At 63.0% G+C, this 57671-nt stretch carries 46 protein-coding genes and 6 pseudogenes (1 of these 52 cut by a window edge); 28 read left to right on the forward strand and 24 right to left on the reverse strand.

Translation table 11 applies throughout. The features are described 5' to 3' along the window. Positions 1-37: 37 nt before the first annotated feature. Positions 38-457 carry a YciI family protein gene (locus LDP01_RS03235; protein WP_224090154.1) on the forward strand — a complete coding sequence of 140 codons (420 nt, stop codon included), beginning with the start codon at positions 38-40 and terminating at the stop codon, positions 455-457. Positions 458-513: 56 nt separating this feature from the next. After that, entirely contained in the window at positions 514-1776 is a 1263-nt protein-coding gene (locus tag LDP01_RS03240; RefSeq protein ID WP_224090155.1) for an RNA polymerase sigma factor, read from the forward strand. A gap of 82 nt (positions 1777-1858) precedes the next feature. On the opposite strand, the gene LDP01_RS03245 is transcribed toward LDP01_RS03240, so the two are convergent. Genes LDP01_RS03245 through LDP01_RS03255 form a run of 3 tightly spaced genes read right to left on the reverse strand, consistent with a single transcriptional unit; the run spans position 1859 to position 5489 of the window. Further along, positions 1859-4090, reverse strand: coding sequence for an HNH endonuclease signature motif containing protein (locus tag LDP01_RS03245; protein WP_224090157.1), 2232 nt, complete (start codon positions 4088-4090; stop codon positions 1859-1861). 52 nt (positions 4091-4142) lie between these two features. Next, on the reverse strand, positions 4143-4547 hold the full coding sequence (locus LDP01_RS03250) for a (R)-mandelonitrile lyase (protein ID WP_224090159.1): 405 nt from the start codon (positions 4545-4547) through the stop codon (positions 4143-4145). 21 nt (positions 4548-4568) lie between these two features. After that, the gene (locus tag LDP01_RS03255; protein WP_224090161.1) at positions 4569-5489 is read right to left on the reverse strand and encodes a helix-turn-helix transcriptional regulator; all 921 of its coding nucleotides are present in this window, start codon (positions 5487-5489) and stop codon (positions 4569-4571) included. A gap of 130 nt (positions 5490-5619) precedes the next feature. On the opposite strand from LDP01_RS03255, the pseudogene LDP01_RS03260 reads away from it, so the two are divergent. Beyond that, positions 5620-6664: pseudogene (locus LDP01_RS03260) on the forward strand (NAD(P)-dependent alcohol dehydrogenase). Positions 6665-6749: 85 nt separating this feature from the next. After that, positions 6750-9437: an ATP-dependent helicase HrpB gene (gene hrpB, locus LDP01_RS03265; protein ID WP_346658921.1), complete on the forward strand. Its 2688-nt coding sequence runs from the start codon at positions 6750-6752 to the stop codon at positions 9435-9437. A gap of 21 nt (positions 9438-9458) precedes the next feature. On the opposite strand, the gene LDP01_RS03270 is transcribed toward hrpB, so the two are convergent. Both LDP01_RS03270 and LDP01_RS03275 read right to left on the reverse strand, forming a co-directional pair. Continuing rightward, positions 9459-11138 carry an amidohydrolase gene (locus LDP01_RS03270; protein ID WP_224090163.1) on the reverse strand — a complete coding sequence of 560 codons (1680 nt, stop codon included), beginning with the start codon at positions 11136-11138 and terminating at the stop codon, positions 9459-9461. Next, positions 11128-12585 carry an APC family permease gene (locus LDP01_RS03275; RefSeq protein WP_224090164.1) on the reverse strand — a complete coding sequence of 486 codons (1458 nt, stop codon included), beginning with the start codon at positions 12583-12585 and terminating at the stop codon, positions 11128-11130. The genes LDP01_RS03270 and LDP01_RS03275 overlap by 11 nt, the downstream gene beginning before the upstream one ends. A gap of 154 nt (positions 12586-12739) precedes the next feature. Between LDP01_RS03275 and LDP01_RS03280 the strand changes: the two genes are divergently transcribed. From LDP01_RS03280 to LDP01_RS03290, 3 genes are all read left to right on the forward strand, one after another. Then, a complete protein-coding gene (locus tag LDP01_RS03280) occupies positions 12740-13357 on the forward strand; it encodes a TetR/AcrR family transcriptional regulator C-terminal domain-containing protein (RefSeq protein WP_224090165.1) in 618 nt (205 codons plus the stop codon). Beyond that, on the forward strand, positions 13354-14112 hold the full coding sequence (locus LDP01_RS03285; RefSeq protein WP_224090166.1) for a M50 family metallopeptidase: 759 nt from the start codon (positions 13354-13356) through the stop codon (positions 14110-14112). The genes LDP01_RS03280 and LDP01_RS03285 overlap by 4 nt, the downstream gene beginning before the upstream one ends. Positions 14113-14256: 144 nt before the next feature. After that, positions 14257-16341 carry an elongation factor G-like protein EF-G2 gene (locus tag LDP01_RS03290; protein WP_224090167.1) on the forward strand — a complete coding sequence of 695 codons (2085 nt, stop codon included), beginning with the start codon at positions 14257-14259 and terminating at the stop codon, positions 16339-16341. A 4-nt stretch (positions 16342-16345) separates the two neighbouring features. Here LDP01_RS03290 and LDP01_RS03295 read toward each other — a convergent pair whose 3' ends face one another. Then, positions 16346-17011, reverse strand: a complete 666-nt coding sequence (locus LDP01_RS03295; protein ID WP_224090168.1) for an alpha/beta hydrolase family protein — start codon at positions 17009-17011, stop codon at positions 16346-16348. A gap of 112 nt (positions 17012-17123) precedes the next feature. Between LDP01_RS03295 and ligD the strand changes: the two genes are divergently transcribed. From ligD to LDP01_RS03310, 3 genes are read left to right on the forward strand one after another with little or no spacing between them, the layout of a single operon-like run. Then, positions 17124-18149, forward strand: coding sequence for a non-homologous end-joining DNA ligase (gene ligD / locus LDP01_RS03300; RefSeq protein WP_224090169.1), 1026 nt, complete (start codon positions 17124-17126; stop codon positions 18147-18149). 58 nt (positions 18150-18207) lie between these two features. Next, positions 18208-18390 carry a hypothetical protein gene (locus tag LDP01_RS03305; RefSeq protein ID WP_224091206.1) on the forward strand — a complete coding sequence of 61 codons (183 nt, stop codon included), beginning with the start codon at positions 18208-18210 and terminating at the stop codon, positions 18388-18390. Next, on the forward strand, positions 18377-19288 hold the full coding sequence (locus tag LDP01_RS03310) for a serine hydrolase domain-containing protein (protein WP_224090170.1): 912 nt from the start codon (positions 18377-18379) through the stop codon (positions 19286-19288). Before LDP01_RS03305 ends, LDP01_RS03310 begins: the two co-directional genes overlap by 14 nt. Before the next feature lie 26 nt (positions 19289-19314). On the opposite strand, the gene LDP01_RS03315 is transcribed toward LDP01_RS03310, so the two are convergent. From LDP01_RS03315 to LDP01_RS03345, 7 genes are all read right to left on the reverse strand, one after another. Beyond that, the gene (locus LDP01_RS03315) at positions 19315-19935 is read right to left on the reverse strand and encodes an L-threonylcarbamoyladenylate synthase (protein WP_216925826.1); all 621 of its coding nucleotides are present in this window, start codon (positions 19933-19935) and stop codon (positions 19315-19317) included. A 20-nt stretch (positions 19936-19955) separates the two neighbouring features. Then, on the reverse strand, positions 19956-20771 hold the full coding sequence (locus LDP01_RS03320) for an ABC transporter permease (RefSeq protein WP_224090171.1): 816 nt from the start codon (positions 20769-20771) through the stop codon (positions 19956-19958). 76 nt (positions 20772-20847) lie between these two features. Continuing rightward, complete coding sequence (locus LDP01_RS03325) at positions 20848-21822, reverse strand: ATP-binding cassette domain-containing protein (RefSeq protein ID WP_527249052.1); 975 nt, start codon at positions 21820-21822, stop codon at positions 20848-20850. A 52-nt stretch (positions 21823-21874) separates the two neighbouring features. Then, positions 21875-23062 (reverse strand): LolA family protein, encoded by a 1188-nt coding sequence (locus LDP01_RS03330; protein ID WP_224090173.1) that lies wholly within the window; start codon positions 23060-23062, stop codon positions 21875-21877. A gap of 109 nt (positions 23063-23171) precedes the next feature. Then, on the reverse strand, positions 23172-24251 hold the full coding sequence (locus LDP01_RS03335; protein WP_224090175.1) for an SIS domain-containing protein: 1080 nt from the start codon (positions 24249-24251) through the stop codon (positions 23172-23174). Between the two features lie 40 nt (positions 24252-24291). Next, positions 24292-25197 (reverse strand): N-acetylglucosamine kinase, encoded by a 906-nt coding sequence (locus LDP01_RS03340; protein ID WP_224091007.1) that lies wholly within the window; start codon positions 25195-25197, stop codon positions 24292-24294. Positions 25198-25205: 8 nt separating this feature from the next. Then, positions 25206-26639, reverse strand: a complete 1434-nt coding sequence (locus LDP01_RS03345; RefSeq protein WP_224090176.1) for a sugar porter family MFS transporter — start codon at positions 26637-26639, stop codon at positions 25206-25208. Between the two features lie 112 nt (positions 26640-26751). Between LDP01_RS03345 and LDP01_RS03350 the strand changes: the two genes are divergently transcribed. Continuing rightward, a complete protein-coding gene (locus LDP01_RS03350; protein WP_224091008.1) occupies positions 26752-27483 on the forward strand; it encodes a GntR family transcriptional regulator in 732 nt (243 codons plus the stop codon). A gap of 42 nt (positions 27484-27525) precedes the next feature. Here the strand turns inward: LDP01_RS03350 and LDP01_RS03355 are convergent, their stop codons facing one another. The 4 genes and pseudogenes from LDP01_RS03355 to LDP01_RS03365 all read right to left on the reverse strand — a co-directional run bounded on the left by LDP01_RS03355 (position 27526) and on the right by LDP01_RS03365 (position 30525). Continuing rightward, positions 27526-28383: a PaaX family transcriptional regulator gene (locus LDP01_RS03355; RefSeq protein ID WP_527249053.1), complete on the reverse strand. Its 858-nt coding sequence runs from the start codon at positions 28381-28383 to the stop codon at positions 27526-27528. Next, positions 28380-29618, reverse strand: coding sequence for a kynureninase (gene kynU, locus LDP01_RS03360; RefSeq protein WP_224090179.1), 1239 nt, complete (start codon positions 29616-29618; stop codon positions 28380-28382). Before kynU ends, LDP01_RS03355 begins: the two co-directional genes overlap by 4 nt. A 36-nt stretch (positions 29619-29654) precedes the next feature. Further along, positions 29655-29750, reverse strand: a pseudogene (locus LDP01_RS23900) (tryptophan 2,3-dioxygenase); the annotation flags it as partial. Further along, positions 29707-30525: a tryptophan 2,3-dioxygenase gene (locus tag LDP01_RS03365; protein ID WP_527249062.1), complete on the reverse strand. Its 819-nt coding sequence runs from the start codon at positions 30523-30525 to the stop codon at positions 29707-29709. The gene LDP01_RS03365 and the pseudogene LDP01_RS23900, both read right to left, overlap by 44 nt. Before the next feature lie 132 nt (positions 30526-30657). Here LDP01_RS03365 and LDP01_RS03370 point away from each other — a divergent pair, with 132 nt between their 5' ends. From LDP01_RS03370 to LDP01_RS03395, 6 genes are all read left to right on the forward strand, one after another. Beyond that, on the forward strand, positions 30658-31164 hold the full coding sequence (locus tag LDP01_RS03370) for an HAD domain-containing protein (protein WP_224090180.1): 507 nt from the start codon (positions 30658-30660) through the stop codon (positions 31162-31164). Positions 31165-31343: 179 nt separating this feature from the next. Further along, a complete protein-coding gene (locus tag LDP01_RS03375; RefSeq protein WP_224090181.1) occupies positions 31344-32549 on the forward strand; it encodes an inorganic phosphate transporter in 1206 nt (401 codons plus the stop codon). After that, complete coding sequence (locus LDP01_RS03380) at positions 32546-32767, forward strand: hypothetical protein (RefSeq protein ID WP_216925815.1); 222 nt, start codon at positions 32546-32548, stop codon at positions 32765-32767. Before LDP01_RS03375 ends, LDP01_RS03380 begins: the two co-directional genes overlap by 4 nt. 92 nt (positions 32768-32859) lie before the next feature. Then, on the forward strand, positions 32860-33858 hold the full coding sequence (locus tag LDP01_RS03385; protein WP_224090182.1) for a hypothetical protein: 999 nt from the start codon (positions 32860-32862) through the stop codon (positions 33856-33858). Next, positions 33855-34784, forward strand: coding sequence for a hypothetical protein (locus LDP01_RS03390; RefSeq protein ID WP_224090183.1), 930 nt, complete (start codon positions 33855-33857; stop codon positions 34782-34784). Before LDP01_RS03385 ends, LDP01_RS03390 begins: the two co-directional genes overlap by 4 nt. Positions 34785-34797: 13 nt before the next feature. Continuing rightward, positions 34798-35316 (forward strand): dihydrofolate reductase family protein, encoded by a 519-nt coding sequence (locus tag LDP01_RS03395; RefSeq protein ID WP_224090184.1) that lies wholly within the window; start codon positions 34798-34800, stop codon positions 35314-35316. 50 nt (positions 35317-35366) lie between these two features. Here LDP01_RS03395 and LDP01_RS03400 read toward each other — a convergent pair whose 3' ends face one another. Beyond that, positions 35367-35831, reverse strand: a complete 465-nt coding sequence (locus LDP01_RS03400) for a hotdog fold thioesterase (protein ID WP_223932901.1) — start codon at positions 35829-35831, stop codon at positions 35367-35369. Between the two features lie 160 nt (positions 35832-35991). On the opposite strand from LDP01_RS03400, the pseudogene polA reads away from it, so the two are divergent. The 4 genes and pseudogenes from polA (at position 35992) to rpsA (ending at position 42822) form a co-directional block, all read left to right on the forward strand. Continuing rightward, positions 35992-38636: pseudogene (gene polA / locus LDP01_RS03405) on the forward strand (DNA polymerase I). A gap of 81 nt (positions 38637-38717) precedes the next feature. Continuing rightward, positions 38718-40058: a GNAT family N-acetyltransferase gene (locus LDP01_RS03410; RefSeq protein WP_224090185.1), complete on the forward strand. Its 1341-nt coding sequence runs from the start codon at positions 38718-38720 to the stop codon at positions 40056-40058. A gap of 48 nt (positions 40059-40106) precedes the next feature. After that, the gene (locus LDP01_RS03415; protein ID WP_224090186.1) at positions 40107-41141 is read left to right on the forward strand and encodes a polysaccharide deacetylase family protein; all 1035 of its coding nucleotides are present in this window, start codon (positions 40107-40109) and stop codon (positions 41139-41141) included. Positions 41142-41345: 204 nt separating this feature from the next. Continuing rightward, positions 41346-42822 (forward strand): annotated as a pseudogene (gene rpsA / locus LDP01_RS03420) (30S ribosomal protein S1). A gap of 112 nt (positions 42823-42934) precedes the next feature. On the opposite strand, the gene LDP01_RS03425 reads toward rpsA, so the two are convergent. Both LDP01_RS03425 and LDP01_RS03430 read right to left on the reverse strand, forming a co-directional pair. Beyond that, positions 42935-43441, reverse strand: coding sequence for a GNAT family N-acetyltransferase (locus tag LDP01_RS03425; RefSeq protein WP_224090188.1), 507 nt, complete (start codon positions 43439-43441; stop codon positions 42935-42937). Beyond that, entirely contained in the window at positions 43431-44117 is a 687-nt protein-coding gene (locus LDP01_RS03430; RefSeq protein ID WP_224090190.1) for an IMPACT family protein, read from the reverse strand. Before LDP01_RS03430 ends, LDP01_RS03425 begins: the two co-directional genes overlap by 11 nt. Positions 44118-44139: 22 nt before the next feature. Here LDP01_RS03430 and coaE point away from each other — a divergent pair, with 22 nt between their 5' ends. The 4 genes and pseudogenes from coaE (at position 44140) to LDP01_RS03450 (ending at position 50049) form a co-directional block, all read left to right on the forward strand. Further along, entirely contained in the window at positions 44140-45381 is a 1242-nt protein-coding gene (coaE, locus tag LDP01_RS03435) for a dephospho-CoA kinase (protein ID WP_224090207.1), read from the forward strand. A 29-nt stretch (positions 45382-45410) separates the two neighbouring features. Then, positions 45411-47507, forward strand: coding sequence for an excinuclease ABC subunit UvrB (gene uvrB, locus LDP01_RS03440; RefSeq protein WP_224090213.1), 2097 nt, complete (start codon positions 45411-45413; stop codon positions 47505-47507). Between the two features lie 166 nt (positions 47508-47673). After that, positions 47674-48702 (forward strand): TerC family protein, encoded by a 1029-nt coding sequence (locus LDP01_RS03445; RefSeq protein WP_224090214.1) that lies wholly within the window; start codon positions 47674-47676, stop codon positions 48700-48702. Between the two features lie 29 nt (positions 48703-48731). After that, positions 48732-50049 (forward strand): annotated as a pseudogene (locus LDP01_RS03450) (MFS transporter). Positions 50050-50095: 46 nt separating this feature from the next. On the opposite strand, the pseudogene LDP01_RS03455 reads toward LDP01_RS03450, so the two are convergent. The 4 genes and pseudogenes from LDP01_RS03455 to LDP01_RS03470 form a co-directional block, all read right to left on the reverse strand. After that, positions 50096-51446: pseudogene (locus LDP01_RS03455) on the reverse strand (alpha/beta fold hydrolase). Next, positions 51439-51951 (reverse strand): GNAT family N-acetyltransferase, encoded by a 513-nt coding sequence (locus LDP01_RS03460; protein ID WP_224090217.1) that lies wholly within the window; start codon positions 51949-51951, stop codon positions 51439-51441. The pseudogene LDP01_RS03455 and the gene LDP01_RS03460 overlap by 8 nt, the downstream one beginning before the upstream one ends. Positions 51952-51980: 29 nt before the next feature. Further along, positions 51981-53363, reverse strand: coding sequence for a CoA transferase (locus tag LDP01_RS03465; protein WP_224090218.1), 1383 nt, complete (start codon positions 53361-53363; stop codon positions 51981-51983). Positions 53364-53408: 45 nt separating this feature from the next. Next, a complete protein-coding gene (locus LDP01_RS03470; protein WP_224090219.1) occupies positions 53409-55943 on the reverse strand; it encodes a DEAD/DEAH box helicase in 2535 nt (844 codons plus the stop codon). A 70-nt stretch (positions 55944-56013) separates the two neighbouring features. Here LDP01_RS03470 and LDP01_RS03475 point away from each other — a divergent pair, with 70 nt between their 5' ends. From LDP01_RS03475 to uvrA, 3 genes are all read left to right on the forward strand, one after another. Next, positions 56014-56793: a trans-aconitate 2-methyltransferase gene (locus tag LDP01_RS03475; protein WP_224090220.1), complete on the forward strand. Its 780-nt coding sequence runs from the start codon at positions 56014-56016 to the stop codon at positions 56791-56793. Positions 56794-56950: 157 nt separating this feature from the next. Further along, positions 56951-57331 carry a GntR family transcriptional regulator gene (locus LDP01_RS03480; RefSeq protein ID WP_216925843.1) on the forward strand — a complete coding sequence of 127 codons (381 nt, stop codon included), beginning with the start codon at positions 56951-56953 and terminating at the stop codon, positions 57329-57331. A 65-nt stretch (positions 57332-57396) separates the two neighbouring features. Continuing rightward, positions 57397-57671, forward strand: the beginning of a protein-coding gene (uvrA, locus tag LDP01_RS03485) for an excinuclease ABC subunit UvrA (protein ID WP_224090221.1). It continues 2653 nt past the right edge of the window; the window shows 275 of its 2928 coding nt (coding positions 1-275); its start codon is at positions 57397-57399; the stop codon falls past the right edge of the window.

Below are 57671 nucleotides of genomic sequence, written 5' to 3' on the forward strand. Positions count from 1 at the left end.
GAAGGGCGACCTTCCACAACACAGGAGATTGAGTGCAATGGCCAAGTACATGCTGATCATGCGGGCAACCGACGAATCGTTCGCCAAGTTCGAGAACATTGACTTCAACGAAATCCTCGAAGCCATGGGCAAGTTCAATGATGAACTGATTCGCGCCGGGGTGCTCCTGGCTGCAGAAGGACTGGACGATGCAAAGGAAAGCGTCGTGGTCGACTTCACCGGCGACACTCCGGTGGTCACTGATGGTCCGTACGGTGAAACCAAGGAACTGTTTGCCGGTTACTACATCCTCGATGTTGCGTCCAAGCAGGAAGCCGTCGAGTGGGCCAAGCGTGCGCCGATGACCGCGGGCACCAAGACGGAGATCCGACGAGTAACCAGCATCGACGAATTCCCCCAGGACAACGAATGGATCCAAAAGGAGCGGGCTTGGCGCGAACAGACCGGACAGCTCTAGACCGGACGGGCACTGCTTTGGGCAGCACTCAGTAACTGACGTGAGAAGCACCTGACGTGAGCAGTAACGAGGCAAGGGCCGCCGTCGAAGCGGTGTGGCGCAGCGAATCCGCCCGTATTGTCGGCGCCCTTGCCCGTTATACCGGAGACTTTCCACTGGCAGAGGACCTCGCACAGGAAGCACTCGCAGAGGCCCTCGTGTCATGGTCTGTCAACGGCGCACCTGCCAATCCCGTGGGATGGCTCCTCACAGCGGGTCGCCGTCGTGCCATCGATACTTTCCGGCGGCGGGCCGCTCTGGACGACAAATATGCGCTGCTGGCGCGCGACCTCACGGAGGAAGAAGCGGGCGTGGATGCGCTGTTCGACCCCCAAGCCATAGACGACGACGTCCTGGCCCTGATGTTCATTTCCTGCCACCCCGTGGTGACCAGGGAAGCCCGGATAGCCATGACTCTTCGCGTTGTGGGCGGCATGACCACGGAAGAGATCGCCAAGGCATTCCTGGTCCCGGTGCCAACCATCCAGGCGCGCATCACCCGGGCCAAGAAGACGCTCGCTGCTGCGCGCGTCCCCTTCGCAGTGCCCGAAGCCGAACAGGTCCCTGAGCGGCTTGGTTCGGTGCTGAATGTCGTCTATCTGATCTTCAACGAAGGAGCCTACGCTTCCGGAGGAGAAAACTGGATGCGGACCGAGCTGGCCAGTGAAGCACGTCGACTTGCCCGAGTGCTGGTCCGCGTGGCACCGGAGCCCGAAGCATTCGGGTTGCTTGCACTCATGGAACTCACAGCGGCGCGGTTCCCGGCAAGGCTCAACGCGGATGGCCAGCCGATCCTGCTGGAAAACCAGGATCGGCGTCGATGGGATCAGTCAGCAATCCGGCGCGGACGCGCAGCACTTTCGACGGCGGCTGGTTCCGGCCGTGGGCTCGGCGCCTACGGGCTGCAGGCTTCCATCGCCGAATGCCACGCTGTGGCGCACTCAGTGGAGGAGACGGACTGGGATCGAATCGTGGTTCTGTACGAGGCGCTCGGGCGACTCACGCCGTCGCCCATCATCGATTTGAACCGTGCCGTCGCCGTGTCCATGGCTTCCGGCCCTGCCGCCGCACTGGACCTCGTTGACGAATTGGATCGCAGGGGGGAACTCAAGGGCTCGCATCTCTTGCCGGCGGTAAGAGGCGAGCTGCTGTGGCGGCTTGGACGCGATGAAGAAGCGAGGGAAGCATTTCACCAAGCTCTTGAACTGTGCTCCAGCGGCGCCGAACGCTTGGTCCTTGAGCGAAAAATCAAGGACTTGCAACCCGGAGAACGCCAGTAAGCGCTCAAACGGGTGCATGCTAGCCCCTCGATGTGCGCCGGGCACTTTTATAGCCGGGCACTCTTCATGTTCGGAGGCTCTCTTATGTTCTGAGGGGTGTGTGGTGGTGGTTGCGTCGTGGTGTTTGGTTGGGGTCGATGTGTGGGGGTGGGGTGAACCAGGGTACGCCGGTGGTGGTGGTGATGGTCCATTGTTCTTTGTGGATGAGGTGGTGGTGGTGGCTGCAGAGCAGGGTGCCGTTGTCGGTTGACGTGGTGCCGCCGTGTGACCAGTAGGTGATGTGATGGGCTTCGCACCAGGGGGCGGGCATGGTGCAGTCGGGGAACGCGCAGCCTTGGTCCCGGGCGGTGATGGCTTTGCGGATGTGGGGCGGGAAGATCCGGGTGGTGCGGCCGATGTCCAGGATGCGGGAGTCGGTTCCGAGCAGGACGGGGAGGATGTCGGCGTCGCAGGCGATTTTGCGGATGGTGTCGGGGTGGATCGGGCCGGCGAAGGTGGCGGAGCCGGAGCTGAGCCGGGGGTGTTGCGGGTCAGGTCCGGTCCCTGTGCCTGTGGTCCGGGTGGGGGCCATGCGCGTGAGTCGTTGGAAGAGGTCGCGTTCGTCGATGGTGACGGCGAGCTGGGGTCGGAGTCCGCCGTTGGAGGGCAGTTTCCCTGTGGTCATGGCGACGGCGCAGGCTCCGACGAGGCCGTCGAGGAGTTTCTGGGCCCGGGAGCGCCGGTCCAGGTCCGGCCCGGCTGGTTCGCTCCCGCCGCCGGCCCCGTCGCTGGCCCTGTCACCGTCGCCCTTCCCATGGCCGCTCCCGTCGATGCTCTCGTTGGTTTCCCCGGTGACGTTGCCTTCGCCGGTGGCTGCGGTGGCTGCGGTGGCCGCGGTGGCTGTGGCTGTGTTGGTTGCGGTGGTGAGGCGGGGGTTGGTGGCGGTGTTCATGGCGGTGGTGAGTGTTTCGTATTGTTCGGTGGTGGCGAAGATTTCCAGGTGGTGCAGTCCGTGGCGGGGTTTGCGGATGAAGGTGCCTTGGAGCTGGCGGAGGATTTCTTCGCTGGGTTCCGGGCCGTCCTGGTCGATCAGGTCGTTCCAGCGTTTGGTCATTTTCAGGACGAAGTCGGGGTCGGACCCGGCGGCGGTGCGGGTGAGGGCGTGTTCCATCCGGGTGAGGGTTTCCTCGTCGGTGAGGAGCCGTACTTTATCCAGGGCGGTGCTGATGATGCTCGCGGACCGGGTGGGTATTTGTGTGGATTCGAGGGCTTGGGCCAGGATTTCGCGGCGGGCCGGGATGTGTTGCCCGGCGATTCCGGTCCCGGCGAGGACCTGGGAGGCCAGGGCGAGCCGGCGCCGGGCTTCGCTGATGCCGATACGCAAACGGGCCCGCAGGAATTCCGCGGCGTTGCGGTAGCCATCATCGGCCACCGCAGCAGCGTCCGCCGCAGCAGCGGCGGCGGACCCAGCAGCAGTATTGAAGCCAGCAGCGGTGGCGGATCCAGCAGCAGTATTGAAGCCAGCAGCGGCGGCGGATCCGCCGGCAGTGGAGAAGCCAGCAACGGCGGCGGATCCAGCAGCAGTATCGGATCCTGCAGCTGTGGCTGTGGCGGTGGCGGTGGCGGGGTTTGGTCGTGTGGGTGCGGGGTTGGTCCAGCCTGTCTGCCATCCCGTGCCTGCCGCGGAGGAGGGCCGTGCCTGCTGGGCTTGGGTGCGGGTCCGTTCCACGGCGTGGGCTGCGATGACCTGCAGGTATTCCACGGTGCGGGCGATCTCCTCCACCCGCCCGGCGAACCCCGCGGCTTCGGCAAACCCGAACCCCGCGGCACCGGCCACGGTGACGGAACGCAGACTTTCCAAGGCCTCAACGCTCTCAGCCAGCGCATCCCCAAGCCCCAGCGCATCCCCAAGCCCGAGCGTATCCTCATGCCCCGGCGCGCCCTGATGTCTTAGCGGACTCCCAAGTCCCAGGGAACCGCCCACTCCTGGGGAAACAGGGCTGACTTCAGGATCGACCCTAATTCCTGGATCGACTTCAACTTCAGGATCGCCCTCAAGGCCAGCGAAGGGCAGTGGTTCCAGGCCGTGAACACGCTCGACTTCACGGTCCATTTCGCTGAGGGTGGCGAAGGATTTCGGTTCAATGCCGCGAAGCAGCGCCATGGCCCTGAGCTTCTCCGAATCGCCGCTTGCCGCAGCCGACGCCCTCGGGCTTTCACAGCCGGCATGGCCGCTGGCAGGACCGGTGTGGTTTCCTCGGGGAAGGCCCCGGGGGCGCACCGCGACACCAGGCATCGCTGCCCGACGCGCCATAATTTCCCCAATGCTTCCCATGAATAAACCCTCTCACCAGGGTCTGACATTTTTAGGAAGCACCTCCAAGGGCTCAGCCGGGATAGCCATACTCCTCATCAGATACCAACTCGCCCCAGGTTGTTTCGGAACCGTCTGAGGCTCCGGTGGTTTCCCACATGGCAAGGTGGCTCATGAAATGGTCCGGAGCAGCACCGTGCCAGTGCCACTCGCCCGGCGGTGTGTAGATGGTGTCACCTTGACGGGCCACCTTGACCTCGCCTCCGCGCGCCTGCACCAGGCACACACCGTCGGTCACGTAGAGCGTCTGTCCAGCCGCGTGGGTGTGCCACGCCGTTCTCGCACACGGTGCGAAGCGGACGATGTTCACCCGCAGCCGGGAGGGCTCGTCTCCCTTGGCGATGACGTCGAAATATACGTCGCCGGTGAAGAGCCCTGATGGCCCCTTGGTGCTGTTGGTTTTGGGGGTAATCTCCATCGTTCCTTTTTCGTTGCGGAATTAGTTGCGGTTCGTCTTGCGTTTCGTCGCGCGGAGGTCGTGGCCGGGTTCAGGCGTGCCAGGTTCAGAGGCGGGCGTGGTGGCAGCCCAACTCGCAAGCAGTTGCAGGGCATCCTCAGTCCCGGTGCCGGGCTCCGCGTTGTAGATGGTCATGGTCAGGCCGTCGTCAGCGGACAACTCAAACGCCTCGTAGAGCATGTGCAGGTCCCCGACGATCGGATGACGGAATTGTTTCTTGCCGGTGTAATGCTGCCGGACGTTGTGCGCAGCCCAGCGCACACGGAATTCTTCGCTGCGGGTGGACAGCTCGCCTACGAGGTCAGTGAGTCCACGGTCGTAAGGGTCCCGCCCGGCCTCAGTCCGCATAATGGCCACCGTGTCGTTGGCGGCCCGTTCCCAATCGGTGTAGAAGTCATGGCTGCGGGGATCGAGGAAGAGGAAGCGGGCAAGGTTGGGTGGTCCGGAAGGGTTGTCGTAGCTTTCCGAGTACAGTGCCCTGCCCAAGGCGTTGGTAGCGAGGATATCGAGCCGGCCATTGCGCACGAATGCCGGCGAATGGGTGATTGCGTCCAATGTGAGTTGGACGCCCTGCCGGATGGATTGCTTCCGTACCGGCCGACGCCGCAACCGCCCGCCGTCGTTGGCCGCACGGGCGAGGTCCAAGAGATGCGCCCGTTCGGCGTCGTCCAGTTGCAGGGCATTGGCGAGCGATTCGAGGACGCTATCCGAGACGCCTGAGAGGTTCCCCCGCTCCAAGCGGGTGTAGTACTCAACACTGACGCCGGCAAGCATGGCAACTTCGCCTCGGCGGAGCCCCAGGACGCGCCGGTTGCCGCCATAGGCGGCAAGCCCAGCTTGTTCGGGGGTGATCTTCGCTCTTCGTGTCGAGAGGAAATCGCGCGTCTCGGTACGGTTGTCCATGTTTCCAACGGTAGGGGTTTTGGTCTCCCAAGGGAGTCCCTGTCAGTACCCCTAACAGCAGTAACTCCTTGCATTGTGGAAAAGAGGGTTAGATGGAAACATCCACTGATCTTCATCACGCAGGAGAAACATGCCTTCCGCTAACGCTTATGCTTCACCCTCGGCCACGGGCGACCTCACCCTGACCACCATCGAACGTCGCGGGGTTGGACCTCACGATGTCCACATTGACATCAAATTCGCTGGCATCTGTCACTCGGACATCCACACTGTGCGCGGCGATTGGGGTCCCCAGCAGTACCCGCTGGTCCCTGGCCACGAGATTGCCGGCATCGTTACCGAAGTTGGCCCGAACGTCACCAAGCACAAAGTCGGCGACCGGGTTGGTGTTGGCTGCATGGTCAACTCGTGCAAGGAGTGCCGGAACTGCTTGGCGGGCGAGGAACAGTACTGCCTCAACGGCAACGTGGGCACTTACGGAGCAATTGACCGTGACGGTACCGTCACTCAGGGCGGTTACTCGAGCAGCGTGGTGGTGAACGAGGACTTTGTCGTCACCATCCCTGAAGCGCTGGATCTCGACGTTGCTGCACCGCTGCTGTGCGCAGGCATCACGACTTTCTCCCCGCTGCACCACTGGGAAGCCGGCCCTGGCAAGAAGGTCGCGATCGTGGGCCCTGGGCGGCCTGGGCCACATGGGGGTCAAGATTGCCCACGCCATGGGTGCCGAGGTGACGGTTTTGTCGCAGTCCCTGAAGAAGATGGAAGATGGCCTCAATCTTGGCGCTGACCACTATTACGCCACCAGTGATCCTGCCACGTTCGAGCAACTGGCAGGTACTTTTGACCTCATCATCAACACGGTCAGTGCTTCCATCGATATCAGCGCCTACCTGCAACTGCTGAGCCTTGACGGCACGCTGGTGAACGTTGGCGCGCCGGCCGAGCCGCTGCCCGTGAATGCTTTCGCCCTCATCGGTGGGCGCCGCAGGTTCGCCGGCTCCATGATTGGCGGAATCCGCGAAACCCAGGAGATGCTGGACTTCTGCGCCGAGCACGGGCTCGGTGCCGAGATTGAGGTCATCCCCGCCAGCAAGATCAACGATGCCTATGAGCGCGTACTCGCCTCCGATGTGCGTTATCGCTTCGTCATTGACGCGTCCACCATTGGCTAGCACGCCGACCCAACAGCAAGACCACTGAAGGGGCCACGCCTCCTCGCAGCCGTCAGGTTGATCGAGGGGCGTGGCCTTTTTAGTACTGGCAAGCAGGGACAATGGTGTGGTGACTTTTAGACTGGAGACCATTGGCGCAGATCTGGTCTTCGCTGATTCCCTGGGAAAGCTCACCGCCGCGCTCAAAAGCCAGGGCGACGGCGGAACGGTGGTCGTCCAGGCGCCACCCGGGACGGGAAAGACAACCTTGGTTCCTCCGCTGCTGGCCAACCTCGTGGAGGAGGGGCGCCCGGGCCCGCCCCGCGTCGTCGTCACCCAACCGCGCAGGGTGGCCGCGCGTTCAGCCGCCCGCCGCCTTGCCTCGCTCGACGGCAGCCGTCTGGGCAGCCGGGTGGGTTATACAGTCCGCGGCGAGAGCAAATCGGGCCCGGACACTGTGGTGGAATTCGTCACTCCCGGCATTCTCTTGCGGCGCCTCCTGGCTGATCCGGGACTTGAGGGCACGCAAGCGGTGATCCTGGATGAGGTCCACGAGCGAGGCCTCGAAACCGACCTGCTGGTGGGCATGCTCGCGGAAGTCCAGGAACTCCGGGGCGACCTCACGCTGGTGGCCATGTCGGCAACCGTTGACGCGAAGCGTTTCGCCAGCCTGCTGGGTCAAAACGGGCTGGAGCGAGGCGGCTTGGGGGAGGCCGACGGCGGCGTGCCGGCTCCCGTCGTCGACTGTCCTTCCGTGCTGCACGCCCTGGAGGTCCAGTGGGTTCCGGCCCTGGGCCAGCGCTTGGACGATCGCGGCGTGGCATACAGCTTCCTTAACCATGTTGCCGAAACAACGGTGGCTGCCCACGAGGAAGCGCTCGTGGAGAACCCCGACGTTGACGCTTTGGTCTTCCTCCCAGGCGTCCGTGAAGTGTCCGACGTCGCCAGCCGCCTCCGCGGGCGGGTCCAGGCCGGTGTTGAGGTACTTGAGCTGCACGGCCAGATCGGTCCGGATGCCCAGGACCGGGCGGTTTCGGGCCGGGAACCCGGCGGCCCTCCTCGAATTATTGTGTCAACGGCGTTGGCCGAGTCGTCACTCACGGTGCCGGGCGTCCGGCTCGTTATTGATTCCGGCCTGTCACGTGAACCGCGTCGTGACGCGGGCAGAGGCATGTCCGGACTGGTGACGGTGTCCTGCTCGAAGGCTTCTGCGGAGCAGCGGGCCGGCCGCGCAGGGCGCCAAGGACCAGGCAGGGTTGTCCGGTGCTACGACCAGCAGGCCTTCGCTGCTGCGCCAGCACATCAAACCCCGGAGATTTCGGTGGCCGACCTCACCAGCGCCGCTCTGGTCATCGCTTGCTGGGGAGCACCCGGGGGCCGGGGGCTTGCACTGCCCGACGCACCACCGCGTGCCGCTATGGATGACGCCGTCGAGGTTCTTCGGGAACTCGGTGCTGTGACAGTGGAAGGAACTGTCACGGACCTGGGCAGGACACTCGCGAAGATCCCGGCAGACCCGCGGCTGGCCCGCGCGTTGCTGGACGGTTCCGCGCTGGTTGGCCGCCGCCTTGCCGCTGAAACCGTGGCACTGGTGGCCGGTGATCAACGCGCACCTGGCGCCGATCTCACAAAACTCCTGGCCGCAGTTCGTTCCGGATCAGCCCCGGCAGCCCGACGGTTCGCCGAGGACGTCAAACGGATGGAATCGTTTGCGCGTCAGGAGACCTCCGACGTCGTGAAAGCGCCGTTGGACGTTTCAGCGAGGGAGGCTGCGGGGTTCGTGGTCGCCTTGGCCTTCCCGGACCGTATTGCCAGGCGGGTTCCCGGCCAAGGGGCACCCACGTATCTGCTGACATCGGGCACCAGGGCTGGTTTGCCCGCGGGTAGCTCCCTGGCCGGTCATGACTGGTTGGCCGTGGCCGAGGTTTCCCGCGCCCAAGGCAGGGATGCCGCGGGCACGGGAGCCGTGATCCGATCGGCGGCGCCCCTGTCCGCCGAACTGGCGGTGGCTGCGGCGCCGGAGCTGTCGGTGGAGGAAGTAACGGCACGTTTCGCCCAAGGCCGGGTGACCGCCAGGCTTGAGCGGAGGCTGGGAGCCCTTGTGCTGTCCTCGACGCCCGTGCGCCCCAGCGTCGAGCAGGGCCGACATGCTGTTGCAATTGCGCTGGAAAAGGCAGGACTCTCGATGATCGGGTGGTCCGCTGGGGCAGATGCGCTGCGCCGGCGTCTGGCCTTGTTGCACCGGGAGCTGGGCGATCCGTGGCCGGATGTCAGCGAATCCGCCCTGTTGGCCAGGTTGGATGACTGGCTTGCCCCGGAGCTCGAATCCATGGCCACCGGTACCCAGGCCGCCACCATTGACCTCACCGATCCACTCCGGCGCCTGCTCCCGTGGCCCGAGGCTTCCACCTTGGACAGCCTGGTGCCTGAGCGCCTTCAGGTGCCCAGCGGCTCGCGGGTGAGGATCGAGTACCCAGAGGTCGCTGACGGCTCCGGGGGGCCGGATCGAAAGAATGCGGAGCACGACGGCGGTAGCCCGGTTGTAGCGGTCAAGCTGCAGGAATGCTTCGGCTGGGACCGCACGCCCCGCCTAATTGGCGGAAGGGTACCGGTGCTTTTCCACCTTTTGTCTCCCGCAGGCAGGCCGTTGGCAGTGACAGCCGATCTCGCTTCGTTCTGGTCCGGGCCCTACTCCCAGGTTCGGGCAGAGATGCGTGGGCGCTACCCCAGGCATCCCTGGCCCGAAGATCCGTGGACGGCACTGGCTACGGCCAAAACCAAGAACCGCATGTAACCCGACCGATGAGAAAAACTGCTAGGCAAGCCTTTCCAACATGAACTGGATCTCGCCGTCCACGAACGTGCCTATTACGCTGCTTGCCGCAAACTCATCCGGGGCCGTTGTCAGTGGGTCCCGCTCGAACGCGGTGAAGTCGGCGCGTTTGCCCACCGTGATGGAGCCCGAAACGTCCCACAGTCCTGCAGCCCGCGCCGCGTGCGAGGTGTAGCCCTCAAGCGCTTGGAGTGCGGTGAGCGCCTGGGCTGGTGCGATGGGTTCCTGCTCCGGATGTCCGGAACGGCGCCGCAACTGGGCGTCTGCAATGATCGGCAAGGGTGCGTACGGAGCGATCGGCCAGTCGGAGCCGATGCCCACGGTGACTCCGGCCTCGCGGAGGTCCCTGCAACGCCATGCGCGGTCGGCACGGACCTTGCCTAGCCGGGTGGACCAATTGTCACTGTGGTCAGCCACGGAATAATGCGTGCAGTGCGTCGGCTGCATACTCGCCACGACTCCGGCGTGCTGGAAGCGTTCCACCAGCTGGTCGGGCACCGTTTCGATATGTTCAATCCTGTGAACTGTCTGGCGGAGCACGTCCGAGGGCACAACACCGCGGAGCGACTCCAAGGCGTCCAGGACATGTTCCACGCCGGCATCGCCAATGGCGTGTGTCGCCGTCGGGATTCCCCGGGAGGCAAAGTAGCGTACCGCAGCTGTGTATTCTTCCGGCCGTGGCCAGAATGGCGCAGTGGATTGGCCGTACAGGTCCGGCTCGTAAAGCCACGCCGTCCCATTGTCCACGGTTCCATCAACGAACAGTTTGATGGCCTCGACCGACCAGCGGCGTCCGCCGGTGCCTACAGTGCGGGCAAGCTGCTTCCATTCGGCCACGCCAGTGCCCGGCATGCACCACGGCGCACTCCGCAACCGCAGCGGCAGCTCACCGTCGGCTTCCAAAGCCTGAAGTAGAGCCGTCGACTCCTCGTCATGGTCCATGACGTGCCCGCCGGTCAGGCCGGACCGGGCGAAGTCGCGGAGCAAGACACCCAGGCGGGTCTTGCGGTCCTCAAACGATTCCTTGGGAATGTGACGCTGCACCAGTTCAATGGCCGCCGCTTCGAGGAGCATCCCGGTGGGGACGCCGTCGGCGTCGCAGACCACCTCGGCGGACTGGTCGAATTCAACGCGGCCACTGATCCCGGCCAATTCCAGTGCCCGGCTGTTCGCCAACGCCGAATGCCCGTCGAACAAACGGATCATCGCCGGCCGGTCTCCGGAGACTTCGTCGAGCACACTCCGGTGCAGGGGTACTGGGCCAAACGCGTTCGGATTCAGACCCCAGGCACGCAACCAGCCGCCGTCGTCCGATGGCACTGCGCCGGTCATTGATTCTGCGCCGTTCATTGATTCTGACTGCAGCAGCGCGCGTACTTCAGCCAAAGTCGACGCGCCGGACAGATCACAGCCGATGGTCAGGTCCAGGCCAAACACCGGGTGGATGTGGCAATCCACCAGGCCCGGCGTAAGTGTCGCACCGCCAAGGTCCACTACCCGTGTACTTGGCCCACGCCACTGCTGGGCATCCTCCCGGGTTCCGACGGCGGCTATCAACCCGTCGCGGACGGCAACGGCCTGAATGGCCGGTCGGGAACCGTTATCCGGGTGGTCGTCGAGCGTGTGGATGGTGTCGGCAAGGACAATGAGGTCAGGAGTCATGGGTTTCGAAGCTTCCAATCCGAGCGAAGATGTGTGGGCGGGCGCTGCGCAATCTGCGGGCTGTCAGCAGGCCTGCCAGGAAAACAAGGGGGGTCACCAGCAGGAGGATGGTGTTGGTAAGGGCATCGGCGAAAGTCAGCAGTTCGATGTTGATGGCGATCAGGGCAACCACACCGAAGAGCAGGATGGCTGAAGCGATGCTCAAAGGAATGAGCAGCCGGTTGGTCACAGCTTCCGGGTTGCGCCGAAGGTAGATGAAAGCTGCCACGGACACCAGTCCCTGCAACGCGACAATGCCGAAGATGCCGGGGGTGTTGACCCAGATCAGCAGCTGCTTGTAAGGATCGGCGCCGGCGATGGCGCAAATAATGATGACGACGGCTGCGAGGGCTGTCTGGATCTGTCCGGCGCGGTGCGGGGACTTGTACTTCGGATGGGTCCTCCCGAGGAAAGCGGGAAGGACGCCGTCCTTTGCCAGCATGTAAACGTAGCGGTTGATGGCATTGTGGAAGGCAAGCTGGGAGGCATAGACACTGGTCACGATCAGCACGTACATGACAACCTCGGCCCACGGACCCACGTAGTGATTGATCGTGGCGAAGAACATGCCGTCGGCCAACTCACCTGCAGCTGCCATCACGTCACCATCGCCGTAGGCCTGGATGACCGTCCACACGATGAACGCATAGAACACGGACATGAAGCCGACCGCGATGTAGGTTGCCCGCGGGACGGACTTGTCCGGGTTTCGGGCCTCACGGCGGTACAGCACGGTGGATTCAAAGCCCATGAAAGCGGCGAAGCAGATGGCAAGGATGGCCAGGACGCCAGGGGTGAACGCATGCTCGGGGGAGAAGGAGGCAAGGCTGATGCCTTGGGCGCCCCCGTTCGCCAGGATGCCGGCGCCCATGACGGCAAGGATGGCGGTCTCGGCAATGAGCAGGACACCCAGGACCTTTGCCCCGACGTCGATGCCCCGATAGCCAAGGAACCAGACGGCGGCGACGGCCATCAAGGCGACTGCCGGCCATGGTACGTCCAGGCCGAAGAGTGTTCGAAGCATGGCCTGGGTCTGGACTGCGAAGAGCCCGTAGACGCCAATCTGCAGGCAGTTATAGGAGACGATGGCGAGGATGGCGGAGGCCAGACCTACCGTTTTTCCCATGGCAAGAGTGATGTAGGTGTAGAAGCCGCCGGCTGCTTTGACGTGCTTGGTCATGGCCATGAAAGCCACAGCGAAGATCAAGAGAACGGCGCCGGCGATGACGTAGCCCATGGGGGCGCCAATGCCCCCGATGCCAATGGCCACAGGTGCCACACCTGCCATCACGGTCAGGGGGGCTGCTGCGGAGATGACCAGGAAGGCAATGCCGCCTGTGCCGATGGCATTTTTCTTGAGCCCGTTTCCAGCATCCGCTGCAGGAGGGCGGGTTTCGATTTCAGACATGGTGTCCTCGGAGATCTAATGCGGGGAGATTTGGGGGGAGCCGATCGATAAGCGAAAGGCTTTCGTTTATCGTAGGGCCTTGTGATTGGGCGCACAATACCTTTGCCCAAACTTCTGGCTAGAGTCGTAACAACACATTGATTGGAGAACCCGAATGCCACGCCCGCTGGTTCCGCTGATATCCATCGACGCACTCGTCACGGCCGCCTTGGAACTGGTGGACGAGGCCGGGGACTTCAGCCTGCCCAAACTGGCCAAGAGGATCGGCGTCAGTCAATCGTCCATCTACAACCATGTCAGCGGCCGCGAACAAATACTGGAGCTGATGCGGGGACGGATCATCGCCCAGAGCCCTTACGCCCTCCATGAAGGGCAGGACTGGGAGGACGCCCTCAGGGTCATCGTCCGCGCCTACCGCGACGCCTTCGCCCGGCACCCCCGTCTGGCGCCCCTGCTGGTCTTGCAAACTGTGCAGGACGATCAGGTGCTGGCTCTCTATGAGAGTCTGGCGGTCGCCCTCGAAAATGCCGGTTTCCAGGGACAGGATGTGGTTTCGGCCATCTCCACGATCGACAGTTTTGCCTTGGGATTTGCGTTGGACCTGGCCGCTCCCGACGTCGTGTGGGCCCCTCCCGTTGACGGCTACCCGGCCCTTACCCAGGCGTTAACGCACGCGGGTCCGCCGGACAAGCGGGGTGAAGCAGCCTTCGATTTCGGTTTGGAGATCCTGGTAGCAGGGCTCCGTTCACGCCTCAACTCCCCGGTGCCGTGAACAGCGCTGTGAACGGCGCTGTGAATCCTTTACAAACCTGGTGGGCGGCTGTGGTCCGTGGCTTCACCGACGTCCACACGACGGCCGTGCCCCTATCTGCGTTGGTGGCGATTCTTGCCGCAGCAACCATTTTGAGCATCCCTCGAGCCACATGGCGATGGTTCGGTCTCTACGTCACCTTCGTCCATGAACTGGGCCACGCCTATGCCGCCCTCATGACGGGGCGATTCGTCCACAGCCTCCGCATCGGACTGGATCATTCGGGCCGTCTCGTCAGCAGCGGCCGGAGCCCCTTTGGTGCGGCCTGGTCAGGGTTCTGGGGATACCCCGCGCCCGCGGTCGTGGGACTTGCCTTGATCGCTGCGTTCGCCGCCGGCCGGTCAGGGGCCGCAATGTCTGTAGGCGCCCTCATCCTGCTGGTCTCCCTGATTTTCCTGCGCAACCTGACAGGGATCCTCGTGGCGGTGGTCAGCGCAGCTATCGCCCAGCTTTTGGTCTTCTTCGGATCGCCCACCATCGTTGACTACGCTGTGCTGGCCCTGGGGATCGCCCTGTCAGTGGGTGCCATGCGCGACCTTTTCAAGCTTGCCGGTGTCCATACACGGCGCCGGGACCGGCTCGCAGCCTCGGACGCCTACATCCTTGGCCAAACTACGGGTGTCCCGTCATTCCTGTGGCTGACAGGATTCTCAGTCGTCATCACAGGAAGCACAGTCACCTCAGCATGGTTGTTGTGGGGCATGGTGCCGGCCTAGTACCCGTTGGCCGCTTCGCCGGCGACTCTTCGTCCGCAACTGGGTCTTGCCCTGTGGTCGCCTCAGGGTGTCCAATCCTCTTACACGTTCGAACCTTTCGACGCGTTCGAACTCCGAGCTTGGATACGACACCAGGAGGTGCTCATGTCCGCGAAGGGCACACGGGAGACGGCCAAGGCGGCCGGACCCGGCACACCCGAGTCCCGGCGAAGCGAGAACGGTACGGCTCTGGCGGCAAGCGATCCTGCCAAGATACGCAACGTGGCACTCGTGGGGCATTCAGGTGCAGGGAAGTCGATGCTGGTAGAGGCGCTGTTGGCGGCGACCGGGGCCATCACCAGGATGGGCTCGATCACCGAGGGGACCACCGTCAGTGATTCAGACCCTTCAGCCATCCACCAGCAGAGGTCCGTCACCTTGTCTGTGGCCCCGATACTGGTGGGCGAGGTCAAGGTGAACCTGATCGACACTCCGGGGTACACGGATTTCACAGGGGAATTACGAGCAGGGTTGAGGGCCGCCGATGCGGCCCTCTTTGTCGTGTCCGCCGTGGACGGCATCGACGGCGCCACCATCGCCTTGTGGGGTGAATGCGAGAAGATCCGCATGCCGAGGGCTGTCGTAGTCAGCCGCCTGGACCACCCCCGCGCAGACTTCAGCGCCGCCGTCGTGCGTTGCCAGGAAGCCTTCGGCGAGTCCGTTCTCCCGCTGTACCTGCCTTCCGGGGGAGAACTGGCAGGCGTGCTCCACGGAAGCAGCAATGATCCTGCCGTGGAGGAAGCACGCGGTCCGTTGATTGAAGGGATCATTGCCGAGAGCGAAGACGAGACGTTGATGGACCGCTACCTGGGCGGTGAAGAGTTGCCGCTGGAGGACCTCATCAAGGACCTGGAGACCGCTGTGAGCAGAGGCTCCTTCTTCCCGGTGATGGCTACCTCGGCGGAAACGGGTTTGGGGCTTCCCGAGCTCATGGCGCTGATGATCGATGCGCTGCCGTCGCCGCTGGAACGAACCGCACCCCCGGTGATGAAGCTCGACGGTTCGTCCCTGAAACCGCTGGACTGCGACCCCGCAGGACGCCTGGCTGCCGAGGTGGTACGGACGACTGTGGACCCGTTCCTGGGCCGCGTGTGCCTGGTCCGTGTTTTTTCCGGAACCCTCCGTGAAGATACAGCCATCCACATCGGCGGCAGGGGATTGGCTGACAGGGGCCACGAGGACCACGACAGCGATGAACGCGTCACGCATCTGTACTCACCCGTCGGATCAAGCCTGAAGGCTGTCTCCCAGTGCATCGCAGGTGACATTTGCGCCCTCAGCAAGTTGGCAAACGCGGAAACCGGGGACACGGTATCTGACAAGGACGCCCCGCTGCTGATCGAAACCTGGAACATGCCTGAACCGCTGATGCCCATAGCGATCGAAGGAATGTCCCGTAGCGACGAGGACGCGCTGGCCAAAAGCATAGGAAAAGTAGTCGCGGCAGATCCGACGCTTCGGGTGGAACGAAACCAGGACACGCACCAGTTGATCCTGTGGTGCATGGGTGAAGCGCATGCCGAGGTGATCCTGGACAGGCTGCGCAACCAGGGCGTCAAACTTCAAACCGTGGAGGTCATCACACCGTTGCGGGAGACCTTCGCCAGCAAGGCAGCCGGGCACGGCCGGCACGTCAAGCAATCCGGCGGACATGGGCAGTTCGCTATCTGCGACATCGAGGTCGAGCCCCTGGCGCGCGGGGCGGGGTTTGAATTCGCTGACAAGACGGTGGGCGGTGTCATTCCCGGTACGTTCGTCACTTCCGTGGAAAAGGGCGTCCGCTCCCAGATGCTGAAGGGCGTTTCGGCCGGGTTCCCCGTGGTGGATATCAAAGTCACCTTGGTGGGCGGAAAAACCCACAGTGTGGATTCCTCGGACGCAGCCTTCCAGGCCGCCGGCGCCTTGGCCCTCCGCGAAGCCGCGGCAACGGCCAAAATCCAGTTGCTTGAGCCCGTGTCAGCCGTTGTGGTCAGTGTCCCGGACGAACATGTCGGGGCAGTGATGAGTGATTTGTCCGGCCGAAGGGGACGGGTGACAGGCACGACGGCAGCCAACGGCGAAGGCACTGAGATCACCGCCGAGGTCCCTGACCAGGAACTTCGGCGCTACGCCGTGGAACTTCGCGCCCTGACAGCGGGCACCGGCCGCTTCCGGAGATCCTACCTGCGCCACGAGCCGGTGCCGAAGTAGTTCCTCAACTGTTTTCCCTCATGAATCCTGCCACCGCGGGTGCAAGCGAGGCACCTATCTCGGCGGCACTGCGCTTGAGGCCCTTGACCACGAACGAATGGTCTGCATTTTCGCTCCACTGGAGAGTCGCCGTCGGGCCGATCCTGGCCACCACAGACTCCAGGAGTTCCGGTGTCGCGAAGGTATCGCGGGTGCCTTGGAGGAACAGCATGGGCACCGTTATGCCGTAGAGGTGTTCATCGCGGAGCTTCTCCGGTTTGCCCGGCGCGTGGAGTGGATAACCGAGATACACCAGGCCACCCGCGGGCATTCCCTCAGCCACGGCCATGGAGGCCATCCGTCCGCCAAAGGATTTTCCCCCCGCCCACAACGGTTCATCGCCTGCCAGTTCCGCGGCCTTTTCCATGACAGCGCGCCACGTGGCTATGGCTGCCGGCGGGCGGTCAGGGAAGCGTCGCCCGGCTTCCCGGTACGGAAAATTGAAGCGCAGCGTACTGACGCCTTCCTCCGCCATCGCTTCGGCAAATCCCTGCAGGAAGGGGTGTTCCTTTCCTGCTCCGGCGCCGTGGGCAACTACGAGGGTGGCGAACGACTTCTCCGGACGGACGTGGATTCCCGATACCTTGGTGTCTCCCATGGCAACAGTCAGGGCGGTTTCAGTGTTTGGCATGTATCCATCATGAAGCAGTTTGGCCTTGGAGCTGTCAGGCATACTCCCCGCCGCCCGAAAAAAGGAACGCGGGATGCTGACGTGAACACCCTTGACGGGGTAGCTTGTGGCCATGGCGAGCGAATCAGCAACAGTCTCCGTGCCCGGTCCCGAGGGCCGCCGAGAAGTTCGGATTTCAAGTCCAGGCCGCATCATGTGGCCTGAGGCCGGGCTGACGAAACTGGACCTGGCAAACTACCTGGTGGACGTGGGGGACGCTTTTGTGGCGGCCAACGGCAACCGGCCCGTCAGTCTCCAGCGGTACTCGGGCAACATCGAGGGCGAAATGTTCTTCTCCAAGAACCCTCCCAAGGGTGCGCCGGACTACGTCCGCTCGGTCATGGTGACTTATCCGAGCGCACGGACGCATCCGCAGTTGGTGATCGATGAACCCGCGGCCGCCGTGTGGGCAGCGCAAATGAACACGGTCGTTTTCCACCCGTGGGCTTCCCGTGCCAACGATCCCGATAACCCCGACCAGCTGCGAATCGACCTCGATCCCCAGCCGGGAACCGACTTTGATGACGCCATACCGGCTGCGCAGGAACTCCGTGCGTTGTTGGACGAAGCGGGGCTGACGGCCTTCATCAAGACCTCGGGCAACAGGGGACTGCATGTGTATGCGCCCATCCACCCCAAGCATGAATTCCTGGAAGTGCGCCACGCGGTGATCGCTGCCGGCCGGGAGTTGGAGCGACGGATGCCCGAGAAGGTCACTACAGCATGGTGGAAAGAAGAACGCGGCACCAGGATCTTCGTGGACTTCAACCAGGCCAACCGGGACCGGACGATCGCCGGCGCATACAGCCCGCGTGCCGTGCCGAATGCACAGGTATCGTGCCCGTTGGCGTGGGAAGAGCTGGAGAATTCCGATCCGGCCAAATACACCATCACCACTGTCCCGGACAGGCTGAAGACAACAGGTGACCCGTGGGCAACCATGCATGACAAGCCCGGAGACATCGACGTCCTGCTGCAATGGTGGGAGCGCGACGTCAAGAACGGCCAAGGCGAAATGCCGTTCCCACCGGAATTTCCCAAGATGCCGGGGGAGCCAATGCGGGTGCAGCCCAGCCGGGCGCGCAAGCAGGAGGAGTAAACGCAGGAGCGGGTGTGCATCCAGGTTCACGCGGGGGCATTGTGACCGCAACGCTTGTATGCGGCCTGTTCCTCGCTGGCTGCACGGGCGAACCGCGGCCCAACCCGCTGCCGTCGACGCCAGTGACAAGCTCGACGGCGGCCCCTCCCACGGTCCCTGCGCCGCCGCCGACATCAACATCACAGTCACCACCGGTAACACCTGCCTTTCGCGAGCTGCAGGCAACTTTGGAACTCTTTAGTCGGGAGATGCTCCAGAACGGTGCGCCGGCGGTGCTGATGGAGGCCAGAGCCGGGCAACAAGTGTGGAGGCACGCGGCAGGTGTCAGGAGCCTTGACGGAGGTGCTCCCGTGCAGGCGGATGATCCGATCCGGGTGGGCGGGCTGACGCGGACCATGGTGGCAGTTTGCGTGTTGAAGCTGGTGGAAGAAGGCCGGCTGGTACTTGAGGATCCGATCGCCAGATACCTGCCGGGGATCGACGTCCTCCTGCCGCCGGGGCAAGAGCCAGTGACCGTCCGGCAATTGTTGGACCACACCTCAGGGACTCCCTATGCCAGCGGACTTTCGGATTATGCGGTCCTTGGCTTTTTGGTGGAGCGGCTGCGGGGGGCTCCACTGGGAACCGTGCTGCGAACGGACATCCTGGATCCCTTGAATTTGCATTCAACCATGGTGTTGGACGAGGGCCCCCTTCCGGCCGCGTTGGTCCATGGTTATGCAGTGCTGCGGGGTAAAACCGTGGACGTCACGCATTCCGCGCAGCCTGGCGGCCCGGCTTCAGAGGGCGTGATCGCCAGCGTGGCAGACATCAATGCCTTCTACGCAGCGTTGCTCAAAGGGCGGCTGCTGCTACCGGAGAGTCTCGTGGAGATGAAGGGCCCGGTTTTCGCCGATTACGGACTGGGGCTGGACCACTGGCACGACACGTGCACCAACGGCCTCTATTACGGCCATTCAGGTGACATACCCGGCTACGGCACCATCTCGATCAGCAGTGCTGATGGCAACCGTCAGCTCACCATTTCCTTGGCGTACCCCCCGCTGCCCCTGTCCACGCAACCCTCGGCCATCGCCTTGGAACTGACAGGGCTGGCCCAGGTCGCTTTGAACGCGAGCTGCCGTTTCCAGTTCCGCTGACGCCGCTCCTACGGAGGGCTGGGACCCTATTCGAACCGTGAAGGATCGCCCGTTCCGCGCCGCACTACCTCTGCCGTGCCGCTGGAGAAGTCGATCACTGTTGTGGGCTCTGAACCGGTATCGCCGGAATCGATCACTGCGTCCACTTCGTTGTCCAGCCGCTCCTTGATCTCCCAGCCCTGGGTCAGTGGCTCCTCCTGGTCAGGCAGCAGAAGCGTGCTGGACAGCAAGGGTTCACCGAGTTCCGCAAGGAGTGCCTGGACCACCTTGTGGTCCGGGATGCGTACGCCCACTGTCTTCTTTTTCGGGTGGAGCAGGCGCTTGGGAACCTCGCGGGTGGCCGGAAGGATGAAGGTGTAGCTGCCGGGCGTGACGGCCTTGATGCTGCGGAAAACATCGTTATCGATCATCACGAACTGCCCCATTTGGGCAAAGTCCTTGCAGACCAGGGTGAAGTGGTGTTTGTCGTCCAGTTGCCGGATGGTCCGGATGCGATCCAGGGCTTCCCTGTTGCCGATCTGGGCGCCCAGGGCGTAGCAGGAGTCGGTTGGGTAGGCGATCAGCCCGCCGCTTTGCAGCATATTAACCACTTGGCCGATGGCGCGTGGTTGGGGATCTTCAGGGTGGACGTCAAAGAATCTGGCCATGGAGAGAGCCTACGTCAAAGCTAGGACAGGATGTCTTTGGTAGTGAACTTCCCGTAGGCCAGCGCGCCGCAGACGGCAATATAACCCGCTTGGAGAAGCGCGTTTTCGCCAAACGATGTCCAGACAACCGGCTGCCGCAGGAGGTCGGCGAAGCCCAGCCAGTGGTGGCTGAACAACCAAGGATGCAGCCATTCCAGTTGTGGCAGGTTGTCCAGTACCTGCGATACCACCGAGAGGACGATCGTGGCGGCCATGGCGCCCACGGGTACGTCCGTGAAGGTCGAGATGAGCAGCCCGATCGCGGACAGGCCCAGCAGCGAGACCGTGATGTAGGCAGCGATCAGCAAGGAGCGCAGGACTGACTCGCCAACCCCGATCGTGTCGCCGGAGAGCAGCGTGACAGGACCGATCGGGAAGAACACGACGCCGGCCAAGGTCCCAGCCGCTGCCACGGTAGCCGTCGCGGCACAGCAGAAAGCAGCGGCCCCGGTGTACTTGACCGGGAGCAGACGGATGCGCCCCGCCGGTGCCAGGAGCAGATACCGCAAAGTTCCCAGGTTGGCCTCTCCGGCGATGGTGTCTCCGGCCACCACGCCGACGGTGAGGGGGAGGAACAGCGGGACGCACACCACGAGGGCTGTCACAGCAACGAAGAGGCCGTTCTGGGTGATGCGATCCAGGAACAGTGGCCCGCGGCCAGGTGTCGCCGGCCGGGACGAGAGCTTGACGGCAAGGGCAATCAGGATGGGAACGGCAGCGAGGGCCACCAGCATGGCCCAGGTGCGGAGGCGACGAAACAGCACGGATAACTCCGAGCCAAGCAACGCCCACCCCATCCCGGTATGGAGAGCATTGTCATTGGAAGCTCTGGTTGTTCCAGCCCTTCCAACCCTCTCAAGAGTGCCACCAGTTTCAGCCGACAACGTCGAACCCCTCTCCGGTCAAGGACACGAACCGCTCTTCCAGGCTTGCGTTCTCCACAGAGAAGCCCCGGACCCGTACGCCGTCGGCTACCAAGGCTGCAACGATCTCTTCGGGCTCAACGCCGTCCAGTCCGTTTCCCTGGATCACCCCGTGGCCAGGCGCTTCGCCGGGCACCAGCCCCAGCCGGGCCAGGACACGGGCAGCACGTTCGACGTCGGGCGTTCGTACCAGAACGTGCGCCTGCCCGGCAGACCGCAGTTCATCCAGCGGTCCTTGGGCCACCAGCCGTCCGGCACTCATCACCCCCACGTGGGTACACATTTGTTCCACCTCGGCCAGGAGGTGGCTGGAAACGAAGACGGTGGTCCCGCCGGCGGCAAGGGAGCGCACCAGGCTGCGAACCTCCCGGGTGCCTTGGGGGTCCAGCCCGTTCGTTGGTTCATCGAGCACCAGCAGTTCGCGCGGCCGGAGCATGGCGTTGGCCAGCCCGAGGCGCTGTTTCATGCCCAGTGAGTAGGCACGTACTTTCTTTCCGGCGGCGTGACCCAGCCCAACGCGGTCCAACGCTTCGTTGACGCGGTGGCGTCGGGTGGAAGAGGATGCATGGCGGTCCGCTGAATCCAGCCGCAGCAGATTGGCCGCACCGGAAAGAAACGGATAGAACCCCGGCCCCTCCACCAGCGCGCCTACATCGGGCAACACCGAGGCCCACTGCCGGGGCATCTCCTTGCCCAGCACCCGTATCTCGCCGCTGTTCGCTGAAGCCAGTCCAAGTAAGACGCGGATCGTGGTGGTCTTTCCCGACCCATTGGGCCCCAGGAAGCCGAACACCGCGCCGCGGGGGACCGCGAGGTCAATGCCATCCACTGCGGAACGGTGCCCGAAGCGCTTCACGAGGCCATGGGTTTCTATCGCAAGGTCCATCGGTTGGGAGCCGGGAGCAGCTTCGCGGATCTCCGTCACAGGATGCCGATCATGGGGCGCTGTTCACAGGTTGCCCTGGGTTGTAGACCGATCATTGTGCACCGGTCATTGGGCATTCGCGGCTGATTCGAGCCGGTCCAAAGGCACCAAGCCGGCATACACGCGGCCGTCGTCGAGAATGAGGACGCTCACCAGGGGCCGTGGTCAACGCCCGTCCGCCATTCACGGGTTGCAGGGCCTGGGCGAGTTGCGGGTTGGATGTGAGATCAGCGGGGGCCGTTCCAGCGGGCAACCCGATCACGGTGTCCCACCCTTCGCCGGTCACTGAAGGGCTGCTGGGGCGGGGGAGCACGGGAATGGACGATCCCCCAGGTGTCGGAACAGGCTCATCCGGTGCCGGGACGGCAGGATCTCCCATCTCCGGCGGCATTGGCTTCATGGGGACCGGCTTCATGGGGACCGGCTTCTCCGTGACAGTTGCACCGGCCGGAGGAGTGAAGTTAAACAAGGCCGCGTCAGGTGTGGAGAAGTTCACCTCGGTATAGGCAAGTGAATAAGCAGGCTCCGGCTGGCCCTTCGCGCGAACCTCGACGCCCAGCGGCAATCCAGTTTCGGAGTCGACGTTGATCGACAAAGAATCAACCAGTGTCCCGTCACTGCGCGGCACCAGGCTCAACCGGTAAGCGCTTCGACCCGCAACGGTGGAAGCTTCGCCCACCGTTACCTCAGTGCTGGAATCGATGGCTGACAGGAAGTGACGTGCCATTGCCTCCGGAGTGGGAATGTCAGGACGCGTTGATTCAGTCGGAAGGGACTTTCCCCGGTCTGCCAATGAGGGCACAGGGACGCTCAGATGCGTAGCGCTGTTGTCAGCGGAATTGTAGAACCAGGCATCGCCGCCGTTGACCACAAAGTCACGCTCGGCCATCCTGTCCAGGATCTGCAGCTTGGCTTTGGAGGGTCCGTCCAGATAAATGCGGGCGGTGTGCGAACCTGTGAGCAGTTCAAGTGCCGAGGTGGCCCCAGGTACGATTCCCGGGCCAGCAGTGGGAATCTCAGGCAGACCCAAATCAGCGGTTTGCACCACAGTGCCGGATAAAGCGCGCACCTCGGTACGGGCGATCATGGCCAGGATCTCGTCCGCTGTTTTGGGCGGCAGGGAAACACTCGCGCCAGCCTGGACGGAGCCGATGAGCGCCGCCAACGCCAGTGCAAGGGGAACCAGGAGAGCTGGCAGCCACCGCTGCCTGGCCCGCGCCATGACTACCGACCACCACACGTGAGAGGCATGAATCCAGACTACTCCGGTTACCTGTGCGGATCATCGGTGCGCGGCTGGATGCACGGCTGGATGCAGTGTGCACATCCAGCCGCGCACGCAACGGCGTCTACCAGGTCTCAGTCACCTTCATCAGGCCACGCGGAGCATCCGGATCGTTGCCGCGTTCCACCGACAACTGCAAGGCCAGCCGCTGGAGCGGCAGGATCTGCAGGATAGGAGAAAGCTCCTCCGGAACGCCCGCAGGCAAAGGAACAACCAAACTACCCGGAAGGGCGGCAGAGAGGTCACCCACCACGCACACGTGGGCACCCCGTTCTGCGAGCCTCTCCAGGACCGGGCGCATGGCCGTTCCCCCGATTCCCTCCGGTACAACGGCAATCACAGGATGCTGGGAGTCGATCATCGCAAACGGTCCATGCAGGAGGTCTGCGCCAGAGAATGCCTGCGCGGGAAGGTAGGAAGTTTCCATGAGCTTCAAGGCACCCTCCCTCGCAGTGGGATAGGAATAGCCGCGACCCGTAGTGATGATGCGCTCGGCAAAGCGGTAACTGCCGGCCACGTCCAACACGGCATCGTCAGCCAGCACCGAAGCGGCCCAGTCAGGAATGCCCGCCGCGTTGGTGGACGTTCCACCACGCCACGCATCCACCAACAACCACAGAGCCAGAAGCTGTGCCGTGTAGCTCTTGGTAGCCGCCACCGCAGTTTCGCTCCCGGCCAGGATATCCACGTGATGTTGCGCAGCCCCGGCCAACGGGGACCCTGGAGAGTTGGTCACCGCCACGGTGAGGGCGCCAAGACGGCGGGCTGCCGCCGTCGACTCCACCAGGTCCGGTGAACCGCCGGACTGGCTTACCGCCAACCACAGCACACCTTCCAGTTGGGGCGTGGCTCCATACGCAGTAAGGGTCGACGGCGAGGCAAGGCCAACCGGCAATCCCAGACTGATTTCAATGAGGTACTTCGCATACAACGCCGCGTGGTCACTCGTGCCGCGGGCGGCAAGCAGGACAAACCGCGGGGACGTCCTCTTGATGATGTCCGCCACGGCAACGAACTGCTTGCGGCCCGAATCCAGGAGTCCGGCGAGTACGTGGGGCTGCTCGCTGATCTCATGGGCCATCTTGGCACCTGGAGTGGCCGGAACAGAGTGCGGGACGCCTGGGGAGGTAGGAGTGATGGTCATGGTTCCTGTCTGTTTTTCGAAGGGACAAAATCTCTGGGAGTCAGGGAGCGATCAATTGCCGGGCCAGCTTTACCGCGCCGTGCACCGGGGCTTGGCCCAGGATCCTGATCAGTGAGGGATCCTCCAAGGCAACCTTGCGGGCAACAGCGCCTGCCAGTTGTTCTTGATTGACCAGGAGACCACCAGCCATCACCAAAGGCAGGTCCAATCCAAGCTCGCCCAGTACTTGCCTGGCCAACGTGGCCAGGGAATGCGCGGCTTCGGCTTGAATCCTTAACGCAGCGGGATCACCCTCAACCGCAAGATCCAGGACCAACGGTGCAAGGCCAGCCCAATGGTCCGGCTCTGGCTTGGCATAGAAAAGATCCATGAGCTGCAGCGCGTCCGCGCTCGCCGTCGCAGCCAAAAGGGCGCTGACCATCGTGCCGGGTTCCAGCCCCGCGTAGTACTCGCGCAGGGCCTCCCGGACCGCGTCACGAACCACGGAGTACCCTCCGCCTTCATCGCCGAGCAAATAGCCGTAGCCTCCGCTGCGCGCCTCCCGTCCCTCCCGGTTCCGGCCCCAAGCTACCGAGCCGGTGCCTGCGACCAGGACCGCTCCGGCGTCGAGGTCTGCTGCGGCGAGGACGATGCGGGTGTCATGGACCACCTCGATCCTGGCACCCGGAAAGCGCTCGGTCAGCAAAGCACTCAGGACTGCCCTGCTGGCAGGCGTATCAGCCCCTGCGGCACCGGCGCAAACCGCCTGGACACCGTCACCGACAGCCGCCGCGATCCGCCGCAACACGGCGTCTGCTCCCTGGTGACCCACTGAGGACAGGTTGGCGCTCGCCTCGGTGATCTCGAGAGGTGCCTCATTGCTTGGGTCCGTGCCCTGGCCTGGGTCCGAATCCAGCTCCGAACGGACAGCATGTGTCTTGGAACCTCCAATATGAAGGCCCAACACCGCCGGCGTCACCGGACAACCGCCGGTTCGGTGTCTTCCTGTACGGGGATGTGTCCGGCCGCATCGGCCTCCGGCCACTTCCCACCGTTTTCCCAGTACTGCTGTATTTCCTCCAAGGGGCGGCCCTTCGTCTCGGGAGCGAACTTGCGGACAAACATAAAGCCGAGGATAGCCAGAACACCGAACACTGCGAAGGTGCCTGCACCACCCAACCGCTGGAGCATGGTCAGGAAGAACGCTGCCACCAGGACATTTGCCACCAGATCGGAGGTCAGCATCGCGCTTGCACCAAGCGAGCGGAGCCGGGAGGGGAAGCTCTCGCCGGCGTATACCCACACCAGTGCACCGAACCCGAACGTGAAGCCGACCGTGAAAAGAAGAACGCCCAGGAAGCCAAGGACGGTGAGCAGGCCGCCGAAGTCCTGGCCGGCCATGAAGACACCTACCAACAGGACATTGGCCACCACCATCATGCCTATGCCCGTCAACAACACCGGGCGGCGGCCCAGACGGTCCACCAATGACAGCGAAACAAAGACAGCGACGAGCGAGGCAACCTGCACTGCCGCGGGAAGCAACAGGAGCGCTGCATTGCCGCTGAAGCCCATGGCTTCAAAGATCCTGGGGCTGTAGTAGACCACGGCATTGATGCCGGTGATTTGGATGAAGAAGCCCAGGCCAACCACGAACACCGTTGCGCGGAGGTAGGGAACGCCCAGCATTTCGCGCACGCCGCCGCCGCGTTCTTCGCTGATGGCCCGCTGCATCTCTGCCAACTCGGCGTCCACGTCCTTCCCGGGCTCAATAGCGGACAGGGTCCGCCTGGCTTCCGCCGTCCTGCCCCGCATCATGTACCACCGGGCAGTGTCCGGCAGCTTGACCACCATGGCGAGCACAAGGATTGCCGGGATCGCTGCAAGGCCAAGCATCCACCGCCATGAGCCAGTGCCTGCCAGGGCGTAGGCCGCCAGGTAGCCAACGATGATGCCGAAGACGGTGGCCACCTGGTACGCAACCAGCAGGGCGCCGCGGACCTTCGCTGGCGCCGACTCCGCGACGAACACGGGAACCACCACCACGGAGATGCCGATGGTGAGGCCCAGCAGTAGTCGGGCAATGAGCAGTGTCGGCACATCGTTGGACATGGCGCTGAGCACTGCGAAGAGCGCGTATCCGATCGCCAGGCCCACCATGCACGCCTTGCGGCCCACGCGGTTGGATAGCCAGCCACCCACCAGGGCTCCCAGCACCTCTCCCGCAACCACTGCGGTGGTCACAAGTTCCTGCTGGGATGTGGTGAGGCTGAACTGCTTGGTGATGAACAGCAGGGCGCCGGCAATGTTGGACATGTCGTAGCCGTAAATCACGCCGATGGTGGCGGCGGCGCCGCCCACCAGGAGCCCGAGCTTGGGTGTTTGCCGTAGGTCTTGCAGGATCGACATCTTTGTCCCTTGAATCTGTGGAAAAGTAGGGGTTTAGCGGAGATTCTCCAAAATTGGTTTAGACCAACCTGCACTAGATTGGCATAGACCAATCACCTTGTCTACAAGTAGGATGTCCAATATGTCCACAGATGTCGCGGCGGCAATGCCCAAGTACTACGTCCTCAAGACCGAGCTGCTTGCCTCGATCGCCGGACTCCAGCCGGGCACCCTCATCCCCACGGAACGGGCTCTGGCGGAGAAGTACAAGACGTCCCGCACCACCGTTCGGCAAGCGATCAGCGAGCTCGTCGCGGAGGGGAAACTGGGCCGTATCCAGGGCCATGGCACCTTTGTGGCGCCGCCAAAGATGACCCACGTGCGGCAGCTCACGTCCTTCTCCGACGACGCAAGGAACCAAGGCCTGCGGCCTGACTCCAACCTCCTGTCCCTGGCCGTGGCCAAGGCGGACGTCGACGTCGCAGCGCATTTGGGAATCGATCCTGGCGATGGCGTCACACGCCTTGAGCGAATTCGCTTGATCGACGGCGAACCCCTGGCCCACGAGGTGGCTTACCTACCGGGCAAGCTGCCACGCTTCAAGGCAAACCTGGAAAAGGCCGGTTCTCTCTATGCGGCCCTGGCCGACATTTACGGCATCCATATCTCCGACGTCGAGGACACCGTGGAGACAGCACTGGCTGGACCGGAGGACGTCCGGCTGCTCGGGATCGAAATGGGGGCGCCGTTGCTGGTGGTCCACCGCCTGGCGCGGGATGCTGCAGGGGTCCCTGTCGAATGGACGCGCAGCACGTTCCGTGGCGACCGGTTCCGCTTCGTCTCCCGGGTGAAGTCGGGCGCCTGAGATGGCCAATTCGCCGTCGGGGGAGCTGGCGCGGAGTGGCCGCTAGGAAACAGTAACCGCGGTACTTCCCTGCAAGGTGCGGCGCACGAAGTCCGCACTTGGTTGTGCGTAGGCGTCCATAATCTGCTTGAACAACGCAGTTCCTTGGGCCCCGGGCCAGTCTTCGGGCAGGAATGTCCCGGGCAGCCCGGGGTCGAGGTAGGGGATGATCCGCCAGCGGTCAATGCATTGGACATACCTGGCAAAGGCGCCGGCATCGATGCCGTCGCCGTCTTGGGCGGGCACGGCAGACCCGTGCTCGCGGATGAAATCCTTATAGAGTTCCGCTACCGCGTCCAGATCCCACCACTTCGAGGCGGCATCCTCCAGGCTACCGCCCACCAGCGGGGTTTCCGTCACGAAGAGGGTGGCCATTCCCCGGAGTTCGAGGTCGGCGAGGATTTCCTCCACCTCGCCGCGAAGGGTATCCGGGCAGATCCACAGGCCGGCGGCCACCGTCCCGCAGCCAATCCAGTGGAGCCTGCGCCGCAACTGATGACGCTTCTCCCGTTCCGTCTCCGGAATCGAAAAGGAGACGAGGCACCACGGATCGGACGGTGACATGCTGGTGGGGTTGTAAATCCTGCGGTCGCCGCGGGCCAGCATGGATGCGGCTCCTTCGGTCAGCGTGAAACCGGGGATCCCGTCGCGCGTCTCCTGAAGGACAACGTCCTTCTTCCGCAGGCGGCCCAGGGCCGTCCGGGTCACTGTGCCGGACGTGCCAAGGGCTTCCATGAGGACGACGATGTCCTTGGCCGACATCCAACCGCCCGCTTCCCGCAGGTACAAGCCGATGACGGTTCGCAGCAACGACGTGGTACTCCCGGGACGGGAGTCCATATCGTCAAGAACGGCACTCACAGCAGTTCGGCGAGGGCGTCGCGGATAGCTTTCACTCCCAGCTCAACCTCGGCGTAGCTCGTGCTCAAGGGAGACAACCCGATGCGCAGGCCATGCGGGGGACGGAAATCTGGAATGACGCCCCGCTCCCACAGTTTCGCCGTCACATCGGCAAACAGTGGGTGGTCCACCGTGACATGCGAGCCACGCTCGGCAGCGTCGCGGGGGCTCACGATTTCTACTCCAAGTGGAACCAGGAGCTCGTCCGCGAGGGCGATCGCGTACTCCGTGAGTTTGACCGACTTCTCCCGGACCGAATCCATGCCCACAGAGGCGATCAGCTCCACCATGTCCTTGATCGGCTGCATGGCAAGAACAGGAGGAGTACCCGTGATGAACCGCCGGATTCCCGCGGCGGGACGGTATGAATCCGTCATGCCGAATGGATTGTCGGCACCCATCCACCCCCAGATGGGCTGCTGGAGAAGGTTCTGCCGCGAGGCGTTGACATACGCGAATGCGGGGGAGCCCGGACCACCGTTGAGGTACTTGTAGGTGCAGCCAACGGCCAGGTCGACGTCCCAGGCATCAAGGTCCAACGGCACGGAACCTACGGAATGGCACAGGTCCCAGAGCATGAGGGCACCTGCGGCATGCACCTTGCCGGTGATTGCCTTCGCGTCTGCAAGGAACCCGGAGCGGTAGGCCACATGGCTAAGAACCACGACGGCGGTCCGCTCGCCAAGGAGCCCGTCAAGGTCCGCCGCACGAACGCCGCTTGCGGGGTTGGTGGCGATCCATTTGATGCTTGCCCCGCGTTCCTTGGCGATCCCTTCGATGATGAAGCGGTCCGTGGGAAAGTTGTCCCTGTCAATGATGATCTCGTCACGGCCAGGCTGGGCATCTACCGCTGCCCGGATCAGCTTGTACAGCATGACCGAGGTGGAGTCGCCCACGGTGACCTGCCCGGGAGCGGCACCAAGAGTCACTTCGCCGATGCGGTCGCCCACGCGTGTAGGCTCATCCATCCACTGTTCGTCCCAGCCGCGGATCAGCCGGCTGCCCCAGGCATCATGGACGAAGGATTGGAGGTTCGCTGCGGTTGCCTTCAGCGGACGTCCGAGCGAGTTGCCGTCGAGATAAGCGGTGAGCTGGCCGGCGTCGGGCGTGTAGAAGGCCTCACGCTGGGCGGCGAGAGGATCTGCGGCGTCCAGCTCGGCCGACGTTGGCCGTTGGGTCTGCTGGGCAGTAGTCATGGTTCCCTCCTTGGGAAAGGCTTGGCGGGTGTTTGCTTAGTTGCCGATCTCAGTACGGACGGCGTACAGCTCGGGGAAGAAGGTGAGGTCAAGGGCGCGTTTGAGGAAGTCGACACCTGAGGAGCCGCCGGTGCCCACCTTGAACCCGATGGTCCGCTGGACGGTGCGCAGATGCCGGAACCGCCAGGCCCTGGAAGTTGTCTTCGATGTCCACGAGGTCTTCGCAGGCCTCGTATAGGCCCCATTGGGTATCATCCGATTCGTAGATCTTCTGGAAGACCGGAACCAGATCCTTTCGGAACGTCCAAGGCTCGCTGGTGTCCCGCTCCAAAATGTCGGCCGGGATGTCGTATCCGGCCCGGGCGAGCACCGCCAGGAAGGCGTCGTACAGGGTGGGTTCATCCAGGAGCCGGCTGAGCAGCGCATGTGCTTCGGGGTCGCTTTCGAAAACGCGCAGCATGCCCCTGTTTTTGTTGCCCAGCAGGAATTCAACCCCGCGGTATTGATACGACTGGAAACCTGAGGAACTACCCAGGAATCCGCGGAACTGTGCATACTCGCGGGGCGTGAGCGTGCCCAGGACCGACCACTGTTCTGTCATGGTGCGCTGGATGGCCTTGACGCGGGCGATGCATTTGAGCGCCTTGCCAAGGTTGTCCTGGTCAAAAAGCCTGCGGGCTTCCAGGAGCTCATGCAGGACGAGTTTGAGCCACAGCTCACTGGTTTGGTGCTGGATGATGAACAGCAGTTCGTCGTGGTGCTCGGGCTGGCTGAGCGGATGCTGCGAGTTGAGCAGGTGGTCCAGGTCCAGATAACCGCCATAGGACATTGCATGCCGGAAATCGGTGCGCACTGAGTCTTCTATGTGGCGGACACTTTGGGAGGAATGGACTGGGGGCTTTTCCATACCTTCGAGATTATCACTTCCATGACGAACGTCAAGCGAATGATTTCGCCCCGCACGTTCTTTCCCCTGACGTTCGCCGCAGTGCCGTACGCTGGGCTTGGTAGACCGGAACGCGGGGAAGGGAGGACGACCATGGCCTCCAACATGCCGGTGTCCATATATTTGGACGTCGACGGCGTGGTGAACCCGTTCGGCCCCCAGGGCGTCACTGATTGGGGTGGTGAATGGAAAATCGCCGACGCCGGCATCCTTGACGTCGCGTTCGCGCCCGAGGCAGTGGCCGAACTCAACGAGCTGGCAGAGCATCCCTTCGCCCGCTTTGTATGGCTCACCACCTGGGAACGCCTTGCCCCGGAGTTTCTCTGTCCTGCCATTGGACTGAAGGGCGAGGATTGGCCTGTCCTTACCAGCCAGGGGTGGGACCAAAGCGCGGAATGGTGGAAACTCGGGGCGCTCCAGAAGGACCTGGCCGCGATGGGAGCCGAGCGCTTCGTGTGGCTTGACGACCAACTTGGCCAGGAGTCAGACGCCCGTTCCTGGGCTGAATACCACCAGGACCGTGTGCTTTGCATCTCACCGGATCCACGCAAGGGACTCTCCCGCCGCGATCTTGCCGCGGTCCGTACCTTCCTCGGTTGACCGAAGCGACGGTACCTGTTTGGCCGCTCGGTGGTTGGCACGTAGGATTCTTAAGGTTTCAAGCCCGCCGGATAGAGTGCGGCAAGTCCAGTCAGGTGAACAATGGCTGAACTATGCTGTGCATGGCAGGTATGGGGAAGTGGAACTGCTGAACGTCGACTCTGCAGATTGGGCAACAGGTGGAAATCACCTTCATGGTCGCGCTTGTCATAGCGTTGGCCCTATTCTTTGACTTCACCAACGGCTTTCACGACACAGCCAATGCGATGGCTACGCCTATCGCTACGGGGGCGATCAAGCCCAAGACGGCGGTTGCCCTGGCAGCCGTGCTCAACCTTGTTGGGGCGTTCCTTTCAACCGAAGTGGCAAAAACCATTTCCGGGGGACTCATCCGGGAAGGCTCGGACGGAATCCACATCACACCGGACATCATCTTCGCCGGTCTGATGGGTGCAATCCTCTGGAACATGGTCACGTGGCTCAAAGGCCTGCCCTCCAGTTCCTCGCACGCATTGTTCGGTGGCCTTATCGGCGCCGCGGTGGTGGGTATCGGACTGCACTCCATCAACTTTGAAACAGTGCTGCAGAAGGTGATCCTGCCAGCTGTCTTTGCACCCCTCATCGCCGGGGCCGTAGCGTACCTTTGCACCCGCCTGGCCTACGCGCTGACCTCCCGGCACGACCCCGAAACGGGTGACAAGCTCACGCAGAAGCGCGGTGGTTTCCGGACCGGCCAGATCTTCACGTCCAGCCTCGTAGCCCTCGCACACGGCACCAACGATGCCCAGAAGACCATGGGCATCATCACCCTGGTCCTCATTGCAGGAGGCACGCAGGCTCCGGGATCCGGTCCGCAGTTCTGGGTCGTGGCTGCTTGTGCTTTGGCCATCGCCATCGGCACTTATGCTGGCGGCTGGCGCATCATCCGCACCATGGGTTCAGGCCTGACCGAAGTAAAGCCGGCGCAAGGCTTCTCGGCCGAAACCAGCACGGCCTCAGCCATCCTGGCTTCTTCCCACCTGGGTTTCGCGCTCTCCACCACGCAGGTCGCCTCCGGTTCCGTCATTGGCTCAGGTCTGGGCCGAAAGGGCACCTCCGTTCGCTGGGGCACTGCCGGCAAGATCGCTTTGGGTTGGCTGTTCACCCTGCCGGCGTCGGCCATCGTGGGTGGGCTTACCGCGCTCCTGGTGAACATCGGCGTCGTGGGTGTCGTCATTGCCGCGGTCGTCGGTAGCGCCGCCGTCGTCTTCATGTTTGTTGCGTCGCGTAAATCGCATGTTGGCCACCACAACGCAGTGGAAGTTGAAGAGGCCGGCCACGCCGTGAAGTTCAGCAAGAAAAAGAAATCCCGAAAGTCCGTCAACAACAAGGATGTGCAGCGATGAAGTGGCTGGAATTGCTTCAGGTTGCCGGCGTCACGCTCGTTGCTGCTGTGACCCTGGTGGTTCTCTACTCCCTGGGAGTACGCCTCACCGCAATTGCCGGTGACGCCCAGCAGAAGTCGCCCGGACTCGTTCGCTCCCTGGCGGCCGTATGCTTTGGCATCTGCGGACTCGCCGTGCTGTTCGGCATCTACTTGATCGTGCCCTACTTCGGAAAGTAACCGCCTCTCTGGCAGCAAAGTCCATTCGGGAGAATAATCAGCAGTGAAGTTACATCACTGCGTGATCGTGATCCGGCAGATGTGGGGCTGTCATGAAGTGCCATTCCCGAAGACATCGCATCGGACTGGCGCTCGTTCCGGTCCTGATGCTGGCACTTTCTGCGTGCGTTCCCAACAACACCCCACAGGGCAGTCCATCTCCCAATCCGGCTCCGCCCGCCACCAACGCAACATCACCAGCGGTCCCCACCGCCCTCGCTCCCACCGCCGGGCAGCCCGCAGGTCCGGCCGGACCGGGAGCACCCCAGGCAGAAGCGCCGGTGGTGCGCTGGGTACCCATTGGGCCGGTAGGCCCCAACGATCCCACAGCCGGTCAACGCTATCTCCTGCTGCAGCAATTCCAATGCGATGCGCTGGCCAAGAGCCTGGAAGGCGCCGAAGATGTTGCCGTGTGGCAAGCCGCCGCCGCTGTCTGCAAGGCACTGCAAAGTGGTGTGCAGCAGGACTGGCAGCGCGCTTCGAATGCCGTTGCAGCTACACCGCGCATACCGCAGACCCAGTGTCTTGAGTTCACCGTCGCCGCAACGTCAGCTTCTGCGGTCGCCCAACACCGCAGCAACCCGGGAGTCCAACTAAAGCCTGAAACCGCCCCGGGTGAAGCTTGCCCGCGGCACCTGAGCGGCCTCACGGTAGTAGACAACGACCTGAAGCCAGTGGCAGGCACAGCGCGTGCCTCCGGCCCCCGGTCAGGCGGCACTGTGGTCAGGCTGGATGGCTATTACGTCAGGGTCGGGGACATCCTGTTCGACGGCGTCCCCGCAGCTCCCGAAATAGTTGCCGGAGGAGGGGACTACGAAACGCTGTATCTGAGGATGCCGCCGTCCGATGGCCGCGCCGCCGTCCGCATTTCCATTACGGACACCGTGGACATCAGCGGAACAGTGACGTTTTTCTATGATGATTCCGCACCCACCGGCACGGGCCCGGGTGGAACGCCCGAAACCAATGGAACCCAGCCAAGCGCTGAGCCCACGCGGAGCGCCCCGCCGGCCATCCCTTCTGTCGGTGCGTCCCCCACGGCAACTCCATGAGCGCCGCCCAGGAGCCCGCTGCCTCACAAGAATCCGCTGCCTCTCAAGAATCCGCTGAGCGGAGCCTGGTCAACAACCGCTGGCAGCGGACCCTGGACGTCCTCTCCGTCATAGGTCCGCCCCTGACCGTGGCCACGGCGTTGTTGGTCTACTTCGGCTGGGCGCGTACGGATGCCCAGGCGAAGGCCATGGGCCTGGACGTCAGCCTGTTTGGTTATACCGTGCAGGACTTTATTCTGCGGAGTATCCAGTCGCTCTTCCAGCCGCTGGCCTGGCTCGTGGTGATCGGGTTGTTGTGGCTCATGGTGGACCGGCTCGTTTCCCGGCTCCTGGGCGCCGCACGCCACCGGACGCTTCTGCGAAGGGCCGCCCTGGTGGTGTTGGTTGTTGGTTTCGCCTACGCGGCGGTGATGTGGGTGGCGATCGTGACCCAGCCGGGACGGATCCTGCTCTACGCACCCTTCCTCATCGCCGCCGGCTTGCTCGTGGGGGCATGGGGGCTGAGCGTGCGTCGGCGGGCCGCTGATCCTGCCCAGAGGATCCTCCGCGCCACCACTCCGAGATCGCTCGAAAGGTCCCTTGTGTTCGTCCTGGTCACCCTGCTCCTTTTCTGGGGTACCTCCGATTACGCGCAGGCCCTTGGGCGGGGCGCGGCCATCGATTACCAGGAAAGATCCAGCCTGCTGCCAACGGCCGTGGTCTACAGCAAGGAGCGGTTGGCCGTGACAGCGCCCAACGTCCATGAGGACTCGGCTGGTACGGACGCTGAGCCGTTGTACCGGTACACGGGTTTGCGGCTGCTGGTGGTCAGTGGAGGAAGGATCTTCCTGCTGAACGATGGATGGACGCTTGCCCAGGGCCGGGTGGTGGTACTGCGTGATGATGGCAGTGTGCGTGTGGAGTATGGGAACGCCAGCGCCAACTGACTAGTGTGGGGCCATGTCGATCTTCCAGTATTACGTGGCGTCCACCGTGGACGGTTTCATTGCTTCCGAGGATGACGATCTCGGCTGGCTCCTGCAATTCGACCAGGTTGAAGGCGTGAGCGGCAGCTATGAGTCCTTCTTCGCAGGTGTGGGTTGTGTCGCCATGGGCGGCGGGACCTACCGTTGGCTCATGGAGCACGAGCCCGGCAAGTGGCCGTACCCGGACATCCCCTGTTGGGTGTTCACGCATCATGAGTACTCAGCTCCGGCCGGTTCCAATGTCACGTTCGTCCGTGGGGACGTGCGCGAGTTCGCACCGGATCTCCTCGCCGACGCCGGAGACAAGAACGTCTGGCTGGTGGGCGGCGGCGACCTCGTGGCCCAGTTCGCCAACGCCGGCTTGCTCCACGAGATGATCGTCACCATCATCCCGGTTGTCCTTGGCGCCGGTAAGCGGCTGCTGCCGCTGAAGGGCCCGACGGCGCCACTTGAGTTGCTCTCCTCGCGCATCCTTGGCGGGGGCCGCGGCTGAACTGCACTACCGTATGCCGCCACGGTAGCTGTTAGGCAGCAACTCCCGGATCAGTGGCGGTTGTTCCGGATCATGTTGGTAATCCGGGCGGTTGAAAGCCTGCGACCTTTTTCATCGGTGATAACGATCTCGTGGGTGGCCAACGTCCCGCCCAGGTGGATCGCCGTACATGTGCCGGTTACCGTGCCGCTTGCAATGGAGCGGTGGTGCGTTGCGCCAACTTCGATTCCTACGGCGTGCCGTCCCCTGCCGGCGTGAAGCGAGGCAGCAAATGAACCCAGGGTTTCGGCGAGGACCACGTGGGCTCCGCCGTGAAGGATGCCGGCTACCTGTGTGTTCCCTTCCACTGGCATGGTTGCCACAGTCCGCTCGGCACTGAGCTCGGTAAACCGGATCCCCATTTTCACCACAAGGGAGCCGACGCCGTGCCCCGAAAGCCAATCATGGAACTCTTCGGGCACACCTGCCTCGTTCAGTTCGTCGACAAACCGGTTCGGCGTGAAATTGTCCATCATGCCAACTAGGCTGGCACCTGTGAGTGAAACAACCAAACCGGACCAGGTTCCAACGGCCCAAGCTGCTGCCATTGCAACAGCACCCACCCCCTCTTCCACCGCTTCATCCAGCACCACGGGGGAGGGCCGGCCCAGGTTGCTGGTCCTGGATGGCCATTCCATGGCATTCCGGGCCTTCTACGCCCTTCCTGCTGAAAACTTCTCTACCGCCAGAGGCCAGCACACCAACGCCGTGCATGGATTCACCTCCATGCTCATCAACCTGATCAAGGACCAGAAGCCAACGCACGTCGCCGTGGCGTTCGACGTCTCTGACGACACCACCTTCCGCAAGGCCGAGTACAGCGAGTACAAGGGTGGCCGCAACGCGACGCCTGCGGAGTTCCAAGGCCAGATCGCCCTCATCGCCAGGGTCATGGAGGCCTGGGGTATCAAGACCATCGCACTGCCCGGCTACGAGGCTGATGACATCCTGGCCACTCTAGCTGCCCAGGCGGATGCCGCCGGCTTTGAGGTCCTCCTGGTCTCGGGGGACAGGGACTCCTTCCAGCTCATCAATGACAACGTGTTTGTGCTCTACCCCAAACAGGGCGTGAGCAACATCCCCAAGCTGGATGCCGCGGCCATTGAGGAGAAGTACTTCGTCAAGCCTGCCCTGTATTCGGACCTCGCCGCACTGGTGGGCGAATCCGCGGACAACCTTCCGGGCGTACCGGGCGTGGGGCCAAAGACCGCCGCCAAATGGATCAACCTCTACGGTGGCCTGGAGGGCATCCTGGAGAACCTGGACGCCATCGGCGGCAAGGTGGGCGGGGCACTCAAGGAGAACCTGGAGAACGTCAAACGTAACCGCAGGCTGAACCAGCTGCTGACGGACCTCGAACTGCCCGTCGGGCTGGAGGACCTCCACGAGCCGCGCCCCGACCGGCAGGCCATCGAGGAACTGTTCGAGGAACTGGAATTCCGCACCCTGCGCGCCCGGTTGTTCGATCTGTACGGTGACGACACCACCGGTGCCGCCCCGGACACCATCGAAGCCCCTGAGTTTGCCACGCTCAAGGACGCCGCTGAGTTGGAGGCCTTCTTCAGCGCCGGCTCCGGCACACGTTCCGCGATTGCCATCCAGCCCGTCCAAGGCCGCATAGGCGAGGATGCCAACGCGTTGGCAGTGGTCCGGAACAATGGCGCTGCCTATATCGACCTCACGGAGTTGGATTCAGCAGCCGAGCCGGTGCTGGCCAACTGGCTCCGGGATCCTGAAGAAGCCAAGGTGGTGCACGAGTTCAAGGCCGCCCTCAAGGCCCTGCACAACCGTGGCCTGGGACTGGAAGGCGTGGTTGATGACACCTCGGTTTCCGGATACCTGATCCAGCCTGACCGCCGCAGCTACGACCTCCCTGAACTCGCCCAGGTCCACCTCAAGATCTCCCTGGGCGTTGTAACCGCGTCGGCCGGGCAGTTGGAGCTGGACCTCATGGGAGGCAGCGACCAAGCCGCAGCCGCAGCGCTCGTCCAGCAGGCCGCCGTCGTGCATGCCCTCAGCAAGCACTTCGAGAAGGAACTCGCCGACCGCAAGGCCGACGCCCTGCTGACCACGCTGGAGCTCCCTGTGTCCCGCGTCCTGGCACAGATGGAACTGACTGGTATCTACGTCTCCATGGACCGCATGAACGAGCAGCTTGCGGACCTCACCAAGGTGATCGAGAACGCCCAGGAGCAGGCCTTCGCCGCGATCGGGCACGAGGTAAATCTGGGTTCGCCCAAGCAGCTGCAGACCGTCCTTTTCGAGGAACTCGGCCTCCCGAAGACCAAGAAAATCAAGTCCGGCTACACCACGGATGCGGCATCGTTGAAGGCCCTGCTGGAGAAGACCGGCCACGAGTTCCTGGTGCAGCTCATGGCGCACCGGGAATCGTCCAAGCTCGCCCAGATGGTGGAAACCCTTAAGAAGTCCGTGGCGGACGATGGGCGCATCCACACCACCTATGCGCAGAACATTGCTGCCACGGGCAGGATCTCCTCGAACAACCCCAACCTGCAAAATATCCCGGTCCGCAGCGAAGAAGGTCGCCGTGTCCGCGGGATCTTCGTGGTCAGCGAAGGGTATGAATGCCTTCTGTCCGCTGACTACTCACAGATCGAAATGCGCATCATGGCCCACCTATCCGGTGACGAAGCACTGATCCAGGCATACAGGGACGGGGAGGACCTGCACCGCTTCGTGGGCTCGCGGATCTTCAACGTCGCTCCTGCCGAGGTCACCAGCGCGATGCGATCCAAAGTGAAGGCCATGTCCTATGGACTGGCTTACGGGCTGACCTCATTCGGCCTCTCAAAGCAGCTGGAAATTTCCGTGGACGAGGGCCCCGGACGCTGATGAAGGACTACTTCGATCGCTTCGGCGGCGTGCGCGACTATCTCAGGGGCGTTGTGGACCAGGCGAGGGTGGACGGTTACACAGCCACCATTGAGGGTCGTCGCCGTTACCTCCCGGACCTCACCAGCACCAATCGCCAGGCCCGGGAAGCAGCCGAGCGAATTGCCCTTAATTCGCCCATCCAGGGTTCCGCCGCCGATATCATCAAGCGGGCAATGTTGGGTGTTTCGGCCGAACTTGCGGGCCAGGGCTTGAAATCGCGGATGCTCCTCCAGGTCCATGATGAACTCGTACTCGAGGTCGCACCGGGAGAGCGCGAGGCTGTCGAGAAACTCGTGGTGGAGCAAATGGGGGCTGCTGCTGAGCTGTCAGTCCCGTTGGACGTCCAGCTCGGCGTGGGCTCCAGCTGGTATGAGGCCGGCCACTAGCCGCGAGACCTTCCAAGGATCGTCGGAGGGCGCGCCGCCTGAATGGTGGCGCGCCCTCCGGCGTCTGGCTAGGCTCGGGGCGTGGCTGATCCCAATGAAAGATATTCCGAAACGAGTTCCGCCGAAAAATATGCCGGGAAATACAGGGTTCAACAATTCCCTGCCGTAGCTGATCGCGAGGACCCCGCCTACTCCCGCTGTGCCGCGTGGGTCCAGGCAGTCTCGCACGGCTTCCACCAGCACAGGCGCGACGACGACTACATCGCCAAGACGCTGGGGGCTTACCGCACGGACCGCCGCGAATTGACCGGGGTCTACATCAAAGGAGACGTTCCCCAGTACGCTCTGGGCGCGGAGGTTCCGGTGGCCACGTACGGCACCATGCGCAAATCCCTGAACATCGGGTTTGGCCGGCAACTGGAATCAAACCTGGTGACCAACGTGACTGTGCGTGGAACGCACCGGCGCAAAGGGCTGCTCCGGGGCATGATCACCGCTGACCTTGCCGGCGCAAAGGACGATGGCCTCGCCATGGCAGCGCTGACGGCCTCGGAGGGGTCCATCTACGGCCGCTTCGGTTTTGGCGTGGCTACTTTTGAGCGCAGCATCAAGGTCGATACCGGCCCTCGTTTCCGCCTCAAGGGGCAAGCGACAGGAACGGTAGAGGTGGCTGATCCGGCCGTTCTGCTGGACGTTGCGCCACAGGTCTTCGAACACGTCCAGCGGGTAACTCCTGGCTCAGTAGACCGTCAAGAGTACTATCGCTTGCTGGCTTCCGGAGCGATCGGCCATGACGGGAAGCCGGACACCGGGGTCAGAAGCGCCCTGCACTACGACTCCTCCGGGACACCGGACGGCTACGTTTCCTATCGCTTCAAGGGCTGGGACGCCAAGCCTTACACCATGGAAATCGTGGACCTCGTTGCTGGTACCAATGCGGCCTACCTCGATCTCTGGCGCTTCCTTGGGAGCATCGATCTCATTGACCAGGTGACGTGGGCCGAGGCCCCCGTGGATGATCCGTTGACGTGGGCCCTGGAAGATCCCAGATGCTTGGATTCCTCGGACGTGCGGGACATGTTGTGGTTACGGATCCTGGACGTTCCGGCAGCGCTGTCCGCCCGCCGGTACCCGGCTGCCGGAAAGCTGGTCATGGAAGTCTCGGATACGCTTGGCATGGCTGGTGGCACGTGGGCGTTGGAGTCCGACGGCGGTGCTGCCGCGACCGTCACCGAGGCATCCGGCCAGGAACCGGATCTCTGGATGGATGTCGCCGATCTCGCGTCCATCTATCTTGGTGCTGTGTCCCCGGTGACGCTCACTGCTGCAGGGCGGATGCGTGAAGGCAAGCCCGGTGCCGCATTCGCAGCCCAGCAGCTTTTTGCTGTGGAGCGGCCGGCACACTGCCTCACCCATTTCTAGAAATACACTTCTACAAAGAGCTCACAGACCCAATAGACAAGGACATCCATGGGGGATTCCAAGCGGCGGCCGCTGGCCGGCCGGCGATCAGTGCTGCTTGGAATGGCGGGACTGGCATCTGCCGCTCTGGCGGCTTGCGCGGACAATGGGAGGTCGGCATTCCCGGACGGCGCGGGAGCAGGGCCGGCGTCGCCTGTCACCCAGCCAAGCGCACCGGGTGCCGGCCCTGCGACGCCACCGCCTTCGATCGCTGCACTCTCAAGCGAGCAGGCCGCCGCGGCCATCGCCGCCAAACCCGGCGGCGGTGAAGGAGGCAGCGGTGAGGGAGGCGACAGCACTGTAGCTCCGCCGTCGAGCGTTCCTGCATCGCCAGCCACAATCCCAGGCAAGCCGCAGATCCTGGCGGAATTTGGTCCCCTGCGGCCCCAGGAGTGGGGCCTTCACGTTACGGGTGTGGTGAACAATTCTGCCTCGCAGCATGTGGCCCTGACCTTCGACGCCTGCGGTGGCCCCGGCGGAACCGGCTGTGACCACAAATTGCTGAAGTCGCTCCGCAGCCTCAACGTCCCGGCCACGCTTTTCATCAACAGCCGCTGGATTGCCGCCAACAGGTCACTTGCCTCGGAACTGGCCGCCGAGCCTCTCTTCGAGCTCGCGAACCACGGGACACTGCACCTGCCCTTGTCAGTTAACGGCAGGTCCGCCTACGGCATTGCCGGAACGGCAAACCCGGCCGCAGTGTACGAGGAACTAATGGGCAACCAAGCCCTGATGCTTGAGTTGACCGGTGTTTCGCCGCGCTTCTTCAGGCCGGGAACGGCGTTCTACGACGAAGTCGCTGCGAGCATGACCCGCAGGTTGGGGATGCTCCCGGTCAACTTCACCGTGAACGGCGACGGCGGAGCCACTTTCTCGCCGGTAACCGTCGCCGGGGAAGTGGCCAAGGTTGCTGCGGGGGACATCGTGATTTCGCATTTCAACAGGCCGGCCTCGGGAACTGCCGAGGGTTATGCGAAGGCTTTGCCTCGCTTGCTGGACCGCGGGGTTACGTTCGCGCGGCTCGGAGACGTCCTGCCTGTGTGAAGGCCTTCGTAGTCCTGCCGGGGTCCTTTTGACCCTGCTTTGCAGATACGACTAGAATAAACGGGCGTGTACTACGTGCATGCGTCCATTTTGTATTAATCCACAAATCAGGATGACCCGGTATTTTGCCGTGTTCTGCCGTCCGGACCCGGGCGGCAGCGGTTTGCCTGACCGACACACTATCCACAACGGAGCCCCTACTACATGACCATCACCTCCACCGAGAAGCCCGGTACCCCCGTAGTCGCCATTAACGACATCGGTACCGCTGAGGACTTCCTCGCAGCTGTCGACGCCACCATCAAGTACTTCAACGACGGCGACCTCGTCGAAGGTACCGTCGTCAAGGTCGACCGCGACGAAGTCCTGCTCGACATCGGTTACAAGACCGAAGGTGTCATCCCTTCCCGCGAGCTTTCCATCAAGCACGACGTTGACCCCGGCGAAGTTGTTGCCGTTGGCGATCAGGTCGAAGCTTTGGTTCTCACCAAGGAAGACAAAGAAGGCCGTCTGATCCTCTCCAAGAAGCGTGCTCAGTACGAGCGCGCCTGGGGCGACATCGAGAAGGTCAAGGAAGAAGACGGCGTCGTTACCGGTACCGTCATCGAGGTTGTCAAGGGTGGCCTCATCCTGGACATCGGCCCTGCGCGGCTTCCTGCCCGCATCCCTCGTCGAGATGCGTCGTGTCCGCGACCTCGCTCCGTACATCGGTCAGCAGATCGAAGCCAAGATCATCGAGCTGGACAAGAACCGCAACAACGTTGTGCTGTCCCGCCGTGCATGGCTCGAGCAGACCCAGTCCGAGGTCCGCTCCACGTTCCTCAACAAGCTGGAAAAGGGCCAGGTTCGTCCCGGCGTCGTTTCCTCCATCGTCAACTTCGGTGCATTCGTGGACCTTGGCGGCGTAGACGGCCTCGTTCACGTTTCCGAGCTCTCCTGGAAGCACATCGACCACCCGTCCGAGGTTGTCGAGGTTGGCCAGGAAGTCACCGTCGAGGTCCTCGAAGTGGATCTGGACCGCGAGCGTGTCTCCCTGTCGCTCAAGGCTACGCAGGAAGATCCGTGGCAGACCTTCGCCCGCACCCACGCCCTCGGCCAGGTTGTTCCGGGTAAGGTCACCAAGCTGGTTCCGTTCGGTGCGTTCGTTCGCGTCGAAGACGGCATCGAAGGCCTCGTTCACATCTCCGAGCTGGCTGTCCGCCACGTGGAGCTCGCCGAGCAGGTTGTCTCCGTTGGCGACGAACTGTTCGTCAAGGTCATCGACATCGACCTCGAGCGTCGTCGCATCTCCCTCTCCCTCAAGCAGGCTAACGAGGGCGTTGACGCTGACAGCACCGAGTTCGATCCCGCTCTGTACGGTATGGCCGCTGAGTACGACGAAGAGGGCAACTACAAGTACCCCGAGGGCTTCGACCCCGAGTCGAACGAATGGCTCGAAGGCTACGAGACCCAGCGCGCCGCTTGGGAGCAGCAGTACGCTGACGCCCAGACCCGTTGGGAAGCCCACAAGAAGCAGGTTGCACAGCACGCTGCTGACGACGCTGCCGCTGCAACGTCCGGTGAGAGCGATTCCGGCACCACCAGCTACTCCTCGGAGCCGGCTGCTGCTGAGTCCAACGCCGGTACCCTGGCGTCCGACGAAGCTCTCGCAGCACTGCGTGAGAAGCTGACCGGCAACTAATTCCGCCACCCCTCACGGGATGCGCTGAATAGCCAAAGAAGGACCCCTGCCTTGCGGCAGGGGTCCTTCTGCTTAAGTCAGGCGCGATGGGCACAAGTGAAAAGAGCACTGCCTATCGGAGCGCCAGCCGCGCTTCCACTGAAGCGGCCTCGACTATGAGTTCGGCACCGAGGGAAGACAGCAGGGCTTGTGCAGCCTTGTTTCCTGGCGTCGTAGAGGCTTGCAGGACGGCGAAGCCCCGAGTACGCGCTTCGTCTGCCACCAGGTGGAGGGCCAGCCGCCCAAGGCCTTGGCCGCGGAAACTCCGGCCCAACCAGATGCCGGTTTCTGCGGAACCGGGCGCCGTTCGTTTCAGCCTGATGGAGCCAACCACCGCTCCGTCTGCCACCACAGCCCAGGTCTTCTCACGCGCAGGTCCTTCAAGTCCGGCTGCAGCGGCCCGGTGATAGGTGTGGAACCAGGCGATCCGCTCAGGGTTCCAGAACGGCGTCGAGCCCAGAGGGGGAGTGACCTCATCAGCGCTGGCTTGTACGAGCGCCAACGCAAGCAATTCCTTGAGCATCTCCTCATCAACGTCGGCCAGTGCCACGCGGGGTGCCACAGTTGATTCAGGGCACATCGATCCATTCCGTTCCTTCCGGCTGGAGCACCGCAGACCCGGCGGTTAACGCCGCGAGCCGTGCACCGGCGTCGGCCATTGCTGCCGGCTCATCGGGGAGCGCCAATCGCAGGACCGTCTCGTTGGCTCCGTAGCCGGTCTCCGCCATTACGTACCCGGCCGAGCGGAGGTCATTTTCCAGTCGCCCGGCGGCGGCATGCGGAACGCTGACGGCGTGTAGCCGCAGCCTGCGGCGCTGCACCAGCGGGGCGGCATCAAGGGCAGCCGAGACCGACTCCGAATAGGCGCGGACCAGCCCGCCGGTGCCCAGGAGAATCCCACCAAAATAGCGCACGACGACGGCGCTCACGTCGCTCAGATTAGTCACCCCGGGTGCTGTCTCACGCTTGAGCAGTGCCTCCAGCATGGGGATACCAGCCGTGCCGGAAGGTTCGCCGTCGTCACTGGATCGTTGAACCATCCTGTCCGGACCTACAACGAAAGCCGAACAGTGGTGCCGTGCGTCATGGAACTCGCGCCGCAGCGCAGCCACAAGTGAGCGTGCCGTATCTTCGTCAGGAGAGCGGCGGAGGACGGTGATGAAGCGGGAGCGGCGGATCTCCAGCTCGTGACGGAAATCAGGACCCTCGGCCAGCGTTGTGTAGGCCGTCGCGCGGCTGTCATCCTCAATTTCCACCGCTTCAGTCTAGTGTGGAGGGGTGTTGAAGATCGGGCTGACGGGCGGCATCGCCTCGGGAAAATCGCTGGTGGCGGCCAGGCTGCAAGAGCTGGGGGCTGTGCTCATTGATGCTGACGTCATTGCCAGGCAAGTGGTGGAGCCGGGAACTCCGGGCCTGGCCCGTGTAGTAGAGGCTTTTGGGCCGGAGATCCTGGACCCTCAGGGGAGGCTGGACCGGCCCGCCCTTGGCGCCATAGTTTTCCAGGATCCCGCTCGGCGGGAAGTGCTCAATGGCATCATCCATCCGTTGGTCCGGGAGTCCGCAGCGGCAATCGTCGCCGAAGCTACGGATGAAGACATTCTGGTCCAGGACATTCCCTTGTTGGTTGAGACAGGGCAGGGGAGCGCTTTCCATCTGGTAATCGTGGTGGACGCCCCGGATGACGTGCGGATTCAACGGATGGTCGGCCTTCGCGGAATGACCCATGAGGACGCGCGTTCCCGAATGGCGGCCCAAGCCAGCCAGGAGGCAAGAATCGCCGCAGCGGACATCGTCCTGGAAAATTCCGGTAGCCGGGAGGAACTGCTCGCCAAAGTGGATGACCTGTGGTTCGGGCGGTTGGTGCCCTTCGCTGAGAATTGCAGGCGTGGGGTTCGTGCCCGGCGGACAAACGGTCCGGTCCTGTCCGCCCCGCGAACCGACTGGGGCCTGCAAGCGGCCCGGCTCTCCTCGCGCATCCAGGCGGCAGCACCGGATGACATCCTCGCCGTGGACCACATTGGGTCTACGTCCGTGCCCGGACTGGCCGCCAAGGATGTTATCGACCTTCAAGTGACCGTTGCGGACCTTGACACAGCGGATCGGATCGCGCCTCGCCTGGCCGCTGCTGGATACCCACGTGTTCCTGGCGTGACCGCGGACACCCCGAAGCCATCACACCCTGATCCGGGCCAATGGCAAAAGCGCTTCCATGCCAATGCTGATCCGGGACGCCCAACCAACCTTCATGTGCGCGTTGCCGGCACGCCGGGTTGGAGATACGCGCTGTTGTTCCGCGACTGGTTGACGGCGGAACCTTCTGCTCTTGCCGTGTACGAGGCGCACAAACGCGAAGTGGCTGCACAGCATGCCACCGACCCCGGCACCGCTGGATACGCCGACGCCAAAGAGCCCTGGTTCACGGAGGTGGCCTGGCCGCTGATGGATGAGTGGGCCAGCCGCACCGGCTGGCAACCGCCGTCGTATTCTTCCGTTGCAGCGGGACATAAAGCAGGACAGTAACTGTCGGGGTGCAGGGGTAGATTGGTGTCATGAGTCTTGCCCAGGAGATCAACCGTGTCGTCGCGCCCTTCGAAGTCGTCAGCGACTACAAACCCGCCGGAGACCAGCCGGCGGCAATTGCGGAACTGACGGAACGCATCAAGAACGGCGAGAAGGACGTCGTACTTCTTGGCGCAACGGGCACGGGCAAGAGCGCCACCACTGCGTGGCTCATTGAGCAGGTGCAGCGCCCCACGTTGGTCATGGTTCAAAACAAGACCCTGGCAGCCCAGCTCGCCAACGAGTTCAGGGAACTCCTGCCCAACAATGCGGTGGAGTATTTTGTTTCGTACTACGACTACTACCAACCGGAAGCCTACGTACCCCAGACGGATACGTTCATCGAAAAGGACTCCTCGGTCAATGAGGAAGTTGAGCGCCTTCGGCACTCGGCCACCAATGCACTGCTGACCCGGCGCGATGTCATCGTGGTGGCCACAGTCTCCTGCATTTACGGCTTGGGAACGCCCGAAGAATACATTGCGGGCATGGTGACGCTCACCAAGGGCGCTGAAATGAACCGCGACCACCTCCTTCGCAAGTTCGTTTCCATGCAATACACGCGAAACGACATGGACTTCCACCGCGGCACCTTCCGCGTCCGCGGAGACACCGTAGAGATCATTCCCATGTACGAGGAACTCGCACTCAGAATCGAATTTTTCGGCGATGAAATCGAGAACATCTACACACTGCATCCAGTCACCGGCGAGGTCATCCGCGAGGAAACCGAGATGTACGTCTTCCCGGCTTCCCACTACGTGGCAGGACCGGAACGAATGGGCCGGGCGATCACAGCCATCGAAGACGAACTCGCCGAACGCCTGAAGGTGCTGGAGAGCCAGAACAAGCTGGTGGAAGCCCAGCGCCTGCGGATGCGGACCACCTACGATCTCGAAATGATGCAGCAGATGGGTTTCTGCAACGGCATCGAGAATTACTCCCGGCACATTGATGGCCGCGCCGGCGGTACGGCACCGCACTGCCTGTTGGACTACTTCCCTGACGACTTCCTCCTGGTCATCGACGAGTCCCACGTCACCGTTCCGCAAATCGGCGCTATGTATGAAGGGGACATGTCCCGCAAGCGCACGCTGGTGGACCACGGCTTCCGGCTGCCGTCCGCCATGGACAACCGGCCCTTGAAGTGGGACGAGTTCCTTGAACGCATCGGGCAGACCGTGTACTTGTCGGCCACGCCCGGAAAGTACGAGCTCGGGAAGGCAGACGGCTATGTCCAGCAGATCATCCGGCCCACCGGCCTGATCGACCCCGAAGTGATCGTGAAGCCTACCAAGGGACAGATCGATGACCTCCTCGGCGAAATCCGCCAACGTACTGAACGCGATGAACGTGTCCTGGTCACCACGTTGACCAAGCGGATGGCCGAAGACCTCACGGACTACCTCCTGGGCCATGGCGTCAAGGTCCAGTACCTCCACTCCGACGTCGATACTCTTCGCCGGGTGGAGCTGCTGCGCGAGCTAAGGATGGGAGTCTTTGACGTCTTGGTCGGCATCAACCTCCTGCGTGAAGGCCTGGACCTGCCTGAAGTCTCACTCGTAAGCATCCTGGATGCGGACAAGGAAGGCTTCCTGCGTTCCTCCACCTCCCTGATCCAGACGATTGGCCGTGCCGCTCGAAATGTGTCCGGCCAGGTGCACATGTACGCGGACAGGATCACGGACTCCATGGCCCACGCCATCGAGGAAACCAACCGGCGCCGCGCCATCCAGGTCAAGTACAACACCGACAACGGGGTTGACCCCCAGCCGCTTCGCAAGAAGATCGCTGACATCACGGACCAGTTGGCACGCGAAGACGCCGATACCCAGGAGCTCCTGAACAACAACAGGCTGGCCAAGGGAGCCAAACGTACGTCCGGCGCCAAAGGTGCAGCCACCGTCCGGAAGGACGGGCTGGCCGCAGCTCCAGCGGAAGACCTGGTTGGCCTCATCGAACAACTCACGGAACAGATGCATGGCGCCGCTGCCGAACTGCAATTCGAGGTGGCGGCCCGAATCCGTGACGAAGTGGGGGAGTTGAAGCGGGAATTGCGTCAAATGCAGTCTGCAGGGCACGCCTAAGGTAAGGTTATGGTCACGTAGGGGAGTATCCCAAGCGCTACGTCCGTCAGCACGCAAGGCACAGATGCCTCGCCGGACTTAGTGGGCCGCTGAACGTGCATTCACCGCACTGGCAGGCCGGAGAGACTTACACCGCTTTCCCGTACCCTGCGAAAGGCCCGCATTAATGGAGCTTCCAATCTGGTTTGAGGTCGGCTCGTTTGTCGCCCTCGGAATTATCCTGCTCATCGACCTCCTTCTGGTCGTCAAGCGTCCCCACGAACCAACAATGAAGGAAGCCGGCCTTTGGGTCGCTTTCTACGTTGCCTTGGCCCTGGTCTTTGCCGGTGCCATGTTCTACTTCACTGGCCCCGAATACGGCAGCCAGTTCGTCGCTGGCTGGGTTACGGAATACAGCCTGAGCATCGACAACCTGTTCGTCTTCATCATCATCATGGCCCGCTTCTCGGTGCCGCGGAAATACCAGCAGGAAGTGCTGATGGTTGGCATCATCATCGCACTGGTCCTTCGCGGTATTTTCATCGCCTTGGGCGCGGTAGTCATCGAGCAATTCAGCTGGATCTTCTACATCTTCGGCGCGTTCCTGCTGTGGACTGCCTGGAAGCAGGCCACGGATTCCGGTGAAGACGAAGAAGAAGGTGCCGAAAACCCCCTGGTTGCCCGGCTGCGCAAGGTCCTGCCGATGTCTGAAAAGTTCGACGGCGGCAAGCTCCGGACCACGGTGGACGGCAAGAAGGTCTTCACCCCGATGCTGATCGTCTTCGTGACCATCGGCATGACCGACCTCCTGTTCGCGGTGGACTCCATTCCCGCGATCTTCGGCCTGACCCAGAGTGCCTTCATCGTCTTCACGGCCAACATCTTCGCGCTCATGGGCCTGCGCCAGCTGTACTTCCTGCTGGGCGGACTGATGAGCCGCTTGATCTACTTGAAGCACGCCCTGTCAGTCATTCTTGCCTTCATTGGCGTCAAGCTCGTCCTGCACGCAATGCACGTCAACGAGCTTCCCTTCATCAACAACGGCCACCACATCGAGTGGGCTCCAGAGATTCCCACCTTCGTTTCGTTGGCGGTCATTATCGGCACGATCGTCGTAGCCGTCGTGGCCAGCCTGCTTAGCCCTGCCGCCCGCCAGTCCAAGCTGGACGCGCGGTTGGAAGAAGACGCGAAGAAGAGCTTGAGCGAAGCAGAGTAACCGGACTGTGAAGGTTGTAGTCTCGTGAAGTGACTACCACTTCTACTACGGCGCTGGACCCCCAACGGGTTCAGCGCCGTACTGTTTTCCTGCTCAGCTCGGCCCAGCTCCTAAGTGGAATCGGTAACGGCGCCACGTTATCCATTGGATCGCTCCTGGCCGTGGACCTGTCCGGATCCGAGGCGTGGGCTGGATCGATCACTACTGTGCTGACCCTCGCTGCAGCCCTGACTGCCCTACCGCTGGCACGTCTCGCGGAAGCACGCGGACGCCGGGTTGGCCTCGTCTCCGGTTTGGTCGCTGCCATGATCGGGGCGCTCCTGGTGATGGCATCCGTGGTGGTCGGATCCTTCCCGCTGCTCCTGTTCGCTGCCGGTTTCCTCGGTCTTGGTACAGCCGCCAACCTCCAAGCGAGGTTCGCCGCCGTCGACCTCGCCCACGCTGAGCACCGCGGCAGGTCACTGTCCACTGTTGTTTGGGCCATCACGATTGGGGCTGTCGCGGGGCCGAACCTCATCCAGCCCGGCGCCGCAGTGGGGGCCACATTGGGCCTGCCGCCGATTGCCGGACCGTTTGTCTTCTCGGCCGCAGGGCTGTTCCTGGCGGCGGTGCTGCTGTTTGCCGGTTTGCGGCCCGACCCGCTGCTGCTGGCACGGCGCTTGGTCCAGCAATCCGCAGGCGCCGGGACCCTGCCTGTCAGGGGCACAATCCGTTCCGGCCTGCAGGCTGTTCGTTCCTCGCCCCGGGCCATCCTTGGGCTTGCGGCCGTGGTCGCAGCACACGGCGTCATGGTGGCGATCATGTCCATGACACCCTTGCACCTGCAGCAGCTGGTTGGCGGTTCACATGCCGGCCATCACGGCGGAACAACTGACAGCACGGATGCCCTGGTAGTTATTGGGCTGACCATTTCGCTGCATATCGCCGGCATGTTCGCCCTATCGCCACTCTGGGGTTGGCTGACGGACAAAGCCGGCCCGCATCCAAACCATCGCCATGGGCCACGGGCTTCTGCTGGTCGCAGTGCTGATCGCAGGAATCGGCCAGCAAGAGCCGGTGTTGGTCACCACCGGGCTGATCATCCTTGGCCTTGGCTGGTCCGCCGCGACCATTGCCGGATCCACCCTGCTTGCGGAGAGCGTCGCCGAAGAACAGAGGGTAACCGTGCAGGGCGTTTCCGATACGCTCATGGGCGCGGCGGGTGCCACGGGCGGCGCGACATCCGGACTCGTCCTCGCCTGGCTCGGCTACGAAGGACTGAACATAGCCGCTGGCGTGCTGGCCGCCGTCATGCTGGCCTTAACGGCCGCCACCGCTGCCCGGGTGCGCCGTTCACTCCCCGCATAGGAAGAATCCCTGTGCGGGAACAATCCCTGCGCTGGAAACGGGTGGGTTAGCGGGAACCCCGCACAAGCCCGAAGAGCCGCCTGAAGATGCCTTCGCCGTCTTCCCCTATGCCGTCATGGTGGAAGTCGTCCGTGACCCAGGTTTGAAGCCCACGGACTGCCGCGGCGGTTTCCATTGAGAGGTCATGGTCCACGTAGATATCGTTTTTGTAGACGGCGGCTGCTACTGGAACCTTGTTGACCGCCAACTGCTGGTGGTCGTAGAGGGGACACCAATCCGACTTGGCTGCCAGCAAGTCGGCTACGTCGCGAAGCGGGATTAGTGCCGGATCCTGTTCGAAGTACCAGGGGTAGACCATTTCGCCCGTGAGCAGGGGGGCTTCTGCTTCGGGTTTGAACTCCGGGAATTCTTCCAGCACGCGCCATGCTGCCCAGTCCGTGGCCTGCCCCTGCCCGTAGATCGATTCATGGAGGACCGCGTACAGAGGGTTCCCGGCCCGGCTCACCAGGGTCCGGACTTGCTCAAGGAACACCTCCGACAGGCGTTCGCCCAAAGGCGTTTCGATGAAAGCGTCCTCCAGGAGGTAGTGCAGGGAGTCCACCCGGGTGTTGCCGCCGAGGAACGATCCCACCATCTGGAACCGCTCGGGCGTCAGCCGTTCTCCGCTGGCCAGGAATTCCTCATGCTGCCCGAGGTGGCGGACGATCCTGGTGACAGTTTCGCGGTCTTCCGGATACCAGGCGAAGTACTCCGCGTTCCGCTCCGCCACCCGGCGGAAAGTGGCGCGGTAAACGCGCTCGGCGGGGCCGTGCAGCGGGGCAAGTCCTCCCGTGATGAGAACCTCCCGCAGCCCTTTCGGGGCGAACGACAAATAGGTCAACGCACAGAATCCACCAAAGCTCTGGCCCAGCACCGACCATGGGCCGGAATCCAGGGCATGCCGGATGAACTCGGCGTCAGCCACGATCGAATCGGCCCGGAAGTGCGTCAGGTAGTCAGCCTGGGCTGCGGCGTCACCCCGTAGCTCCAATGACTGCCGCTCCACCGGAGTGGAAAGGCCTGTGCCGCGCTGGTCCAGCATCAGGATCCGAAAATCCTTGGCCGCTGCCTTCATCCAACCTGAGAGGGAAGTGACGCGGTTCCCGCGTCCGCCGGGTCCACCCTGGAGGAACAGCAGCCACGGAAGTTTGGCGGGCCTCCTCCGCGGAGTACTCCGTGGAGGAATACTCCCGCGCGAATACAGTGATCGTTTCGCCGGTCGTCTGGCCGTCCACAGCAGATGTGGCCAAACCGTGGTCCAGGGGGACCGTGAAGTAGTGCTCAGCGGTTCGGAGGCCTCGGAATTCGTGCCGGGCGCGGATGCGGTGTGCGTCGGCCACGGCCTGCAGATCAGCCATGGGCAAGAGCCTTGCTTCCGTTGGTGGCACCTGCCCCGAACGTTTCCAGCGCCTCGCCGGTCAGCCTGAACGTCGACCATTCATCCATGGGGAGGGCGCCAAGGTTCTTATAGAACTTGATGGACGGTTCGTTCCAGTCCAGGACGCTCCATTCCACCCGGGCATAGCCGCGTTCGACGGCGGTCGCGGCCAGATGCTGCAGGAGCGCCTTGCCATGGCCCTCGCCACGCGCTTCCGGAATAACGTAAAGGTCCTCCAGGTAGATGCCGTGGACACCCTCCCACGTTGAGTAGTTCAGGAACCACAGGGCGAAACCTTGCACTGTCCCGGCGGCATTCGCGGCCATGGTGGCGTACACCCGGGGGTTCTCTCCGAAGAGCACCTCGGTCAGGAGCTCCGGGGTGTTCCTGACGGCGTCGGGTTCCTTTTCGTAGATCGCAAGATCGTGGATCATACGCAGGATGGCGGGAACGTCTTCAACGGTGGCAGGGCGGATTACACTCATGCTTCCGAGCTTACTAGGGCCCGGGTCGCCTACCGCCAGCGCAGGGCGGAGGACCCGTACGTGACAGGAGGTTCTTGATAACCAAGGGGAACACCATCCACCGTGATGGGTGGGCCAACGTACCGGAGACGGCCGTAGGGGCTGTCCATCTCGTGGAAATCGGGCTCTGGCAGCTCGACTTCAGTCGCCGTGCCCGTCGAAAGGAGAAGTAACTCTTCCGCTGTCCGGGCCAGCGAAAGCCGGGCCGCTCCGCCACGTCCCGTACCCAGTCGCTGGACCAGCAAAGCGAACACTGCCGCCGCAAGGCCATAACCCGTGGCGTGATCCAGTGCCTGCACCGGTAGCGCCCCAGGCCTCCACCCGCCGTCGCCGGACTGGCCATATCGATCAGCTATCCCGCATGCTGCCTGCACGAGGCTGTCAAAACCTCGTCGCGCCTGCCAGGGACCGCCGTGGCCCCATGCGTCCAAGGCAACCACGACGAGGTCGGCGCGGCGCCGCACCAGCGCGTCGGGGGTCAATCCAAAACGATCCAGCCCGCCGCCGCGATACCCCACCACCACAACGTCTGCCGTCTCCAGGAGGCCCATTACCGCAGCCAGATCTTCGGGATTCCGGAAGTCTGCTTCGGCGCTGTGTTTGTCAAAGCCGGAGTCAATGAAGGCGTCCGTCAGCTCCGGAAGCTGGGGAGGGTCTATCCGGAGGACGTCCGCGCCCAAGGCTCCAAGGAGCCGGGTTGCCACGGGGCCGGCAATGACCCGGGTCAGGTCAAGGACTTTGAGACCTGCCAAAGGACGTTCCGGTTCCGCGGCAGGAACCCACGACGACGGGCGGCTTGCTTCAGCGGATTGTCCCGGTTGATCGAAAGTGATCCACGGCCCCTCACTGGCCGCTTCAAACATAGGGGCGGCTACCCACTCTTCCCTGGTACGGACAGCGGCCGCTACGCCGTCGTTTCCCGCAATAAGGTGTTCGGCTTCCAAAGCCGTCATTGCCAGAAGTGCGCGGTCCACGTCGGCAGGTTCGCTGGCCGAGACCGCTTCCATGAGCCGGGCCGCGTGGTGTGGATAGTTTGCGTGGAGGCGGATCCAGCCATCAGCGGTTTTTCGAAAACCGGACAAGGGAGCGAACCCTTCAGCTTTCCGGCCACCTATGCGCAGGTGCCCCAGGGAATCGAACGCGGCCGCAGTGGGCCCCGCTGCGACAGAATACCGGTGCGTCGTTCCCATCAAGGCATTCAGGGCCGTAGCTGTAGCCTGCACCGCGCCCAAAGCCAGCCCTTCCACGTCCAGTGCAGGAACGCCATCTGCGCAGGGCCACCATCGTCGCGATCCGGTCCAGGGAGCCGCAGGTTGTGCGCTCATTACCTCCAGCGCCCGCAAGCTGCTGCCGAGATCGGGGACGGATTCCATGGGACTTCCTTAAGCCGGTTGAGCTGGACCTGGGAGCCGGTTGGCTTAGAGCCGGTTGACGTTCGTCACGCGAACCACAGCTGTGCCCGTCTCATCGGAAGCCGCGAGATCCACATCGGCTGAGATGCCCCAGTCGTGGTTTCCGGCGGGGTCATCGAAGATCTGGCGGACCCGCCACGTGCCGGGTTCTTCGGTGATGATGAGCAATCCGGGTCCGCGGGCATCAGGTCCCGTGCCGATGTCATCGTGTTCATCGAAGTAGTCGTCCAGAACCTCTTCCCAGCGCTCGGCGTCCCAGCCGGCGTCGGCGTCCAGCTCACCCAGGGCGGCAGAGTCTTCGTCCGCAAACAGCTCCACCCTGCGGAACATTTCGTTCCGGACCATGACCCGGAAAGCCCTGATGTTCGTGGTCAATAGCGGCGGCGGAGGTGGGGGAGCGTCATGCGGCGTTGGCGTGAGCCCTGAGGTGAGCTCCTCCCACTCATCGAGGAGGCTGGAGTCCACTTGCCGGACAAGTTCGCCCAGCCAGGCGATGAGGTCTTCGAGGTCCTCGCGCAGCAAGTCCTGGGGCACAGTCTGCCTGAGTGCACGGAATCCATCCGCCAAGTAGCGCAGGACGATGCCTTCGGAGCGGGCCAGGCCGTAGAACTGCACGAACTCTCCGAAGTTCATGGCACGTTCATACATGTCGCGGATAATTGACTTCGGCGCCAGCTCGAAGTCGCCCACCCATGGTGCAGCCTTTCGGTACACCTCGAAGGCTTCGCCAAGAATCTCCGCCAAGGGCATCGGGTACGTGACTTCATCGAGCATGGCCATCCGCTGCTCATATTCGATGCCATCGGCCTTCATGGCGGCAACCGCCTCGCCACGGGCCTTCTTCTGCTGGGCAGAGAGAATCTGGCGCGGCTTCTCCAACGTGGCCTCGATAACCGAAACAACGTCCAGCGCATACGACGGTGACTCTGGATCCAGCAGTTCCAGCGCGGCAAGCGCAAACGGTGAAAGCGGTTGATTGAGGGCGAAGTTGGCCTGCAAGTGGACCGTCAAGCGGACAGAACGGCCTTCGGATTGTTGTTCCCCTTCCGGAATGCGTTCAACCACACCCGCGGCCAGCAGTTCACGGTAGATGCCCAGCGCTTTCTTCATGAGTTTCAACTGCGCCGGGCGGTTCTCGTGGTTTTCACTGAGCAAGCGCCGGGTTGCCTGGAACGGATCTCCTGGGCGTTCCATGAGGTTGAGGAGCATCGCGTGGGTGACCGTAAAGCTGGAACCCAAAGGCTCCGGAACCGACTCCACCAGCCGTTTAAACGTTGATTCACCCCAGGAAACGAAACCTTCCGGTGGCTTCTTCTTGACCACTTGGCGAAGCTTCTTCTGGTCGTCGCCGAACTTTGCCGTGGCCTTTGCCATGGCCTTGGCATTCTCCACTACGTGATCCGGAGCCTGCACCACCACGGTGCCGGCGGTGTCATACCCTGCGCGTCCCGCGCGGCCGGCAATCTGGTGGAACTCACGTGAGTTGAGCACCCGGGTGCGTACGCCGTCGTATTTACTCAACGCCGTCAACAGAACCGTACGGATGGGAACGTTGATGCCCACGCCCAGCGTGTCCGTGCCGCAGATAACCTTCAGGAGCCCGGCTTGTGCGAGTTGCTCCACCAGGCGGCGGTACTTGGGCAGCATGCCGGCGTGATGGACGCCGATGCCATGGCGGACCAGCCGGTTGAGTGTCTTTCCGAAGCCCGCGGCGAACCGGAAGCCTGCGATGAGCTCAGCGATGCGGTCCTTTTCCTCCCGGCTGCACATGTTGATGCTCATCAGGTTCTGGGCACGCTCGATCGCTTCTGCCTGGCTAAAGTGCACAACGTAGACCGGGACCTGCTTGGTGGAGAGCAGTTCTTCCAGGGTCTCGTGGACCGGAGTGAGGTGGTAGTAGTAATGCAGTGGAATCGGACGCTCGGCAGAGCTAACGGTAGTGGTGGGCCGCCCGGTGAGTTCAGTGAGGCCGGCTTCGAAACGGCTGACGTCGCCCAGCGTCGCGGACATGAGCAGGAACTGGGCCTGCGGCAGTTCAAGCAGGGGAACCTGCCAGGCCCATCCGCGCTGGGGATCGGAGTAGAAGTGGAATTCATCCATGATCACGGTGCCAAGTTCCGCGGAAGCTCCCTCGCGGAGGGCAATATTGGCCAGGATCTCAGCGGTGCAGCAAATTATCGGCGCATCCTGGTTTACGCCGGAGTCACCCGTAATCATGCCAACGTTTTCGGCACCGAAGATGTCGCAGAGGGCGAAGAACTTCTCCGAGACCAAAGCCTTGATGGGAGCGGTGTAGTAACTGCGCTGGCCACGGGCCATGGCCTCGAAGTGGGCTGCAATGGCGACCAGCGATTTACCCGACCCGGTGGGTGTAGCCAGGATGACGTTGGCTCCGGAGGCGAGCTCCATGATGGCTTCGTCCTGGGCAGCGTACAACTGCAAGCCGCGGCCTTCTGTCCACTCAACGAACCGTGTATAGATCTCGTCCGGACCCAACGGGTTGGAGGGGGTGGAACCAGGGAGCTGCTCAAGAAGTTTCATTGGTTTCCAGCTTAGTCCCCGGACGGTTTAGGCTCGCCCCAGCACTGTTGCCCAACGCCAGGAGGCTTATATGAGGTGGGATCCGTCCAAGTATGTGGAGTTCGGCAATCACAGGGACAGGCCGTTCCATGACTTGGTGGCCAGGATCCAGGCTGAATCGCCGCGGAAAGTGGTGGATCTTGGATGCGGCCCCGGCAACCTCACAGCCACACTGGCTGTCCGCTGGCCCGATGCGCGCGTGGTCGGCCTCGATTCCTCCGGCGACATGCTTGCGAAGGCAGATGGAGAGGCCCGGAAATTCGCCAACCTGGAATTCGAGCAGGCAGATATTGCTGGTTGGCAGCCTGACCAGGAGACAGACGTCGTAGTAACCAACGCCGCACTCCAGTGGGTTCCCGGGCACCAGGCCATGCTCGGTCACTGGCTGCGTGCACTTAAACCAGGCGCCTGGTTCGCGCTCCAGGTCCCGGGGAACTTCACATCCCCTTCGCACACCCTGATGAGGGAGCTTGCCGCGTCACCCAAATGGTCCTCCCGCCTTGGCGGCGTCCTTCGGCATGATGGCGTTGTGGGCAGTCCTGCGGACTACCTGGGTATTATGCTCGACGCCGGCTGCGAAGCTGACGCCTGGGAAACCACCTATCAGCAGCTGTTGCCGGGCAAGGACCCCGTCCTTGAGTGGGTGCGCGGCACAGGACTGCGGCCTGTACTGGCAGCGCTGTCTCCTGCAGATGCCGCCGAATTCGAGCAGGAATACTCCGCTTTGCTGCGCGAGGCATATCCGCCTACGGGCCACGGGACGGTGTTCCCGTTCCGTCGTATCTTCGCGGTGGCCCGGAAGGACAAATGAGCCGGCAGGACGTGTTGCCGGACGTAGCAATTAAGTTTCCTGCCGCCCGTGGCTTGTACCCTTTCCGCGTCGCTGGTCTAATTCTCGGCATGGACCATGGACGCTTCATTGAGCAGCAAACGCCCGGATGGCTTCCGGTACCCGGCCGGTTTTCGCGATGACTGCCATGGACGGCTTCCCCGGGAACTGGCGGCCCAACACCAGCAGCGGAGTTGCCCTTTTTGAGCAGCTGAGGCTGCGCATCATCGAACTCGCTGACTCCGGCGTCCTCGCAGTTGGAGCGAAGCTCCCGCCGGTTCGCAACCTGGCGGGTGTGTTGGATGTAGCCCCACATACAGTGGCCCGTGCCTATAAGGAACTGGAGGCTGCCGGCGTCGTCGCCACGAGGGGACGCAACGGCACCATCGTGTGTGCACGGGATGACCGCTGGGGCGCGCTTGCGGAAGTTGCCGCCCAGTATGCTGCTGCGGCAAAGGCCCAAGGAGCCTCATTCGCGGAGGCTGTACAGCTTCTTGCGGCCGCATATGACGCTGATTAGTACCGATCGGTAGCATGTGAGGCACGACATGGAAATTCGAAGAAGTTTTCGATTAGCATTGGTAGGTGCCCAAAGCCTTAGCTGAAGATGCAGCCATCGATGCCCTGAAGAGTGTAGCCGTCGTCCCCGATACCAAGCCCACCAGGCCGGACCTGTCCCGGCTGGTAGTCAAGGGCGCGCGGGAACACAACCTGCGCAATGTAGACCTGGACCTCCCCAGGGATGCGATGATCGTGTTCACGGGCCTTTCAGGCTCGGGCAAGTCCTCCTTGGCATTCGATACGATCTTTGCCGAGGGGCAGCGTCGGTACGTCGAATCGTTGTCCGCCTACGCCCGCCA

It is taken from the genome of Arthrobacter sp. StoSoilB13 (assembly GCF_019977255.1).
GTDB lineage: Bacteria > Actinomycetota > Actinomycetes > Actinomycetales > Micrococcaceae > Arthrobacter.

Excerpts from the sequence above, each read along its gene's own strand:
- LDP01_RS03235 (WP_224090154.1), top strand. The coding sequence starts at position 38 with ATGGCCAAGTACATGCTGATCATGCGGGCAACCGACGAATCGTTCGCC.
- LDP01_RS03470 (WP_224090219.1), bottom strand. The coding sequence starts at position 55,943 with ATGAAACTTCTTGAGCAGCTCCCTGGTTCCACCCCCTCCAACCCGTTG.
- LDP01_RS03345 (WP_224090176.1), bottom strand. The coding sequence starts at position 26,639 with ATGTCGATCCTGCAAGACCTACGGCAAACACCCAAGCTCGGGCTCCTG.
- LDP01_RS03480 (WP_216925843.1), top strand. The coding sequence starts at position 56,951 with ATGACTGCCATGGACGGCTTCCCCGGGAACTGGCGGCCCAACACCAGC.
- LDP01_RS03245 (WP_224090157.1), bottom strand. The coding sequence starts at position 4,090 with ATGGGAAGCATTGGGGAAATTATGGCGCGTCGGGCAGCGATGCCTGGT.
- LDP01_RS03380 (WP_216925815.1), top strand. The coding sequence starts at position 32,546 with ATGAAGTGGCTGGAATTGCTTCAGGTTGCCGGCGTCACGCTCGTTGCT.
- LDP01_RS03320 (WP_224090171.1), bottom strand. The coding sequence starts at position 20,771 with ATGGGGTGGGCGTTGCTTGGCTCGGAGTTATCCGTGCTGTTTCGTCGC.
- LDP01_RS03270 (WP_224090163.1), bottom strand. The coding sequence starts at position 11,138 with ATGACTCCTGACCTCATTGTCCTTGCCGACACCATCCACACGCTCGAC.
- LDP01_RS03465 (WP_224090218.1), bottom strand. The coding sequence starts at position 53,363 with ATGGAATCCGTCCCCGATCTCGGCAGCAGCTTGCGGGCGCTGGAGGTA.
- LDP01_RS03275 (WP_224090164.1), bottom strand. The coding sequence starts at position 12,585 with ATGTCTGAAATCGAAACCCGCCCTCCTGCAGCGGATGCTGGAAACGGG.
- LDP01_RS03315 (WP_216925826.1), bottom strand. The coding sequence starts at position 19,935 with ATGGCCAGATTCTTTGACGTCCACCCTGAAGATCCCCAACCACGCGCC.
- LDP01_RS03295 (WP_224090168.1), bottom strand. The coding sequence starts at position 17,011 with ATGCCAAACACTGAAACCGCCCTGACTGTTGCCATGGGAGACACCAAG.
- LDP01_RS03290 (WP_224090167.1), top strand. The coding sequence starts at position 14,257 with ATGTCCGCGAAGGGCACACGGGAGACGGCCAAGGCGGCCGGACCCGGC.
- uvrB (WP_224090213.1), top strand. The coding sequence starts at position 45,411 with ATGAGTCTTGCCCAGGAGATCAACCGTGTCGTCGCGCCCTTCGAAGTC.
- LDP01_RS03255 (WP_224090161.1), bottom strand. The coding sequence starts at position 5,489 with ATGGACAACCGTACCGAGACGCGCGATTTCCTCTCGACACGAAGAGCG.
- LDP01_RS03350 (WP_224091008.1), top strand. The coding sequence starts at position 26,752 with ATGTCCAATATGTCCACAGATGTCGCGGCGGCAATGCCCAAGTACTAC.
- LDP01_RS03385 (WP_224090182.1), top strand. The coding sequence starts at position 32,860 with ATGAAGTGCCATTCCCGAAGACATCGCATCGGACTGGCGCTCGTTCCG.
- LDP01_RS03280 (WP_224090165.1), top strand. The coding sequence starts at position 12,740 with ATGCCACGCCCGCTGGTTCCGCTGATATCCATCGACGCACTCGTCACG.
- LDP01_RS03445 (WP_224090214.1), top strand. The coding sequence starts at position 47,674 with ATGGAGCTTCCAATCTGGTTTGAGGTCGGCTCGTTTGTCGCCCTCGGA.
- LDP01_RS03365 (WP_527249062.1), bottom strand. The coding sequence starts at position 30,525 with ATGGAAAAGCCCCCAGTCCATTCCTCCCAAAGTGTCCGCCACATAGAA.
- LDP01_RS03370 (WP_224090180.1), top strand. The coding sequence starts at position 30,658 with ATGGCCTCCAACATGCCGGTGTCCATATATTTGGACGTCGACGGCGTG.
- kynU (WP_224090179.1), bottom strand. The coding sequence starts at position 29,618 with ATGACTACTGCCCAGCAGACCCAACGGCCAACGTCGGCCGAGCTGGAC.
- LDP01_RS03400 (WP_223932901.1), bottom strand. The coding sequence starts at position 35,831 with ATGATGGACAATTTCACGCCGAACCGGTTTGTCGACGAACTGAACGAG.
- LDP01_RS03475 (WP_224090220.1), top strand. The coding sequence starts at position 56,014 with ATGAGGTGGGATCCGTCCAAGTATGTGGAGTTCGGCAATCACAGGGAC.
- LDP01_RS03425 (WP_224090188.1), bottom strand. The coding sequence starts at position 43,441 with ATGTGCCCTGAATCAACTGTGGCACCCCGCGTGGCACTGGCCGACGTT.
- LDP01_RS03395 (WP_224090184.1), top strand. The coding sequence starts at position 34,798 with ATGTCGATCTTCCAGTATTACGTGGCGTCCACCGTGGACGGTTTCATT.
- LDP01_RS03415 (WP_224090186.1), top strand. The coding sequence starts at position 40,107 with ATGGGGGATTCCAAGCGGCGGCCGCTGGCCGGCCGGCGATCAGTGCTG.
- LDP01_RS03335 (WP_224090175.1), bottom strand. The coding sequence starts at position 24,251 with ATGACCATCACTCCTACCTCCCCAGGCGTCCCGCACTCTGTTCCGGCC.
- ligD (WP_224090169.1), top strand. The coding sequence starts at position 17,124 with ATGGCGAGCGAATCAGCAACAGTCTCCGTGCCCGGTCCCGAGGGCCGC.
- LDP01_RS03250 (WP_224090159.1), bottom strand. The coding sequence starts at position 4,547 with ATGGAGATTACCCCCAAAACCAACAGCACCAAGGGGCCATCAGGGCTC.
- LDP01_RS03305 (WP_224091206.1), top strand. The coding sequence starts at position 18,208 with ATGCGGCCTGTTCCTCGCTGGCTGCACGGGCGAACCGCGGCCCAACCC.
- LDP01_RS03460 (WP_224090217.1), bottom strand. The coding sequence starts at position 51,951 with ATGAGTGTAATCCGCCCTGCCACCGTTGAAGACGTTCCCGCCATCCTG.
- LDP01_RS03390 (WP_224090183.1), top strand. The coding sequence starts at position 33,855 with ATGAGCGCCGCCCAGGAGCCCGCTGCCTCACAAGAATCCGCTGCCTCT.